This is a genomic window from Ruegeria faecimaris (assembly GCF_900182615.1).
In the GTDB taxonomy this organism is placed as follows: domain Bacteria; phylum Pseudomonadota; class Alphaproteobacteria; order Rhodobacterales; family Rhodobacteraceae; genus Ruegeria; species Ruegeria faecimaris.
The window spans coordinates 112,540-167,548 of sequence record NZ_FXTE01000002.1 but is presented as its reverse complement, the minus strand read 5'-3'; the positions used below and the strand labels follow the sequence as shown (position 1 = coordinate 167,548).

65 protein-coding genes (2 of these 65 running past the window's edge) are annotated in these 55,009 nt (G+C 57.1%); 35 read left to right on the top strand and 30 right to left on the bottom strand.

Annotated features, from left to right (window positions below; genetic code table 11):
- The 3 genes from FN806_RS07110 to deoD form a co-directional block, all read left to right on the top strand.
- Positions 1-845, top strand: the end of a protein-coding gene (locus tag FN806_RS07110; RefSeq protein ID WP_281286264.1) for a protein meaA. 1,138 nt of this gene lie to the left of the window's left edge; 845 of the gene's 1,983 nt are visible here — the last part of the coding sequence; the start codon falls outside the window, past its left edge; its stop codon occupies positions 843-845.
- A 125-nt stretch (positions 846-970) separates the two neighbouring features.
- Positions 971-1,288, top strand: coding sequence for an H-NS histone family protein (locus FN806_RS07105; protein ID WP_142635511.1), 318 nt, complete (start codon positions 971-973; stop codon positions 1,286-1,288).
- 17 nt (positions 1,289-1,305) lie between these two features.
- The gene (gene deoD, locus FN806_RS07100; protein ID WP_142635510.1) at positions 1,306-2,016 is read left to right on the top strand and encodes a purine-nucleoside phosphorylase; all 711 of its coding nucleotides are present in this window, start codon (positions 1,306-1,308) and stop codon (positions 2,014-2,016) included.
- Between the two features lie 39 nt (positions 2,017-2,055).
- On the opposite strand, the gene FN806_RS07095 is transcribed toward deoD, so the two are convergent.
- The 3 genes from FN806_RS07095 to FN806_RS07090 all read right to left on the bottom strand — a co-directional run bounded on the left by FN806_RS07095 (position 2,056) and on the right by FN806_RS07090 (position 3,360).
- Positions 2,056-2,253 carry a hypothetical protein gene (locus FN806_RS07095; RefSeq protein WP_142635508.1) on the bottom strand — a complete coding sequence of 66 codons (198 nt, stop codon included), beginning with the start codon at positions 2,251-2,253 and terminating at the stop codon, positions 2,056-2,058.
- 50 nt (positions 2,254-2,303) lie between these two features.
- A complete protein-coding gene (locus tag FN806_RS20425; RefSeq protein WP_185956642.1) occupies positions 2,304-2,444 on the bottom strand; it encodes a hypothetical protein in 141 nt (46 codons plus the stop codon).
- 136 nt (positions 2,445-2,580) lie between these two features.
- A complete protein-coding gene (locus FN806_RS07090) occupies positions 2,581-3,360 on the bottom strand; it encodes a succinate dehydrogenase iron-sulfur subunit (RefSeq protein ID WP_142635506.1) in 780 nt (259 codons plus the stop codon).
- A 254-nt stretch (positions 3,361-3,614) separates the two neighbouring features.
- Between FN806_RS07090 and FN806_RS07085 the strand changes: the two genes are divergently transcribed.
- Positions 3,615-4,586, top strand: a complete 972-nt coding sequence (locus FN806_RS07085; protein WP_185956641.1) for a glycosyltransferase family 4 protein — start codon at positions 3,615-3,617, stop codon at positions 4,584-4,586.
- Positions 4,579-5,445 carry an FkbM family methyltransferase gene (locus tag FN806_RS07080; RefSeq protein WP_142635502.1) on the top strand — a complete coding sequence of 289 codons (867 nt, stop codon included), beginning with the start codon at positions 4,579-4,581 and terminating at the stop codon, positions 5,443-5,445. The genes FN806_RS07085 and FN806_RS07080 overlap by 8 nt, the downstream gene beginning before the upstream one ends.
- Positions 5,446-5,523: 78 nt before the next feature.
- Here FN806_RS07080 and sdhA read toward each other — a convergent pair whose 3' ends face one another.
- From sdhA to FN806_RS07040, 8 genes are all read right to left on the bottom strand, one after another.
- Entirely contained in the window at positions 5,524-7,332 is a 1,809-nt protein-coding gene (gene sdhA, locus FN806_RS07075; protein ID WP_142635500.1) for a succinate dehydrogenase flavoprotein subunit, read from the bottom strand.
- Positions 7,333-7,357: 25 nt separating this feature from the next.
- A complete protein-coding gene (locus FN806_RS07070; protein ID WP_142635498.1) occupies positions 7,358-7,729 on the bottom strand; it encodes a succinate dehydrogenase, hydrophobic membrane anchor protein in 372 nt (123 codons plus the stop codon).
- Positions 7,730-7,740: 11 nt separating this feature from the next.
- Positions 7,741-8,124 carry a succinate dehydrogenase, cytochrome b556 subunit gene (sdhC, locus tag FN806_RS07065; protein ID WP_142635496.1) on the bottom strand — a complete coding sequence of 128 codons (384 nt, stop codon included), beginning with the start codon at positions 8,122-8,124 and terminating at the stop codon, positions 7,741-7,743.
- Positions 8,125-8,323: 199 nt separating this feature from the next.
- On the bottom strand, positions 8,324-8,986 hold the full coding sequence (locus FN806_RS07060; protein WP_142635494.1) for a DUF1194 domain-containing protein: 663 nt from the start codon (positions 8,984-8,986) through the stop codon (positions 8,324-8,326).
- A gap of 50 nt (positions 8,987-9,036) precedes the next feature.
- Positions 9,037-10,065, bottom strand: coding sequence for a MaoC family dehydratase (locus FN806_RS07055; RefSeq protein ID WP_142635492.1), 1,029 nt, complete (start codon positions 10,063-10,065; stop codon positions 9,037-9,039).
- The gene (locus tag FN806_RS07050; RefSeq protein WP_142635490.1) at positions 10,065-10,271 is read right to left on the bottom strand and encodes a DUF1737 domain-containing protein; all 207 of its coding nucleotides are present in this window, start codon (positions 10,269-10,271) and stop codon (positions 10,065-10,067) included. The genes FN806_RS07055 and FN806_RS07050 overlap by 1 nt, the downstream gene beginning before the upstream one ends.
- 12 nt (positions 10,272-10,283) lie before the next feature.
- Complete coding sequence (locus FN806_RS07045) at positions 10,284-10,838, bottom strand: NnrU family protein (protein WP_142635488.1); 555 nt, start codon at positions 10,836-10,838, stop codon at positions 10,284-10,286.
- Positions 10,839-10,844: 6 nt separating this feature from the next.
- A complete protein-coding gene (locus FN806_RS07040) occupies positions 10,845-11,702 on the bottom strand; it encodes an HpcH/HpaI aldolase/citrate lyase family protein (protein WP_142635486.1) in 858 nt (285 codons plus the stop codon).
- A 171-nt stretch (positions 11,703-11,873) separates the two neighbouring features.
- On the opposite strand from FN806_RS07040, the gene FN806_RS07035 reads away from it, so the two are divergent.
- Positions 11,874-12,173: a hypothetical protein gene (locus FN806_RS07035; protein WP_142635484.1), complete on the top strand. Its 300-nt coding sequence runs from the start codon at positions 11,874-11,876 to the stop codon at positions 12,171-12,173.
- On the opposite strand, the gene FN806_RS07030 is transcribed toward FN806_RS07035, so the two are convergent.
- On the bottom strand, positions 12,170-12,925 hold the full coding sequence (locus FN806_RS07030; protein WP_142635482.1) for a sulfite exporter TauE/SafE family protein: 756 nt from the start codon (positions 12,923-12,925) through the stop codon (positions 12,170-12,172). The two genes, FN806_RS07035 and FN806_RS07030, sit on opposite strands and share 4 nt — an antisense overlap.
- Before the next feature lie 161 nt (positions 12,926-13,086).
- Between FN806_RS07030 and mdh the strand changes: the two genes are divergently transcribed.
- The 13 genes from mdh (at position 13,087) to lpdA (ending at position 26,251) form a co-directional block, all read left to right on the top strand.
- Positions 13,087-14,049 carry a malate dehydrogenase gene (gene mdh, locus FN806_RS07025; protein WP_142635480.1) on the top strand — a complete coding sequence of 321 codons (963 nt, stop codon included), beginning with the start codon at positions 13,087-13,089 and terminating at the stop codon, positions 14,047-14,049.
- A 69-nt stretch (positions 14,050-14,118) separates the two neighbouring features.
- Positions 14,119-14,967 carry a putative nucleotide-diphospho-sugar transferase gene (locus FN806_RS07020; RefSeq protein ID WP_185956640.1) on the top strand — a complete coding sequence of 283 codons (849 nt, stop codon included), beginning with the start codon at positions 14,119-14,121 and terminating at the stop codon, positions 14,965-14,967.
- Positions 14,968-15,183: 216 nt separating this feature from the next.
- Complete coding sequence (gene sucC, locus FN806_RS07015; protein WP_142635476.1) at positions 15,184-16,377, top strand: ADP-forming succinate--CoA ligase subunit beta; 1,194 nt, start codon at positions 15,184-15,186, stop codon at positions 16,375-16,377.
- Between the two features lie 214 nt (positions 16,378-16,591).
- A complete protein-coding gene (locus FN806_RS20570; protein WP_142635474.1) occupies positions 16,592-16,840 on the top strand; it encodes a hypothetical protein in 249 nt (82 codons plus the stop codon).
- Positions 16,841-16,912: 72 nt separating this feature from the next.
- Positions 16,913-17,794: a succinate--CoA ligase subunit alpha gene (gene sucD / locus FN806_RS07005; protein WP_142635472.1), complete on the top strand. Its 882-nt coding sequence runs from the start codon at positions 16,913-16,915 to the stop codon at positions 17,792-17,794.
- A gap of 204 nt (positions 17,795-17,998) precedes the next feature.
- Entirely contained in the window at positions 17,999-18,247 is a 249-nt protein-coding gene (locus tag FN806_RS07000) for a hypothetical protein (RefSeq protein ID WP_142635470.1), read from the top strand.
- 27 nt (positions 18,248-18,274) lie between these two features.
- A complete protein-coding gene (locus FN806_RS06995) occupies positions 18,275-18,817 on the top strand; it encodes a DUF805 domain-containing protein (protein WP_142635955.1) in 543 nt (180 codons plus the stop codon).
- Positions 18,818-18,874: 57 nt separating this feature from the next.
- Positions 18,875-19,573 (top strand): sulfotransferase family 2 domain-containing protein, encoded by a 699-nt coding sequence (locus tag FN806_RS06990; protein WP_142635468.1) that lies wholly within the window; start codon positions 18,875-18,877, stop codon positions 19,571-19,573.
- A gap of 37 nt (positions 19,574-19,610) precedes the next feature.
- Complete coding sequence (locus FN806_RS06985; protein ID WP_142635466.1) at positions 19,611-22,568, top strand: 2-oxoglutarate dehydrogenase E1 component; 2,958 nt, start codon at positions 19,611-19,613, stop codon at positions 22,566-22,568.
- 2 nt (positions 22,569-22,570) lie between these two features.
- On the top strand, positions 22,571-24,073 hold the full coding sequence (gene odhB / locus FN806_RS06980; protein WP_142635464.1) for a 2-oxoglutarate dehydrogenase complex dihydrolipoyllysine-residue succinyltransferase: 1,503 nt from the start codon (positions 22,571-22,573) through the stop codon (positions 24,071-24,073).
- A 2-nt stretch (positions 24,074-24,075) separates the two neighbouring features.
- Complete coding sequence (locus FN806_RS06975; RefSeq protein ID WP_142635953.1) at positions 24,076-24,345, top strand: hypothetical protein; 270 nt, start codon at positions 24,076-24,078, stop codon at positions 24,343-24,345.
- A gap of 43 nt (positions 24,346-24,388) precedes the next feature.
- Positions 24,389-24,778, top strand: a complete 390-nt coding sequence (locus FN806_RS06970; RefSeq protein ID WP_142635462.1) for an MAPEG family protein — start codon at positions 24,389-24,391, stop codon at positions 24,776-24,778.
- An 84-nt stretch (positions 24,779-24,862) separates the two neighbouring features.
- The gene (gene lpdA, locus FN806_RS06965) at positions 24,863-26,251 is read left to right on the top strand and encodes a dihydrolipoyl dehydrogenase (RefSeq protein WP_142635460.1); all 1,389 of its coding nucleotides are present in this window, start codon (positions 24,863-24,865) and stop codon (positions 26,249-26,251) included.
- A gap of 17 nt (positions 26,252-26,268) precedes the next feature.
- Here lpdA and FN806_RS06960 read toward each other — a convergent pair whose 3' ends face one another.
- Complete coding sequence (locus FN806_RS06960; RefSeq protein WP_142635458.1) at positions 26,269-26,847, bottom strand: TetR/AcrR family transcriptional regulator; 579 nt, start codon at positions 26,845-26,847, stop codon at positions 26,269-26,271.
- A 99-nt stretch (positions 26,848-26,946) separates the two neighbouring features.
- Between FN806_RS06960 and FN806_RS06955 the strand changes: the two genes are divergently transcribed.
- Complete coding sequence (locus FN806_RS06955) at positions 26,947-27,540, top strand: NAD(P)H-dependent oxidoreductase (RefSeq protein WP_142635456.1); 594 nt, start codon at positions 26,947-26,949, stop codon at positions 27,538-27,540.
- Positions 27,541-27,642: 102 nt separating this feature from the next.
- On the opposite strand, the gene FN806_RS06950 is transcribed toward FN806_RS06955, so the two are convergent.
- The 5 genes from FN806_RS06950 to FN806_RS06930 all read right to left on the bottom strand — a co-directional run bounded on the left by FN806_RS06950 (position 27,643) and on the right by FN806_RS06930 (position 31,695).
- Positions 27,643-28,695: a sterol desaturase family protein gene (locus tag FN806_RS06950; RefSeq protein WP_142635454.1), complete on the bottom strand. Its 1,053-nt coding sequence runs from the start codon at positions 28,693-28,695 to the stop codon at positions 27,643-27,645.
- 91 nt (positions 28,696-28,786) lie between these two features.
- Positions 28,787-29,392 carry a pyridoxamine 5'-phosphate oxidase family protein gene (locus FN806_RS06945; RefSeq protein ID WP_142635452.1) on the bottom strand — a complete coding sequence of 202 codons (606 nt, stop codon included), beginning with the start codon at positions 29,390-29,392 and terminating at the stop codon, positions 28,787-28,789.
- A complete protein-coding gene (locus FN806_RS06940; RefSeq protein WP_142635450.1) occupies positions 29,379-30,119 on the bottom strand; it encodes a lysophospholipid acyltransferase family protein in 741 nt (246 codons plus the stop codon). The genes FN806_RS06945 and FN806_RS06940 overlap by 14 nt, the downstream gene beginning before the upstream one ends.
- A complete protein-coding gene (locus FN806_RS06935) occupies positions 30,119-31,021 on the bottom strand; it encodes a cell division protein FtsX (RefSeq protein WP_142635448.1) in 903 nt (300 codons plus the stop codon). The genes FN806_RS06940 and FN806_RS06935 overlap by 1 nt, the downstream gene beginning before the upstream one ends.
- On the bottom strand, positions 31,018-31,695 hold the full coding sequence (locus FN806_RS06930) for a cell division ATP-binding protein FtsE (RefSeq protein ID WP_142635446.1): 678 nt from the start codon (positions 31,693-31,695) through the stop codon (positions 31,018-31,020). The genes FN806_RS06935 and FN806_RS06930 overlap by 4 nt, the downstream gene beginning before the upstream one ends.
- Before the next feature lie 182 nt (positions 31,696-31,877).
- Here FN806_RS06930 and FN806_RS06925 point away from each other — a divergent pair, with 182 nt between their 5' ends.
- Positions 31,878-32,612, top strand: coding sequence for a zinc-ribbon domain-containing protein (locus FN806_RS06925; protein WP_142635444.1), 735 nt, complete (start codon positions 31,878-31,880; stop codon positions 32,610-32,612).
- Here the strand turns inward: FN806_RS06925 and FN806_RS06920 are convergent, their stop codons facing one another.
- From FN806_RS06920 to argH, 5 genes are all read right to left on the bottom strand, one after another.
- Positions 32,613-35,150, bottom strand: a complete 2,538-nt coding sequence (locus tag FN806_RS06920; RefSeq protein WP_246097182.1) for a TIGR02302 family protein — start codon at positions 35,148-35,150, stop codon at positions 32,613-32,615. It abuts the gene before it with no gap.
- A gap of 37 nt (positions 35,151-35,187) precedes the next feature.
- On the bottom strand, positions 35,188-36,453 hold the full coding sequence (gene lysA, locus FN806_RS06915) for a diaminopimelate decarboxylase (protein WP_142635442.1): 1,266 nt from the start codon (positions 36,451-36,453) through the stop codon (positions 35,188-35,190).
- Between the two features lie 65 nt (positions 36,454-36,518).
- Complete coding sequence (locus FN806_RS20415; RefSeq protein ID WP_185956656.1) at positions 36,519-36,674, bottom strand: hypothetical protein; 156 nt, start codon at positions 36,672-36,674, stop codon at positions 36,519-36,521.
- An 82-nt stretch (positions 36,675-36,756) separates the two neighbouring features.
- Positions 36,757-36,939 carry an argininosuccinate lyase gene (locus FN806_RS06910; RefSeq protein ID WP_142635440.1) on the bottom strand — a complete coding sequence of 61 codons (183 nt, stop codon included), beginning with the start codon at positions 36,937-36,939 and terminating at the stop codon, positions 36,757-36,759.
- Positions 36,939-38,327 (bottom strand): argininosuccinate lyase, encoded by a 1,389-nt coding sequence (gene argH, locus FN806_RS06905; protein WP_142635438.1) that lies wholly within the window; start codon positions 38,325-38,327, stop codon positions 36,939-36,941. The genes FN806_RS06910 and argH overlap by 1 nt, the downstream gene beginning before the upstream one ends.
- A gap of 21 nt (positions 38,328-38,348) precedes the next feature.
- On the opposite strand from argH, the gene FN806_RS06900 reads away from it, so the two are divergent.
- From FN806_RS06900 to yddG, 11 genes are all read left to right on the top strand, one after another.
- Positions 38,349-38,915, top strand: a complete 567-nt coding sequence (locus tag FN806_RS06900; RefSeq protein WP_142635436.1) for a TlpA disulfide reductase family protein — start codon at positions 38,349-38,351, stop codon at positions 38,913-38,915.
- 66 nt (positions 38,916-38,981) lie between these two features.
- Positions 38,982-39,347, top strand: coding sequence for a hypothetical protein (locus FN806_RS06895; RefSeq protein WP_142635434.1), 366 nt, complete (start codon positions 38,982-38,984; stop codon positions 39,345-39,347).
- Positions 39,348-39,464: 117 nt separating this feature from the next.
- Entirely contained in the window at positions 39,465-39,851 is a 387-nt protein-coding gene (locus FN806_RS06890) for a hypothetical protein (RefSeq protein ID WP_142635432.1), read from the top strand.
- Entirely contained in the window at positions 39,848-40,819 is a 972-nt protein-coding gene (locus FN806_RS06885; RefSeq protein ID WP_142635430.1) for a sterol desaturase family protein, read from the top strand. The genes FN806_RS06890 and FN806_RS06885 overlap by 4 nt, the downstream gene beginning before the upstream one ends.
- 88 nt (positions 40,820-40,907) lie before the next feature.
- Positions 40,908-41,096, top strand: coding sequence for a hypothetical protein (locus FN806_RS06880; RefSeq protein ID WP_142635428.1), 189 nt, complete (start codon positions 40,908-40,910; stop codon positions 41,094-41,096).
- Between the two features lie 85 nt (positions 41,097-41,181).
- The gene (locus FN806_RS06875) at positions 41,182-42,015 is read left to right on the top strand and encodes an EAL domain-containing protein (protein ID WP_142635426.1); all 834 of its coding nucleotides are present in this window, start codon (positions 41,182-41,184) and stop codon (positions 42,013-42,015) included.
- Between the two features lie 179 nt (positions 42,016-42,194).
- Positions 42,195-43,370 (top strand): acetyl-CoA C-acetyltransferase, encoded by a 1,176-nt coding sequence (locus FN806_RS06870; protein WP_142635424.1) that lies wholly within the window; start codon positions 42,195-42,197, stop codon positions 43,368-43,370.
- A gap of 7 nt (positions 43,371-43,377) precedes the next feature.
- On the top strand, positions 43,378-43,764 hold the full coding sequence (locus FN806_RS06865) for a hypothetical protein (protein WP_142635422.1): 387 nt from the start codon (positions 43,378-43,380) through the stop codon (positions 43,762-43,764).
- Between the two features lie 113 nt (positions 43,765-43,877).
- A complete protein-coding gene (gene phbB / locus FN806_RS06860) occupies positions 43,878-44,600 on the top strand; it encodes an acetoacetyl-CoA reductase (protein ID WP_142635420.1) in 723 nt (240 codons plus the stop codon).
- Between the two features lie 301 nt (positions 44,601-44,901).
- Entirely contained in the window at positions 44,902-45,849 is a 948-nt protein-coding gene (locus FN806_RS06855) for a transcriptional regulator GcvA (RefSeq protein ID WP_142635418.1), read from the top strand.
- On the top strand, positions 45,846-46,712 hold the full coding sequence (yddG, locus tag FN806_RS06850; RefSeq protein ID WP_142635416.1) for an aromatic amino acid exporter YddG: 867 nt from the start codon (positions 45,846-45,848) through the stop codon (positions 46,710-46,712). The genes FN806_RS06855 and yddG overlap by 4 nt, the downstream gene beginning before the upstream one ends.
- Here yddG and FN806_RS06845 read toward each other — a convergent pair.
- The 3 genes from FN806_RS06845 to FN806_RS06835 all read right to left on the bottom strand — a co-directional run bounded on the left by FN806_RS06845 (position 46,709) and on the right by FN806_RS06835 (position 47,980).
- Positions 46,709-46,873, bottom strand: coding sequence for a YdcH family protein (locus FN806_RS06845; RefSeq protein WP_142635414.1), 165 nt, complete (start codon positions 46,871-46,873; stop codon positions 46,709-46,711). The genes yddG and FN806_RS06845 overlap by 4 nt on opposite strands.
- 121 nt (positions 46,874-46,994) lie before the next feature.
- The gene (locus FN806_RS06840) at positions 46,995-47,768 is read right to left on the bottom strand and encodes a tRNA1(Val) (adenine(37)-N6)-methyltransferase (protein WP_142635412.1); all 774 of its coding nucleotides are present in this window, start codon (positions 47,766-47,768) and stop codon (positions 46,995-46,997) included.
- On the bottom strand, positions 47,765-47,980 hold the full coding sequence (locus tag FN806_RS06835; protein WP_142635410.1) for a putative signal transducing protein: 216 nt from the start codon (positions 47,978-47,980) through the stop codon (positions 47,765-47,767). Before FN806_RS06835 ends, FN806_RS06840 begins: the two co-directional genes overlap by 4 nt.
- 56 nt (positions 47,981-48,036) lie before the next feature.
- On the opposite strand from FN806_RS06835, the gene FN806_RS06830 reads away from it, so the two are divergent.
- On the top strand, positions 48,037-49,035 hold the full coding sequence (locus FN806_RS06830; RefSeq protein ID WP_142635408.1) for a polyprenyl synthetase family protein: 999 nt from the start codon (positions 48,037-48,039) through the stop codon (positions 49,033-49,035).
- On the opposite strand, the gene FN806_RS06825 is transcribed toward FN806_RS06830, so the two are convergent.
- The 4 genes from FN806_RS06825 to soxR form a co-directional block, all read right to left on the bottom strand.
- Positions 49,028-49,849: a 4-(cytidine 5'-diphospho)-2-C-methyl-D-erythritol kinase gene (locus FN806_RS06825; protein WP_142635406.1), complete on the bottom strand. Its 822-nt coding sequence runs from the start codon at positions 49,847-49,849 to the stop codon at positions 49,028-49,030. The two genes, FN806_RS06830 and FN806_RS06825, sit on opposite strands and share 8 nt — an antisense overlap.
- On the bottom strand, positions 49,839-51,647 hold the full coding sequence (locus FN806_RS06820; protein ID WP_142635404.1) for a tetratricopeptide repeat protein: 1,809 nt from the start codon (positions 51,645-51,647) through the stop codon (positions 49,839-49,841). Before FN806_RS06820 ends, FN806_RS06825 begins: the two co-directional genes overlap by 11 nt.
- A gap of 7 nt (positions 51,648-51,654) precedes the next feature.
- Positions 51,655-53,301 (bottom strand): electron transfer flavoprotein-ubiquinone oxidoreductase, encoded by a 1,647-nt coding sequence (locus tag FN806_RS06815; protein WP_142635402.1) that lies wholly within the window; start codon positions 53,299-53,301, stop codon positions 51,655-51,657.
- 136 nt (positions 53,302-53,437) lie between these two features.
- Positions 53,438-53,893 carry a redox-sensitive transcriptional activator SoxR gene (gene soxR, locus FN806_RS06810; RefSeq protein ID WP_142635400.1) on the bottom strand — a complete coding sequence of 152 codons (456 nt, stop codon included), beginning with the start codon at positions 53,891-53,893 and terminating at the stop codon, positions 53,438-53,440.
- A gap of 86 nt (positions 53,894-53,979) precedes the next feature.
- Between soxR and FN806_RS06805 the strand changes: the two genes are divergently transcribed.
- Positions 53,980-54,360, top strand: a complete 381-nt coding sequence (locus tag FN806_RS06805) for a VOC family protein (protein WP_142635398.1) — start codon at positions 53,980-53,982, stop codon at positions 54,358-54,360.
- Positions 54,361-54,598: 238 nt separating this feature from the next.
- Positions 54,599-55,009: the 5' portion of a transcription elongation factor GreA gene (gene greA / locus FN806_RS06800; RefSeq protein WP_142635396.1), read on the top strand. Its footprint extends 60 nt past the window's final position; only the first 411 of its 471 coding nucleotides appear in the window; its start codon is at positions 54,599-54,601; its stop codon lies beyond the right edge, outside the window.

The window sequence follows — 55,009 nt, the reverse complement described above, 5'->3', positions numbered from 1 at the left end:
GCCTGGTGGATTCGAACGCAGAGCGCCTCAACCGGATCGAGCGCAACGAGACCATTGTGGTCGGCGTGAACAAATGGACCGAGGGCGAGCCCTCACCCCTGGAAACCGAAGACGGCGGCATCATGGTCGTTGATCCGGCAGTAGAGCAGGAACAGATCAACCGCCTGAACGAATGGCGCACCGAACGGGATGGCGCGGCAGTTGCAGCAGCGCTGGCCGCTTTGCGTGAGGCCGCACAATCCGGTGCGAATGTAATGGAGCCGTCAATCGTCGCCGCCAAGGCTGGCGTCACCACCGGCGAATGGGCCGAAGAGATGCGCAAAGTCTATGGCACATATCGCGGCCCGACCGGCGTTTCCGGCTCGGTCTCAAACAAAACCGAAGGGCTGGAGGACTTGCGCTCGGCCGTTGACGCGGTCAGCGACAAGCTTGGACGTCGCCTGAAATTCCTGGTCGGGAAACCCGGTCTGGACGGCCATTCAAATGGCGCTGAACAGATCGCCTTCCGCGCCCGCGATTGCGGCATGGACATCAGCTATGACGGCATCCGTCTGACACCCGAGGAAATTGTGGCCGCCGCAATCGAGGACAAAGCCCATGTGATCGGCCTGTCGATTCTGTCCGGCAGTCACATTCCGTTGGTTCAGGACGTTCTGAACCGTCTGCGCGAGGCGGGCCTGAAACATGTTCCTGTTGTTGTCGGTGGCATTATCCCAGATGACGATGCTGAAAAGCTCAAAGCGATGGGTGTGGCCAAAATCTACACGCCAAAAAACTTCGAGTTGAATGCAATCATGGGCGACATAGTTTCCTTGGTTGATCCGCAAAACCTGGCCGCTGAATAACCGCCGATTTGCCACCCATTTTCCCCGTATCTATCGCCTTCGCGAAAGGGATAGATAATGGATGCTTTTAGAACTACGGTGACTCTTCGGGGACATTGTAATTCGGTAACATCAGGGAAATGTAAATGGGAATGAATCTCGAAAAGATGACGCGCAATGAACTGTTGGAATTGCGTGCCAATGTAGATGTGGCGCTGAAAGCAGCCGAAAGACGTGATCGGAAAGAGGCTTTGGAAGCTGCTCAGAAAGCCGCAGCGGAATTTGGGTTTTCCCTTTCCGAACTTTCTGATGGGTCCTCGAAATCTCTTAAGCTTTCGAAAACAAAAGAAAAATACCGAAATCCATCCAACCACGATCAAACCTGGTCGGGGCGCGGTCGCAAGCCGCATTGGGTACACGAAGCTTTGAAAGCCGGAGCGGATATTTCGGATATGGAAATCTGAATGGAATTGATAACGAAATGACGATTCATATAGGCGCCGAAAAAGGCGAAATCGCTGAAACAGTTCTTTTACCCGGTGATCCTTACCGGGCAAAATGGGCGGCAGAAACTTTTCTGGATAACGCCAAACTGGTGAATGACGTGCGTGGCATGTTGGGCTTCACCGGAACCTGGAAAGGTAATCCGGTCACGATTCAAGGCAGCGGTATGGGAATGCCCTCGCTGTCAATTTACGTGAATGAATTGATCCGCGATTTTGGCGCCAGAACTTTGATCCGTATTGGGTCATGTGGCGGGATGCAGGACAGTGTGAACATTCGTGATGTCATTTTGGCGATGACTTCGACCACGCTCAGCACGCCGTCTCGGGGGATCATGAAAGAGCTCAACTTTGCACCTTGCGCGGATTGGAGCCTGTTGCAGGCCGCCTTTGAGGCTGCGGCAAACAAAGGAACACCAACTCATGTTGGCGGGATTTATTCCTCGGATGTGTTCTACGATGAACGTCCCGATCTGAACGAACAGATGGTGCGTCACGGCATTCTGGGCGTCGAAATGGAAGCCGCCGAACTTTACATCCTGGCCGCGCGCCACAGGTGCCGGGCCCTTGCCGTGCTGACCGTTTCCGACCACTTGCTGACAGGAGAAGCTCTGCCATCGTCCGAACGTGAAAGCAGCTTTGGCGACATGGTTGAGATCGCACTTCAGGCGGCGTTTCCAAAGGCTTAGAAAACGGGTTGGGGCAGGGTCGACCCTGTCCCGCATCGGCTATCCACCGGTCGATCCCTTTAAACACTGCTTGGGGCTTTCCGCCCCATCGGTCTGAGCACCGCAAAACGAACAGACCCATTGCCCTTCTTTTCGGTGCTGGCGCCAACGGCATTCACGCGTCAGTGACGAAGTACGGGCGCGCCACAGAAAATAGGCGAATACGGCGGCGGCAAGAAGCAGAAGAAAAACAGGCATTCTCCTGCTTTGCTGATCAGTCGGTTGTTTTCAAGCCCTGCAATCGCAGATCAGGCAGCATTTGCGTATTCGAACAGCTCTGGCATCCGCTCTGAAGTGGGGATTACCGTTTCTGGCGTATAATAGGCCCATGCCTGTTCCAGCAATTCCAGGGCTTCGGCGGCATCAGCGGAGTTGGTTTTGGTTCTCATCGGAGTGATCCCATTGTGACATAATCACTCCTCCCTGAGCCAAACATAGGACAGGCTGCAGGCGTTCACACCACATATTCTTGCAAATGGGAATTGCACCTGCCGCAACACAGCAGGCACATGGATCAAGCCCGCCTCACACCGTGCGTTCGACCATCATCTTTTTGATCTCGGCGATTGCCTTTGCAGGGTTCAGACCCTTCGGGCAGGTTTTGGCGCAGTTCATGATCGTGTGGCAACGATACAGCTTGAACGGATCTTCCAACTCATCCAGGCGCTCACCAGTTGCCTCATCTCGGCTGTCAATGATCCAACGATATGCATGCAGCAGAGCCGCCGGGCCAAGATAGCGATCGCCATTCCACCAATAACTTGGGCACGAGGTCGAGCAGCTGGCGCACATCACGCATTCATAAAGACCATCCAGCTTTTTGCGGTCTTCAATGGATTGCTTCCACTCTTTCGCCGGCCGGTTGGTCTTGGTTTCTAGCCAGGGCATGATGCTGGCGTGCTGGGCATAGAAATGGGTCAGGTCCGGAATCAGGTCCTTGACCACAGGCATATGGGGCAAAGGATAGATTTTCACATCGCCCTTGATCTCATCCATGCCATAGATGCAGGCCAGCGTGTTGATCCCGTCGATATTCATCGCACAGGACCCACAAATGCCCTCGCGACAAGACCGGCGGAAGGTCAAGGTTGGGTCGATCTCATTCTTGATCTTGATCAGCGCATCCAAAATCATCGGACCGCAGCTGTCCATATCGACGAAATAGGTATCCACCCGGGGATTTTGACCGTCGTCAGGATTCCAGCGATAGATCTGGAACTTGCGCACATTCGTCGCGCCCTCTGGCTTGGGCCATGTCTTTCCGGTGGTAATCCGAGAATTTTTTGGCAGGGTGAGTTGTACCATTTCCGACCTCGCTAAATTCCCGTGTATAGATACACGCTGCAAGTGCGAAAGCCAACCATTTAGCCTTGAAAACAGTCAATAAAGATGGGTGATTTCACCTTTACATTGAGCTTATGTGCATGGAGTCTGCACCCGAGAAAGCAAAAGCTGAGTGCCGTATGCAGACACGAGTATTGAATATTCCCTACGGCACCAAAAACCCCTATCAAAACATGATGTACAGCGCATGCGAGCCAGAGTTTTCTCTAGCTGCAATGAAACAGCTGAACTTTGCAGAGATTGCGAAACCAGAATTTCAGACCGAACACGGAATCCTGCATATCCAATGGGATGACAGGCTGTTTCCGATCAAGGATGGTGAAGATTCCGCGAACAACGCCCTGTTTCAAGATGCCGTGTCGGGACTTGAACTGTATAAATCAAACGGTGGTCGCGTCATCTGGACCATTCACAATCGCACCGCGCATTCAGCGCGTGAGGGCAACGATGGATTTCACGCAGCGCGACGCAAGTTGGCAGAGCTGGTCGATATGATCCATGTCCATACCCCAAATGCGCGGCAACATATGATCGCCCAATATGACGCGGAACCGAATAAGATTTGCCTGATCCCTCACCCAAGCTATCTAGGCGTTTATGAAAGCGCCGAAATCACGCTTGCACGCCTGATGCAACCACGCGATCAGACCCATTTTTTGACATTTGGCGCGATGCGCGGAAACCGCGAGTTGGACCGGCTTCATTTCGCCATCCGGAAGCTAACCAACAGGGGTTTCGACTTTCATATGTCAGTGGTAGGCCGAGTCTTTCGGCCCAGTCGGCGATTGGTACGACGGCTGGACGCCATTTCAAACGTAACCGTGATAGGCGAACGCGTAGAAGATGAGGCTATTCCGAGTGTTTTTTCCCAAGCTCACGCCTATGTTTTGCCATCTACACAAACCTTCACCTCTGGAACCGCAATGCTTGCCATGACCTTTGGCTTGCCAGTTGTCGCCCCGGACATTGAACCCCACCGGCAGACGACCCCGGAATCCTGTCATGATCTACTGTATCCGGCACAAAACCCTCGAGGACTGATCCGCATGATGATGAAGGTGATGGAAATGTCCGATTCAGAACTCGCTGAAAAACGTAGGGCGTGCTTCGAATTCGCTCAGGAACGCGCGCCAGAGCGGATCAGCCGCAAGTTGGCCGAAGCGCTTACGGTTCTAAGAAATGGATAATCTTTTCAGCGCCCGCATTTCTGCTTTGTACGATCTTCTGGATTTGACCAGTATTGTACGCATTGCCGATATTGGCGCCAATCCAATGCGCCATGACGCCCCTTACCGTGACCTACTTAAGAACAAATATTGCAATGTCGTCGGTTTCGAACCTCAGGAAAATACGATGAAAGAGGTCGTCCGCAATAAAGGTGCAAATGAAGAGTATTTCAACTTTGCAGTCGGAGACGGCAAACCGGCCTTGTTGAATATCTACAAGGGCTCGGGTTTGACATCCTTGCTGAAAATAAGGGGAAAAACTCTTTTTTACCTACGCGGCCTACGCAATGCTGCAAGGCAAATTGGCAGTATGGAGATGCAGACGCAGCGGCTGGATGATATCGCAGGTTTGGGTCCAGTGGATTTTCTGAAAATTGACATTCAGGGCGCCGAACTTTCGGTGTTTACCTCGGCGGAAGACACGCTGAAAAATGTCGCCGCCATACAGACCGAAGTATCGTTTTTTCCATTGTACGAGAATCAGCCAGGTTTTGGCGAGGTTGACACATTTCTCAGAAAATTGGGGTTTTTGCCCCATAGTTTTGCGCATATCGAGAACAGGCTGGTCATATCGAAATGGTCGGGAGTTCTTTCGGACTTTGAATCGACACAAATGCTGGACGGGGACATTATCTATCTCAGGGACTTGTCTGATCCTGCAGAGCTGAACAGCCAGATGCTAAAGCGACTGGCAATTCTAACCGAAGGTGTTTTTGGGTTCACAGATGTCAGCCTGAAAATTCTCGATATATTGGCACAGCGTCAGGAAATCTCTGAAGCCGATGTGAATGAGTACATTGAAACATTCATCTCGCCATAGCCGATTGGCTAAGTACAGATATTACTTACCCATAGAATTTGAGCAGTCCGGTGGTTGGTCGCGGACTGCCCAATCACATCAGAAAGTCCGCGCCTTGGGCGCGATTTTCTTCAGGCTGATTCCGCCTTCTGCTTCGGTGCTCAGCGGATCGACGATCACCGGGCGATAGCTGAGGTTCACTTTATTACCGTCCACGCGGGACACCGTGTGAACGCGCCAGTTTTTGTCGTCGCGTTCGCTGAAATCCTCATGCGCATGGGCACCACGGCTTTCCTTGCGCGCTTCGGCACCGACAATGGTGGCCAGCGCACTTGGCATCAGGTTGGTCAGTTCCAGCGTTTCCATCAGATCGCTGTTCCAGACCAACGAGCGGTCGGTGACTTTCAGGTCGTCCATCTTGGCGGCAATCGCCGTCATCTTTTCAACACCTTCGGCCATGGTTTTGGCGGTGCGGAATACGGCCGCGTCAGCCTGCATGGTCTTTTGCATCTCAAGCCGCAGATCGGCGGTCGGGATCGCTCCGCTGGCGTTACGGACGGTGTCAAAGCGATCAAAGGCTTTGTCGACCGACCCCTGGTTCAGAACCGGGTTGGCGCTATCGGCATCCACAACCTTGCCGGCCCGGATCGCCGCCGCGCGGCCAAAGACCACCAGATCGATCAGCGAGTTTGAGCCCAAACGGTTCGCCCCATGGACCGAGGCGCAGCCAGCCTCACCCACAGCCATCAGGCCCGGGACCACGGCGGTTGGGTCCTTGGCGGTGGGGTTCAGAACCTCACCCCAATAGTTGGTCGGGATACCGCCCATGTTGTAGTGCACGGTCGGCAGAACCGGGATCGGCTCTTTGGTCACGTCCACACCGGCAAAGATCTTGGCGCTTTCGGAAATACCCGGCAGACGCTCGGCCAAAGCCTCGGCAGGCAAGTGGCTAAGGTTCAGGTGGATGTGGTCGCCCTCTGCACCCACACCGCGCCCTTCGCGGATTTCCATAGTCATTGAGCGCGAGACATAGTCGCGCGGTGCCAGGTCTTTGTACTGAGGCGCATAGCGCTCCATGAACCGTTCGCCTTCGGAATTGGTCAGGTACCCGCCCTCACCCCGCGCCCCTTCGGTGATCAGACAGCCCGAGCCGTAGATGCCGGTCGGGTGAAATTGAACGAACTCCATATCCTGCAGCGCCAGACCCGCGCGGGCCACCATACCGCCACCGTCACCGGTGCAGGTATGGGCCGAAGTGGCGCTGAAATACGCCCTGCCATAGCCGCCGGTCGCCAGCACCACCATCTTGGCGTTGAAGACATGCATGGTGCCATCGTCCAGCTTCCAGCAGACGACACCCTGACACTGTCCGTCGTCGGACATGATCAGGTCGATGGCGAAATATTCGATGTAGAACTCAGCATTGTTTTTCAACGACTGACCATAGAGCGTGTGCAGGATTGCGTGGCCGGTCCGGTCAGCAGCGGCACAGGTCCGCTGAACCGCCGGGCCTTCACCAAATTCGGTGGTGTGGCCGCCAAAGGGACGCTGATAAATCTTGCCTTCCTCGGTCCGGCTGAAGGGCACACCGTAATGCTCTAGCTCATAGACCGCCTTGGGTGCCTCACGTGCGAGGTATTCCATCGCGTCGGTGTCGCCCAGCCAGTCCGAGCCCTTGACCGTGTCGTACATATGCCACTGCCAGTGGTCAGGACCCATATTCGACAGCGACGCCGCGATGCCGCCCTGCGCGGCAACCGTGTGCGAGCGGGTCGGGAACACCTTGGTCACGCATGCCGTACGCAGACCCTGTTCCGCCATACCCAGCGTTGCGCGAAGACCTGCACCACCTGCGCCTACGACAACGACGTCGTATTCGTGGGTTTCGTATTCATATGCTGCTGTCATTGTTCTTATTCCTTACCGCGCATCATCACAGGGCGAGTTTCACCAGGGCGAACAGCCCCGCAACCATCAGCGTGTAGCCAAACGCCCACATCGCAACCAGCGTCACTTTTTCGGCGACACCATGGATATAGTCTTCGATGGCCTCCTGCGCTTCGTACATCAGCTGCAACAGGGCAACGATCAGTGTCAGCGCGCATACGATCGCCGGGAAGGGGCGACTGAAATAAGCCAGAACCTCTTCGTAGGTTCCGCCCAGACCGGCACCAAATGTGAAGATGAAGAGAGGAATCAGAACGGTCAGGATCATGGCCCGGACCATTGTGTTCCAATGTGTTTGGGTTCCGGATTTGCCCGCTCCCAGACCCTCGGCGCGTTTACGGTCAGTCAGGTATCGCATCGAACGTCTCCTTAAACCACAAGAACGGTGATGATGGTCAGGATCGTGGCACCAACAAACATGCCCCATCCCAGCTTTTCAGAGAGATCAACATCTAGGCAGTAGCCGAAATCCCAAAAGACATGACGCAACCGGCCCAATGTGTGGTACCACAAACCCCAGGCCGCTCCGGTCATGACAAGATCACCGAACCAGCTGCGCAGAAATCCGTCTATGCCTGCAAAGGCCGCCTCAGAGGTTGCCGCCGCCAACAGCCACCACACCACAAGTGCTGCGATTGCGAACACGGCCAATCCAGTCATCCGAACCATGATCGATGACAGAGACGTCATCTGTGGGCGGTAGATGCGGATATGCGGTGAGAGCGGGCGGTTGCCCCGATTTACATCGCTCATGGCGGCTCCTTTTCGGTTGGCTTCCGAAGGTTTTACTGGTTTTTGCGACACTGTCACGTGCTGCAGCTGCAAAAAAGCTCAGAATTCGCGCAAAATGACAGATTAAGCGATAAAGTGATCACACAAAATATTCTTGTGATCACAAATCAAATAAGACGAAACAGATGTTAGCGCCTGCAGCTCCGAATCCCTGCCACACTTATTTCAGACCGGCCGTTTGCTGGGTCACTTCCCGCAACAGTTTCTTTCGGATGCGGGCCGGATAATCCTCGAACCCGGCCGCCGAAACGACAAACGCTCCCTCACCTACAATGACGTTCTCAAAGAAATAGGCCGTCAAGTCGGGTTCGCTTTCCTCGATGGCGATGGCATTTACCGTGACACCTTTCCCACGCAACACATCGTGAATCTCGGACGGTTCAACCCCTTCGTTGGAAACCCCATCACCCGAAATATCAATCAGGTGCCGTTTGCATTCGGTTACCTCGCTGAAACTGGACATTGTGGTCTCAAGCGCCTCACCGATTGCAGTCGAAAAATTGCGCCAGACTCTGGCATCCGCAGCCACCTGTCTGGCGAAGCTATCTATGGCTTCAAAGCTATCCATATGTGTCCAGGGGATCGTCACCTTCTGACGAGAGGCTCCGGTCCATTGGACCAGCATCAACCGCGCATTCCCGCGCACCAGCGCCTCGGAGACGATGGGGTCACGCAATCCAGCGGCCAGGCCGTCCATTTGTATGCGGTATTCGTTCGAATCCACCGATCCCGAGACATCAACGGCCAGAGCCAAAGCAAGATCACACGCCTCGGCGGTCGGGGCCAGAAAGAAACAGGCGACGAAAGAGCGAAGCAGAGACATGGTTGCAGCCTAGCACGAATATTGCAGGCTGCGTTCAAATGAATGTGGGGTCAGACTGGCATCAAAGCCCAGTAGTCGAGGTCCAACAGAACGTTGGGCAGATATCGGCCATCGTCATTTTTCAACTCGAATGGCTCTCCACCCTTCGTGGCGACCAGCCGCAACCGGACCGCCCCAACGCCGGGGATGCCAGTTTCGGCTTTGTCCAGCACCTCAGACCAGGCCTTAATGGTATAGCCTGAGAAGCAAGGGTTGGCATGGGCGCCACCGTTCAACCCGACGATCATCTGCGCATTTGCCAATCCATTGAACGACAGGGTCCGCGCCATCGAGATCACGTGCCCGCCATAGATCAGACGGCCTTCGGGGCGGAAGGTCAGATCGAAATGAACCTTGGCAGTGTTCTGCCAAAGCCGCGTGGCCAGCATATGCTCGGCTTCTTCCACCGTGACGCCGTCCACATGATCAATCTTTTCACCAATCGCGTAATCGCCCCACCGATGCGCTTCACCGGCCTGAACAAATTCATAGGAGGAAAAGTTCAGCCCTTGTGGCACTACCAGATCCTGAGGCTCCAGCGCCTGTTTCAACTCGGGCACCACCGTGTCCGGGGCGGGCGCGTCAGGGTTCGATTTGCGCACCATCACCCAGCGGACATACTCAATAACCACCTCATCGCGCTGGTTCAGGCCACGGGTTCGCACCCACACCACACCGGTTTTTCCGTTCGAGTTCTGCTTGACCCCAATCACTTCGGATTCCGACCGCAGCGTATCGCCGGGATAAACCGGCTTCAACCAACGCCCCTCAGCATAGCCCAGATTGGCCACTGCATTCAGCGATACATCAGGGACAGTCTTGCCAAACACCACGTGAAACGCCGCCAGATCATCGATCGGGCTTTGCGGCAGGCCACAATTCCGGGCGAACTCATCCGAGGAATACAGAGCATGACGCGCCGGATAGAGCGCATGATACAACGCCCGTTCGCCATCGGTCACGGTGCGAGGCACCGCGTGGTGCAGCACTTGCCCTACAGAATAATCCTCGAAGAAACGGCCCGGATTGGTTTTTGCCATTATTGCTGTCCCAGTTTCATTTCAGGGGAATAGTCGGTCGCAACCTCTTTGGTCACGGCCTGCGCACAACGCATCACGTTGTTTGCAGTGTCAAAAGCATAGGACGGGTCGCCATACAGCTCCCACCCTTTTGCCAGCGCGTCCGACACTTTGTGACAGAAGGCTGCGGTGTCTTCCTCGGTCAGCAGACGATAGAGTGTTGCCATGTTGTCAAACCTTTATGAACCAAACGGCGACGGGCCGACCAACCCGTGAATATAGCCGATAATGCCCAGCAGAACGATCGACGCGATAAAGAACATCGCATCCTTGCCGTAAGTGCCCGGCTCGCCCGGTGTCCAGTCCGGCTCGGATTTGTTGATCACGATCACTTCGACCACCGCCCAGGCCAGCAAGCCGCCGAATAGGACGATTGAGGCCAGATCACCATTGACCAGCAAATGCGCAAAGGCCCAGAGCTTCATGCCGCCCAGCATTGGGTGACGCAGCTTGTTCAGCAGACGACCCTTTTGGCCTGCGGGGCTCATCATATAGATGGCGATCAGCACCAGCAGGTTGTTGACGTGGATCAGAAAGGTCGGCGGCGACCAGATTGGGATGAAATCGGTCATGCGATAACCGAAGATCATCAACAGGATTGACGCCAGCAGCGCCAGCGCCACCGCGCCCGCACCGCCTTTGCCCATCGCCGCGCGCTGGTCCGGCATCACGCGTTTGAACAGATGTGCGGCCCACCAGAGCGCCACACCAAGAATCAGAAGAACAAAGCCCATGCTGGCTTACCCCGCTTGCAAAGCTGAAATCGCCTCTGCTTTTGCCAGAATTTCACGGGCGGTTGCAACGTGCAGGTTTTCCACGATCTTGCCATCGACGACCGCGACGCCCTGCCCTTGTGCTTCGGTCTCTTCAAACGCGGTGATCTGGCGGCGGGCCAGATCGATTTCCTCATCCGATGGGGCGAAGGCGTCGTTGGTGACATCGACCTGTGCGGGATGGATAAGGGTCTTGCCGTCAAAGCCCATATCGCGGCCCTGCGCGCATTCGGCCGCCAGGCCTTCGCTGTCCTTGAAGGCGTTATAGACGCCATCGACGATGATCAGCCCCTCAGCCTTGGCGGCTAACAGGCACAGGCCCAGCGACGTCTGCAACGGCAGGCGGTCTGGGCGGAACCGTGTCTGCAATTCCTTGGCCAGATCGTTGGTGCCCATGACGAAGCCCGCCATCTGCGGATGCGCGGCAATTTCGGCGGCGTTCAGCATCCCGCGCGGGGTCTCCATCATGGCCCATATCGGCAGATCACCGGTTATTGCGGCCAACGCATCCACATCTGCGGCAGAATTCACTTTGGGCAGCAGAACCACATCCACGTCCATGTCCCGCACGGCTAGGGCATCGGCCCGGCCCCATTCGGTATCTAGGCCATTGATTCGTACGATCTTGACCCGCGCCCCATAACCGCCAGCAGCCAAGGCAGCCCCGAGCGTTTCGCGCGCGTTGTTTTTTTCGTCCGCCGCGACCGCATCTTCGAGGTCAAAAATAACCGCATCAACAGGCAGGTTGCGGGCCTTGTCCAACGCCCGGTCTTTGGAACCGGGAATGTACAATACGGAACGATAGGGTCGCTGACGGGAGTCCATTGGCTTCGGCCTCTTGAAATAATGTTGCGCAGAATGGGGCATTTTCTGCAGGAAAGTTCAAGCGCAAACTTGCCGCACCGCAGCATTAACGACGCAACGTGCGTTCCTTTAACCGTATTTCGGTCTGCACCGGTCACCGTCTTGGCAGATCGCAATCAAAAGGGTTCACCGATGAGCAAGACGCTGTTCAATATGACAATGGGGCTGGGTATCATGGTTCTGGCCGCCCAGCAGGTGCAGGCTCAAAGCTGCGCCCCCCGCGACGAGGTCATGACTCGACTGGCCGAGACTTATGGCGAAACGCGTAAGAGCATTGGCATCGCCCGACAAGGTGCGGTGATGGAAGTCTTTGCCTCTGATCAAAGCGGAAGCTGGACTATTACGGTGACATTACCGGATGGAATGACCTGCCTTGTGGCTTCGGGCCAGTCCTACGAAGATATGGCCGAAGCACTGCCGCCCAATGTCTAGCTCAGGGCCTCCCAGATCAGTTTTGTTCCGGTCAGCATCAGCAAAACGTAGGCAATACCGAAGAACAGGCGTTCGGATATCATGAAATGCGCGCGCACACCTAGCCATGCACCAAGCACGGCAAATGGAGCCAGCAACAAGTCGGCCAGCGCAGTGTGCCATGTGAACAGACCCAGATAGGCATACGGAATGAATTTAGCGACATTGATGACCCAGAAGACCAGCACTGTGCTCGCCTGAAACTCGGTTTTAGACAGACGCTGCGAGATCAGATAGACGGCGGCGGGTGGGCCGCCCGCATGACTGACAAAGCTGGTGAATCCGGCGACCAACCCCGCAAGAATTCCCGCAAATGGCGGCAGGCGATTGGCAAAGCCGCGGATCCAGCCCTTTCTCTGGGCCACATGCCAGATCACGAACCCCACTGAAATCCCTCCGATCAGCAGGCGCAGAAGGTCGTCATTCGTGGCGCGATACAGCCAGGCGCCCACTGCCACACCCGGCACTGCCCCCACGATCAGCAGGCGTGAATCCGGCCAGTTCCAGCGTTTCCAATAGGGGCCCAGCGTAGCGACGTCGATTACCATCAGAATTGGCAACATCAGTGCAAGCGCCTGTCCCGGTGTCAGGATCAGTGCCAGAATCGATGACGCGGCAAACGCCACCCCCGAGCCGAACCCACCCTTCGAGATGCCGGCGAAGATCACAGCAGGGATCGCCACGGCAAAAAACATCAGGTCCATCTCGAACATGCGGCGTCCCGTAAATATGCATGAGTCACAGGCGGTTTAGCGCAATCGGTAGGAGACATGCAAACGGTATGCGGTGGCATGCCGCGCCGCAGAAGGCTTGCGCAGCGCCGGTTTTAGGACTAGCAAAACCGCGATTTCAATACCGACCGGAGATTTTCCAAATGGCCAGACCCAAGATCGCGCTGATCGGCGCAGGTCAGATCGGCGGCACGCTCGCCCACCTCGCAGCAATGAAGGAACTCGGTGACGTCGTGCTGTTCGACATCGCCGAGGGCACTCCGGAAGGCAAGGCGCTGGATATCGCAGAATCCGGCCCTTCCGAAGGGTTCGACGCCAAGCTGAAAGGCACCCAGTCCTACGAGGACATCGCAGGCGCCGACGTTTGCATCGTCACCGCAGGTGTCCCACGCAAGCCAGGCATGAGCCGTGATGACCTGCTGGGCATCAACCTGAAAGTCATGAAGTCGGTCGGTGAAGGCATCGCCGCCAACGCGCCCGATGCTTTTGTCATCTGCATCACCAACCCGCTGGACGCGATGGTCTGGGCTCTGCGTGAATTCTCGGGCATGCCGCACAACAAGGTCTGCGGCATGGCGGGCGTTCTGGACTCGGGCCGTTTTGCCCACTTCTTGTCGGAAGAATTCAACGTGTCCATGCGCGACGTCACTGCCTTTGTTCTGGGTGGCCACGGCGACACCATGGTTCCTTCGGTTCGTTATTCTACCGTTGCGGGCATCCCGCTTCCCGATCTGGTCGAGATGGGCTGGACCACACAAGAGAAACTGGACGCAATCGTGCAGCGCACCCGAGACGGCGGGGCTGAAATCGTTGGCCTGCTGAAAACAGGTTCGGCTTTCTATGCGCCTGCCACATCGGCAATCGAAATGGCCGAAGCCTATCTGAAAGACCAGAAACGCGTCCTGCCCTGCGCCGCTTATTGCGACGGAGAGCTGGGTGTCGAAGGCATGTATGTCGGCGTCCCCACCGTGATCGGCGCAGGCGGTATCGAGCGTATCGTCAACATCAAGCTCAACGAAGAAGAGCAGGCCGGTTTCGACAATTCGGTCAACGCCGTGAAGGGCCTGATCGAAGCATGCAAAGGCATCGACAGCTCTCTGGCCTGATCCGTCTTATACGGTTAAACAGAACCCGGCTCACCCATGGTGGGCCGGGTCATTTTTTGGAAGATTGCCATGTCGTCTCAGGGATTTGTCATTGCCGCAAGCGGTAAGGATTACATCGAAACAGCGGTGGCAGCGGCTCGGTCGTTAAAGGTCGCCATGCCGGATGTACCGGTCGACCTGTTCACCGACCTCGAAAACATCCCGGGAACAGAAGTGTTTGACCAAATCCACATGCTGGACAAAAGCTGGTTCCGACCCAAGTTCGAAAGCCTTGTGCGGTCCCGGTTCGAAAAGACGGTCTATTTGGATGCCGATGTGCGCTGTCTGGCAGATATGTCGGATATCTTCACCGTCCTAGAGCAGTTTGATATCGCGATGGTCCATGACCCTTTGCGCAACTCGGCCCATGCGCAACGTGTTTGGAAAACTCCGCTGCCCAACGCATTTCCCCATCTCAATGGCGGGCTGGTTGGAATTCGCACTTCGGACGCAGTGCTGGATTTCCTGCGAGATGTACAAGAGACTATCATCTCGGAAAACCTGACCTCAGATCAGGCGCTGATCCGCGAAAAGCTGTTTGCCAGCGCGTTGCGACTGGCAGTTCTGCCACCCGAGTACAACTTCCTCGATTATCGTCAGGCCGAGATGTTCGGTTTTCTGCACAGCGCCCCGCGCCTGCTGCATCACTACAAATTTCACAGCCGTCATGACAAGCGGCTGGACAGCGCTAGAACTGTCGCCGGTTTGGTAGGGCCCGATCTCGAACGTCATATCAACAGCCTTATCGAAGCCGACGCACAGCTCACGCCCGGCGCGTCGAAAAAAGTCCGACCACTGGTCGACAAAGGCTTGTTGGGCAAACTGCGCAAACTGGTGATGTCTGTGAAAAAGGGTATCGTCCGCCTCAGACGCGGATAGGTTAGCGCTAGCTTGAAAACGTCATATTCTATTGGGTGAATTTCCTGCCGAATCAACGCTCAATACCAGCTCAAGTTTTGTGATCACACCCTGAAAAGCTGTGATCACAAATAATGAAAATCTTCGTGAAAAACCTCCTTTACGTCAAAAAAGCCTTTAAACTTACCCCTTAGACACGCCTATATCGGTCAATCGTAGTCAGACGGGACAGTTTCGATGAACATTCACGAATATCAGGCCAAAGCGCTTCTTCGCAGCTATGGCGCCCCGGTTTCCGACGGTCGCGCGGTCCTGCGCGCCGAGGAAGCTAAAACCGCAGCCGGTGAGTTGGACGGACCTCTTTGGGTCGTCAAAGCGCAAATCCACGCGGGCGGCCGCGGCAAGGGGTCTTTCAAAGAATCCGATGCCGGGGAAAAAGGCGGTGTCCGTCTGACTAAGTCGGTTGAAGAGGCCGCGGAGGAAGCCAAAAAGATGCTAGGCCGCACACTGGTCACCCATCAGACCGGTCCTGCGGGCAAACAGGTCAACCGCATCTATATCGAGGCCGGTTCCGGCATCGAACGCGAACTGTACCTGGCCCTGCTGGTAGACCGCCAGACCAGCCGCATCTCATTCGTCTGCTCGACCGAAGGCGGCATGGATATCGAAGAGGTGGCCGCAGCCACGCCTGAGAAAATCTTGTCCTTCTCGGTTGACCCAGCCACCGGTTATCAGGCCTATCACGGCCGCCGCATCGCCTTCTCGCTGGGCCTGGAGGGCGCGCAGGTCAAACAGTGCGTCAAACTGATGAGCCAGCTGTACGCTGCCTTCGTCGAGAAGGACATGGAAATGCTGGAGATCAACCCGCTGATCGTCTCCGACAGCGGCGACCTCAAGGTGCTGGACGCCAAGGTCAGTTTTGACGGCAACGCGATGTATCGCCACCCGGATGTTTCAGAACTGCGCGACACGACCGAGGAAGACCCCAAGGAACTGGAAGCCAGCAAATACGACCTGAACTATATCGCACTGGATGGTGAGATTGGGTGCATGGTCAACGGTGCCGGTCTGGCCATGGCGACGATGGACATCATCAAGCTGTATGGGGCCGAACCTGCCAACTTCCTCGACGTCGGCGGCGGCGCCACCAAAGAGAAAGTCACCGAAGCGTTCAAGATCATCACCTCGGACCCGCAAGTCAAAGGCATTCTGGTCAACATCTTCGGCGGTATCATGCGCTGTGACGTCATCGCCGAGGGCGTTGTCGCCGCGGTGAAAGAGGTCGGTCTGCAGGTTCCGCTAGTCGTGCGTCTGGAAGGCACGAACGTTGAGAAGGGCAAAGAGATCATCAACACCTCTGGCCTGGACGTAATCGCGGCGGACAACCTGAAAGACGGTGCCGAGAAGATCGTGAAGGCGGTTAAGGGGTAAATTCGTGGGTCTTTTCAGTAAGCCACTGTTGTTTGCAGGCGCACTGCTTATCTTGGCCGCCTGTCAAACAACAACTGAGAGCACGTCGCCGTCGAACCCGCCAGAAATCAAGCGGTCATCAAACGCGGGTCCAGGCGCCAATCCGGTCTCGGCCGGACAAGCTACGGCGTATTTCCGCGCGCTGTGTGGTCAGGCAGAATTGGGACGCAGTGCTTTGGAAGACGCAGCGGCGGCAAATGGATTTGTCCAGAACTCGAAAACAACGACATACTTTCATCAGAAACAAGATCTTTCGGTCAAACTGACCGATACTGCCTGCTCAATTGTGTTTGTGTCCAACGAAAATCCATCAACGGTCAATGGGACTTTTAACGCTTTGCAAAGCGACTTGGGTCCGATCAGCATCCGGGACGTGGGTGTAATCGGCGGCGAACACTACTTCAGCGCACGGATCAAAGTTTGAATGGGCGTGAGCCTACAACCAATACCTTAAGGGTCACCTGACCCATCAATGGTAAAAATAGGAGAACGCCAAATGGCAGTCCTCATCGACGAAAATACCAAAGTGATCTGTCAGGGCTTTACCGGCTCGCAGGGCACATTCCACTCTGAACAGGCCATCGCCTATGGCACCAAGATGGTCGGCGGCGTGACCCCCGGCAAAGGCGGGATGACCCACCTTGACCTGCCCGTGTTCAACTCGGTCCACGAGGCCAAGCACGTGACCGAAGCCAACGCATCGGTGATCTATGTGCCGCCGCCGTTTGCGGCGGACTCGATCCTCGAAGCGATTGATGCCGAGATGGAAGTGATCGTCTGCATCACCGAAGGCATCCCGGTTCTGGACATGATGAAGGTCAAGCGCGCTCTGGAAGGCTCAAGCTCGCGCCTGATCGGTCCGAACTGCCCCGGTGTGATCACGCCTGACGCCTGCAAGATCGGCATCATGCCCGGCCACATCCACAAGCGCGGCTCGGTCGGCGTTGTGTCGCGGTCTGGCACCCTGACCTATGAGGCCGTCAAGCAGACCACTGATGTGGGTCTGGGTCAGTCCACCTGTGTGGGCATCGGCGGCGACCCGATCAAAGGGACCGAGCATATCGACGTGCTGGAATGGTTCCTGGCCGATGACGAGACTCACTCGATCATCATGATCGGTGAGATCGGTGGCTCGGCCGAAGAAGAAGCCGCGCAGTTCCTGGCGGATGAGGCCAAGAAGGGCCGCTCGAAACCCACCGCCGGCTTTATCGCAGGCCGCACGGCCCCTCCGGGCCGCCGCATGGGCCACGCGGGCGCGATTGTTGCCGGTGGCAAAGGCGGAGCCGAGGACAAGATCGAAGCCATGCGCGCAGCCGGTATCGTCGTGGCCGAAAGCCCGGCGCAGCTGGGTGAGGCTGTGCTGGAAGCGATCGGGTGAGCTGTGACTCCCTGTTGCCCATATGAGCTGAGGGCGGCGCCCAACTGCGGGTGGGTGCGAAGCACCTGCCCGTCAATTCTTTGGTTTGCCTTCGGCAAAACGGGGTGGACGGACGCTGCCCGGCGATGCCGCTGGGCAGGACTCGTTGTAGCGGTCGCCTGCTTAGGTAACCTAGCCAGCGCCGAAGCATCTAGTGAAGCACCGATGGATCAATTCATCGTTCGCGCCATTCCTGGCGTCACAGGTGGCTCGACAAAAACATTGGGCGATGACCGCATCTCATTTACTTATTTGAGCATTCGTGTCGACGATGAAGAGTTGCAAGCAGCTGCCGATTTTTGGTGCTCGCAATTTGAAGGATCCGCTAGACTTGTTTCCGATACTTCGGTCGGCAGCTCACTTCTGCTATTTGAACGCCGCCAGTCAGTTTTCGACTGCCCGGTCCAAAATTAGGGGCAAGGCATGAGCCAAACAACAACCATGACCTTCTCTGACGCCATCCGCACCTGCTTCGCCAAGTTCTTCACCTTCTCGGGTCGCGCCTCGCGGTCTGAATACTGGTTCTTTTTCCTGTTCATCATGATCTGGAGCATCATCGCCGGGATTATCGACGCGCAGTTCTTCACTCAAGTCGCTGTGACTGAAACCGAGACGTCCAGATCCGTGTCCGTCACGTCTTCGCAGCCTGTGCAGGGTATTGTTGGTCTAATCGTGTTCTTCCCGCATCTGGCCGTCGCCTGGCGGCGGATGCATGATACCGGGCGCAGCGGGCTGTATGCGCTACTGCCGATCCTGCTGTTCTTTGGCGCCGGGGCTGTACTGGTCTTTGGCATCGGTCTCGCCTCGCATTTCCAGCATGGTGGCAATCTGGACATCCTCTTCACCCGCGCCACGCTGTTGATCGTCATTCCGACATTTATCGTTCTGTTTGTGTCGCCCCTCCTGGTCCTATGGTGGCTGACCCGCCCCAGCCAGCCAGGCACCAACCAATACGGTCCCAATCCTTCAGAGGTCCCTCAATGAACCTGCTGAGCGTAAACTCTATACAAGCGGCCCCTGTGGCCAGAAAGGCCATCTGACATGGTTTTGGTTTGCCATGAGCACAAATTCATCTATCTCAAGACGACGAAGACTGCGGGAACCTCTACCGAGATAGCGCTTCAGCCTTTATGCGAAGAACCCGGTCTTCCGCGGCTTGAAAATGGGCAAATCCGCGTATCGAAATACGGTATTGTCGGTGCTCGTGGGAAAACTGCAAGTTTGGTCCGGCCGAAATGGCAATTCTGGCGCAAATACGCATGGCGCAACCATATGCCTGCGAAACAGGTTCGAGCCAATCTTGGGGCAAAGACCTTTGATTCCTATACAAAGATCGCGAACGTACGAAATCCTTTCGATCGTGCTGTATCCGACTACCACTTTCGGAAGCATCAGCAAGGATTGCCCTCGGAAGACCCGCAGACCGAAATTGCTCAGTTCAAAGAGTTCATCCGGTCAAAGGCCTGGGGCAATAACTGGGAGATAGTCTCGATCAACAACAAGCTGATCGTGGACAAGTTCGTCCGCAAGGAAAACCTGCAGTCAGATCTGAAAGAGATTTATCGCTCTTTTGGGCTGCCGGAAGACAGCTTTGAATTGCCGCACGAAAAGTCGATGGCCGAACGACGAAAAGGCATTCCGGTGCCCGATTATTTCGACGCAGATACGATAGATATCGTTCGACGAAGAATGACTTGGGTATTCGAGGCCGGAAACTACCCCGAAGATCCGCAAAACTAAATCCTACCAAATCCGAAATCGCATTTGAGGTCCTACAATGACCGAACATACGCCCAACTCTGCCTTCCACGCCTCAAGCTTTATGCAGGGGCATAATGCCGAATATCTGGAGCAGCTCTACGCCCAGTATACCAAGAACCCCGGCGCGGTGGATGCCGCCTGGGCCGAGTTCTTCAAGGCCATGGGCGACGCCTCGCCTGATGTCCAGCGCGAGGCCGAGGGGCCTTCGTGGGCGCGGTCCGACTGGCCGCCGATGCCGACGGATGATCTGACCGGTGCGTTGACTGGCGAATGGGCCGAGATCGACGCCAAGGCGGCGGGTAAGAAGATCAAGGAAAAAGCCGCCGACAAAGGTGTTGCCGTCAGCGAAGACCAGATTAAGCGCGCTGTTCTGGACAGTCTGCGGGCGCTGATGCTGATCCGGGCCTATCGTATTCGGGGTCATCTGGCCGCCGATCTGGACCCGTTGGGCATGCGGGCTGCCAGCACGCATCCGGAATTGGACCCCAAGACTTATGGGTTTACCGATGCCGATATGGATCGCCCGATCTTTATCGACAACGTACTGGGCCTGCAGATGGCCAGCATGCGCCAGATCGTCGAGATCGTGAAACGCACCTATTGCGGCACCTTCGCGCTGCAATACATGCATATTTCGAACCCGGAAGAGGCTGCCTGGCTGAAGGAACGGATCGAAGGCTATGGCAAGGAAATCGCGTTCACCAAAGAGGGCCGCAAGGCCATCCTGAACAAGATGGTCGAGGCCGAAGGGTTCGAAAAGTTCCTGCACGTGAAATACATGGGCACCAAGCGCTTTGGTCTGGACGGCGGCGAAGCATTGATCCCCGCGATGGAACAGATCATCAAACGCGGCGGGGCCCTAGGCCTAAGCGATATTGTCATCGGCATGCCACACCGCGGACGTCTGAACATTCTAGCGAATGTAATGGCCAAGCCATACCGCGCCATCTTTAACGAATTCCAGGGGGGCAGCTTCAAGCCTGAGGACGTGGATGGCTCGGGCGATGTAAAATACCACCTAGGCGCCTCAAGCGACCGCGAATTTGACGGCAACAGCGTACACCTGTCATTGACCGCTAACCCAAGCCACCTTGAGGCGGTGAACCCTGTTGTTCTGGGCAAGGTCCGCGCCAAGCAGGATCAGTTGAACGACACCGACCGGACCAGAGTCATGGCCATTCTACTACATGGCGATGCGGCCTTTGCCGGTCAGGGTGTCGTTGCCGAAGGATTCGGCCTGTCCGGCCTGCGCGGTCACAGGACCGGCGGCACCATGCATATCGTGGTGAACAACCAGATCGGCTTTACAACCGCACCGCATTTCTCGCGCTCCAGCCCTTATCCCACGGATATCGCACTGATGGTTGAAGCCCCGATCTTCCACGTGAATGGCGACGACCCCGAGGCGGTGGTACACGCAGCCAAGGTTGCGACCGAGTTTCGCCAGAAGTTCCACAAGGACGTGGTTCTGGATATATTCTGCTATCGCCGGTTCGGGCATAACGAGGGCGACGAGCCCATGTTCACCAACCCGATCATGTACAAGAAGATCAAGACCCATAAGACCACGCTGTCACTATACACGGAACGGCTGGTCAAGGACGGGTTGATCCCCGAAGGCGAGATCGAAGATATGAAAGCCGCCTTCCAGGCCCATCTGAATGATGAGTTCGAAGCCGGCAAAGACTATAAGCCCAACAAGGCCGACTGGCTGGACGGGCGTTGGGCGCATCTGGATAAGAACAAAGACGAATATGTTCGCGGCGATACTGCGATTGCACCAGAAACCCTGGCCGAAGTTGGCGCATCGCTAACCCGGGCCCCCGAGGGATTTGCACTCCATAAAACTGTCGGCCGCCTGCTGGACCACAAAAAGCAGATGTTCGAAACCGGCAAAGGCTTTGACTGGGCCACGGGTGAGGCGCTGGCCTTTGGGTCATTGCTGACCGAAGGCTATCCAGTTCGCCTGTCGGGACAGGACGCAACGCGCGGTACGTTCAGCCAGCGCCATTCCGGCTTTATCAATCAGGAAACTGAAGAGCGGTACTATCCACTGAACAACATCCGGGCTGGTCAATCACAATATGAGGTGATCGACTCGATGCTGTCGGAATACGCGGTTCTGGGCTTTGAATACGGCTTTTCCCTGGCTGAACCCAACGCTCTGACCCTGTGGGAGGCGCAATTCGGCGATTTCGCCAACGGTGCGCAGATCATGTTCGATCAGTTCATCAGCTCGGGCGAAAGCAAATGGCTGCGCATGTCCGGTCTGGTGACCCTGCTGCCGCACGGGTTCGAAGGGCAAGGGCCTGAACACTCGTCCTCGCGTCTGGAACGTTTTCTGCAGATGTGTGGTCAGGACAACTGGATCGTAGCCAACTGCACGACGCCTGCGAACTACTTCCACATCCTGCGCCGTCAGCTGCACAGAACCTTCCGCAAGCCGCTGATCCTGGTGACGCCGAAATCGCTGTTGCGCCACAAGCTGGCGATCAGCACGGCCGAGGATTTCACCACCGGCTCCAGCTTCCACCGGGTGCTGTGGGACGACGCGCAAAAGGGTAACTCGGACACAACCCTGGTCAAGGATGACAAAATCAAACGGGTCGTGATGTGTTCCGGCAAGGTCTATTTCGACCTGCTGGAAGAGCGTGACGCGCGCGGCATCGACGATGTCTATCTGATGCGGATCGAACAGTACTATCCGTTCCCCGCGCATTCGCTGATCAATGAACTGGAACGGTTCAAGGGAGCCGAAATCATCTGGTGTCAGGAAGAGCCCAAGAACCAGGGGGCGTGGTCCTTTATCGAACCCAATATCGAATGGGTCCTGACCCGGATCGGCGCCAAGAATACCCGCCCGGTCTATGTCGGCCGCGCCACCTCGGCCTCGCCTGCAACGGGTCTGGCCAGCCAACATAAAGCCCAACAAGAAGCGCTGGTGAACGAAGCGCTGAGCATTGAAGGAAAGTAATGATGTCCATTGAAGTTCGTGTTCCCACGCTGGGCGAATCCGTTACCGAAGCCACCGTTGCCACCTGGTTCAAGAAACCCGGTGATGCAGTCGCGGTCGATGAAATGCTGTGCGAGCTTGAAACCGACAAGGTCACGGTCGAGGTCCCCTCGCCCGCCGCTGGCGTGATGGGTGAGGTTGTCGCCGCCGAAGGCGAAACCGTAGGCGTCAATGCCATGTTGGCAACAATCGTCGCCGGAGAAGGTGCCGCCCCCGCCCCAGCCGCCGCACCTGCGGCTGCCGCAGCACCGGCAGCCTCGGGCGGCAGCGTTGATGTGATGGTGCCCACGCTGGGCGAATCCGTGACCGAAGCGACGGTCTCGACCTGGTTCAAACAGGTCGGTGACAGCGTCGCACAGGACGAGATGCTGTGTGAGCTGGAAACCGACAAGGTCTCGGTCGAGGTTCCCGCCCCTGCGGCGGGTGTTCTGGCAGAAATCGTTGCCCCTGAAGGCGCAACTGTAGACGCCGCAGCCAAGCTGGCGGTGATCTCGGGTTCAGCAGCAGGGGCGGCCGCCGCTCCGGTCGTAGCCGCTCCGGCGAGCGGCGGGGATTCCGTTGGTGGCAAGGACGTCGCCAATGCGCCTTCGGCCCAAAAAGCCATGGCCGAGGCTGGCCTGTCCGCTGATCAGGTCACCGGCACCGGTCGCGACGGTCGTATCATGAAAGAAGACGTAGCCAAGGCAGTCGCCGCCCCGGCGGCCGCAGCGGCGGCACCTGCACCAGCGGCCCAAGCACCACGCGCACCAGTTGCCGCACAGGATGCCAGCCGCGAGGAACGCGTGCGCATGACCCGTCTGCGCCAGACCATCGCCAAGCGCCTGAAAGACAGCCAGAACACCGCCGCCATGCTGACCACCTATAACGAGGTGGACATGACAGAGGTGATGGCCCTGCGTAACCAGTACAAGGACCAGTTCGAGAAGAAGCACGGCGTCCGTCTGGGCTTTATGTCCTTCTTCACCAAGGCCTGCTGTCATGCACTGAAAGAAGTGCCCGAAGTGAATGCCGAGATTGATGGCACCGACATTGTCTATAAGAACTTTGTGCATATGGGTGTCGCCGCAGGCACGCCGACCGGTCTTGTTGTTCCGGTCATCCGTGATGCAGATTCGATGTCATTTGCCGCGATCGAAAAGGCAATCGCCGAAAAGGGCAGGCGCGCCCGTGACGGCAAGCTGAGCATGGAAGAGATGCAGGGCGGCACCTTCACCATTTCGAACGGCGGCGTCTATGGCTCGCTGATGTCCTCGCCGATTCTGAACCCGCCGCAGTCGGGTATTCTTGGTATGCACAAGATTCAGGACCGTCCGATGGCCATCAACGGTGAGGTCAAGATCCGCCCGATGATGTATCTGGCTCTGTCCTATGACCACCGGATCGTGGACGGCAAAGGTGCTGTGACCTTCCTAGTGCGCGTGAAAGAGGCACTGGAAGATCCACGCCGCTTGCTGATGGATCTATGACCATGGCAACTCATGTTCTCTGGCAGGCTGACGTTGCTGATTTTGATGTCTGGCTGAAAGTGTTTCGCGAAGACAAGCCAATGCGGGAGGCCGCGGGTATCCGCGACCTCCACATCTGGAAAGACCCCGATCAGCGTGATCATGCCGTTGCAATGTTTGAGGTGGTTGATCTTGAAAAGGCCCTGAGTTTCTTTGATTCCGAGGAATTGGCCATGCATCACGAACGTGGCGGGATCGCGCATATTCAGGTGAAGCTTCTGACGCCAGTTTAAACCGATTTATCGCATCCGTTCCTAGTGCGAGGAAACAAACTGAATGACCACGGAATTGACCGTCTTGTCGCTGGCAGCCCTTCTTTGGGTCGCTCAATTTGTCGCCTATTTGATCTCTGGCCACGGTAAGGTCGATGTGCTGCACGCGTTGGGACCTCGTGATACCCCGTTTGACAAACCTGCTGCAATGGGACGTCTGCACCGTGCACTTAGCAACCATTCCGAAGGGTTGGTTTTGTTCTCTATCGCATCTTTGGTCATTACGACCTCGGGGCAATCCAGCGCTTTTACTGCCGCCTGTAGTTGGGTCTACCTGATCGCACGCGCTTCCTATGTTCCGGCCTATGCATTTGGCTGGACACCATGGCGTACGGTGATCTGGATGATCGGGCTGCTGGCGACCACTGCAATGCTGTTGGCAGCTGTGTTTTGATTCGAGCTGCCGCATAGATTATTCAATGGGGGTGCATTGCGCGGACAAGCGCATCCGACCCCACCAAATACAAGGACCGGACAAATGGCAAACTATGACGTCATCGTAATCGGAGCAGGCCCCGGCGGCTATGTCTGCGCCATCCGCTGCGCGCAGCTGGGGTTGAAAACCGCCGTGGTCGAAGGGCGTGAGACGCTGGGCGGCACTTGCCTCAACGTGGGCTGCATTCCGTCCAAGGCGCTGTTGCATGCCAGCCATCAGCTGCACGAGGCCGAACATAACTTTGCCAAGATGGGCCTCAAGGGCAAAAGCCCTTCGGTCGATTGGAAGCAGATGCAGGCCTATAAGGACGAAGTCATTGACGGCAACACCAAGGGCATCGAATTCCTGTTCAAGAAGAACAAGATCGACTGGCTGAAAGGCTGGGGTTCGATCCCGGCCGCTGGGCAGGTCAAGGTGGGTGACGAGGTGCATGAAGCCAAGAACATCATCATCGCGTCCGGGTCCGAGCCATCCGCGCTGCCCGGTGTCGAAGTGGACGAAAAGGTTGTCGTGACCTCGACCGGTGCGTTGGCGCTGGGAAAAATCCCGAAAAAAATGGTCGTCATCGGCGCAGGTGTGATCGGGCTTGAACTGGGCTCGGTCTACAGCCGTCTGGGCGCCGAAGTGACAGTTATCGAATTCCTCAAGGAAATCACCCCGGGCATGGACCCTGAGGTTCAGAAAACCTTCCAGCGCATCCTCAAGAAACAGGGCCTGAACTTTGTCATGGGTGCTGCGGTGCAAAAGACCGAAGCCACCAAGACCAAGGCCAAGGTAACTTATAAGCTGCTGAAGGATGACAGCGAGCATGTGATTGACGCCGATACCGTCCTTGTCGCTACTGGGCGCAAACCGTTCTCGGATGGTTTGGGGCTGGACGCTTTGGGTGTTGAAATGACACCCCGCGGTCAGATCAAGGTAGGCGCCGATTGGCAGACCAACGTCCCCGGCATCTACGCCATCGGCGACGTGACCGAAGGCCCGATGCTGGCGCATAAGGCCGAAGACGAAGGCATGGCCGCTGCCGAACAGATTGCGGGCAAGCATGGGCATGTGAACTATGGCGTCATTCCGGGCGTGATCTACACCTGGCCCGAGGTCGCCAATGTCGGCGAGACCGAGGCGACGCTCAAGGAACAGGGCCGTGCCTATAAGGTCGGAAAGTTCATGTTCATGGGCAATGGCCGCGCCAAGGCGAACTTTGCCTCGGATGGTTTCGTCAAGATTCTGGCAGACAAGGAAACCGACCGCATTCTGGGCGCGCATATCATTGGCCCGGCTGCGGGTGATTTGATTCACGAGGTCTGCGTGGCGATGGAATTCGGCGCCTCGGCCGAAGATCTGGCGCTGACCTGTCACGCGCATCCGACATATTCCGAAGCGGTGCGTGAGGCGGCCCTGGCCTGCGGTGACGGGCCAATTCACAGCTAAAAAAAGGACCCCGGTGACTAGGTCGCCGGGGTCAACCATGCATCGAGATAGACCCTCAACCGGTCGGTAAAACCGGTCGAGGCGTGCAAGGCGCAGAACTTAAGGGACATGGCCTGAATGGCAAAGGCCTGAACACCTTCGGCCAACAGCTCGGTCGGAATGTCCTGTCGGACATCCGCAGCGTCAAGCCACATCATCACCACACGAAAGTAGCGCTCAAAGCAATATGCGATCGGTCCGATATCGGCGATAGCCGTCGCCCCCGAATATCTTATCAACAAGTCAAAGACATACCGTTCGGATGTCATGAAGCTGTGAACCGGCTGCAGGGCGGTCATGATATCATTCACCGATTTGGGCGCTGTCCCAGCCTCGGCCTGATCGAGGCAGGCATTCAGCCGATCTGCGATCAGAAGCTCCATCAAGGCATCCTTGTCGCGAAAATGCGCGAAGAACGTCCCTTTGGCGACGCCAGCGCTCTGGACGACCTCTTCTACCCTCAGCGCCTCGTATCCGCTGTTTTCAATGAGCGCCTCGGCAGCCGCCAAAAGCCGGGCCCGAGTTTTGAGAGTTCGTTTCTGGGGTGGTTTTTGCATATGGTTAGCTCGCATGTTTTTTGACCATGGTCAAATTTTTATTGACCGCGGTCACTTTCCGATTCTATAAGTGACCACGGTCATTTTCAGGAGAGCCCCATGCAACCGAAGAAAATACTTGTCCTCGACGGACACCCCGCCGATAGCAGCCTGTCGCGGACCTTTGCCGAAACTTATGCCGACGCCGCCCGAGGCAAGGGACATGACGTGCGTCTGGTCCATCTAAGCGAGATGCAGTTCGACTTTGATTTTGGCCAGGGCAATTATCACGATTTCAAACCGCTAGAACCGGTTCTTGAGCAGGTATTGCAAGATTTCGAATGGAGCGAGCACCTGGTCTTGACCACGCCAATGTGGTGGGGCGGATTGCCCGCAAAGCTCAAAGGTCTGATCGACCGGATGTTCATCCCCGGACGCACCTTTGACACGCGAAACACCACTAAGATTGGATTGCCCGCCCCGATGCTGAGCGGACGCACCGCGCGCGTCATTCTGACATCAGATACGCCGGGTTGGTTCATGCGCCTGATCTATCGCCAGGCCCTGATCCGCCAGGTACGCGATCAGATATTGGGATTTGTTGGCTTCAAGCCGACCCGGTTCACCTATTTTGCCGGGGCAAGTTATCCCAAACCGGGTCACGTGGACCGCTGGGTCAGCAAGATCGCCAAGATCGGAGCCGCCGCGGCTTGAGGGCGTTTGCGTCACTATGCCCAGCCGAAACCACCGCCAAGGCGTTGGCGGACACAGGCGATCAGCGGATCACGTCAGGCCGGCAACCACCTCAGATGCTCGCTATTTGACCGAATGGCGACTGGCGGCATCTGCATCGGGCGCTTGGTAAGACGATGGGCGCCGTTTCTTTTTCAGAATACGCCACGCATCTCTGAACGGCAGGAAATAGAGCTTCATGCAGGTGTCCATCTCGTGACCCTTGTCCTTCTCGGTCACGCCGAATTTCACGTCCCTGTTATCCTCGGGCATGATGTAGGTGCCGAACAACACATCCCAGAACGGAAACATGAAGGCGAAGTTTTTGTCCAGATGGTCCGGGTGGCAACTGTGATGCACGTGGTGATGCGCAGGCGAGGGAAAAACTTTCGACCACACACCCGGCCAACGCAACCAGATATGGGAATGTCGCAGATTATAGCCTCCGACATTGAACAAGAACATCAGCACCGGCACGCCCAGCAATGCCGGCATGTTCGGCTGGTACCCTAACAGTCGAAACGCAAACCCGGTTACTGCGCCGGCACCAAACCCAATCGCAACATTGTAGAGGATATTGTCTATCGGATGTTCGCGAAAATTCGACAACGGGTGCATCACCTCGGCGCTGTGATGAACTTTGTGAAATTGCCACAACAGCGGGACCTTGTGCTGCAGGTAATGGGCTGCGTAGCCGATGAAATCCATAATCAGGAATAGAATGAGCATGTAGGTGAAGGTAGCCAAAGCCCCCAACCAGCCAACCAAGGGCTCTGCCCGGGGTGAGTTATTGGGGTCAAGCCCACCGCTTGCCCATTGATAGGACAAGGCGGCTGATCCGGCCAGCAGACCCAATATCAGGAAATGCCCGATCAGTTTGTGGAAAAAGAAATAGCGGATATCGAGCCATGCAGAAGGATGGTTCCAGACCTTGCGGGGAAACAGGAACCCCAGAAAGCTGCTCTCTCCGTCTACATGTGACGCGTTTCTGCGCTTCACGGCATAGATGGCGAAGGCAATCAGCAGAGAACTGCCGACATAGACATAGAAAATCCGGTTCGTGGGATCCAAAGGAGACGTAAACACATAGCGGGCGTGGTTCAGGAAAGAATCCCAAACTGAACTAAGCTGCTCCATTGACGGCTCCTGTATTCTGTATTTGCCTCACGGTTATCTACTTACTTACCCGTGTGACGATTCTTTGACCAAACCTTGATAAGTAAACAGGCTACCACATCGTTTTTGCGGCGCGTTGCCCCCAGGCCTCATCATATTGCGTGCCACCTTCCTCGCCGTCTGACGCTTCGGCCAGGATTTCACCCATTGTCGGCAATATGGCGGCTTCGTCCCCGCTGCTCCAAGTCCGCGCACGCATCAGCGCACGGGCACACTGAGTGTAGACCTCTGTAATGTCGATGACGATCACGGTGGCCGGAAGCCTGCCTTGTTTTTCGAACCGGGTTCGAAGGTCTTGGTCCGCTGTCAGTCGGGCCGACCCGTTGACGCGCACAACATTGTTCGACCCTGGGACCATGAACATCAAGGACACACGCGGATCGCGCACGATATTGCGCAAGCTGTCCAGCCGGTTGTTTCCGCGCCAGTCGGGCATCGCCAATGTCTTTGGATCCAGTTCCAGAACCACCGGACCATCATCGCCACGTGGGCTGCCATCGACCCCTTCGGGCCCAACCGTACTGAGTACGCATAGCCGCGAAGCCATGACCCATTGCCGGTACAGAGGCGTCAACCGGTGCGCTACTTTACGCAATGATGGGGCGCCCGGTGCGCCGTAATGCCCCGCAAGCGATTCGGTATCGTCAATGAACTGCATCAGGATCAAACCCCACTTCTGTCATCAAAGCGTTCGAGCGCGTCTCGATCACATCTTCCAATCGGTCCAGAAAGCGCGCACGTTCGACGCCGGGTTCTATCGGATCAAGGAAGTCGACGATCGCAAGGCCGGGTTTGCGCATCACGCCGCTGCGGGGCCAGAACACTCCGGCATTTGTTGCAACAGGTACGCAAGGGATTCCCAAGCCTTCGTACAGGACGGCAGTTCCAACCTTATACGGTTTGTGAACGCCGGGCGCGACACGGGTGCCCTGCGGATAGATCACCAACTGGCCAGGTTCTGTAAATTCCTTCGCCACATCCTGGACCATCTTGGCCACAGCAGCGCCCTTCTTGCCGCGATTGACCGGGATGCACCCCAGACGGCTGGCGTAAAGCCCAATGACTGGCGTCCACAGCAATTCGCGCTTCATAATGAACTTGCCATGAGGAATCGCGCTAAAGATCATGATGATATCGAGGAAAGACTGGTGTTTGGCCCCGATGACCACCTCGTCCACTGGCACAGTCCCGCGAACTTCGCATCGAATACCAACCATCCAACGCGCCAGCCACATGGTTGTGCGCGCATAGGTCTTGCATGCATGTAACGCTCCGCGCTTTGCAAACATGGCGTAAGGAGCAAACACGAGGCCAAGGACCAGCATCCACATGTAGATCACGATCATGAAGACAAGTGAGCGGATCCATTGAATTGGAGTGGCCATTACGAAAGCTCCTTCAATTTGCGGTTTGCCGCAGTCCAAGTGGCTAGAAAGGCCACCGCAGCACCCAGTACCGGGATGAGGGCTGGCAACAGCCACCCTGCCCCCTGAAAGCCCAGGCCCGTCAGAAAACCGCCCTCGTCCGACGATGCCTCGGGCAGCAACAACACACCTGTCATTCCGAACAGCACACCAACCATCGCACCAAAAAATGCGCGGTAAGTGAAGCGGCGAACAAACGCATTGGCAATAAATCGATCCCGGGCCCCGACAAGACGCAGCACTTCGATAATCTGCGCGTTGGCTGCCAGCGACGCATTGGCCGCCAATGTGATCATGGCGGCGGTCGCTCCGCCAATCAGAAGGATTGAGACCCAGCCAAGCCTCCGGAGCGAGCGGGCCGCATCAACCAAAGGTTCGCGCCAGCGCGAGTGGTCGTCCAGTACGGCTCCGGGCACCTCGGCCCCAAGACGCAGGCGCAATCCTGCTGCATCCAGACCTGGCTCACCTTCGAAAATTTCGATCAACTGCGGCACGGGCAGCGTGTCCAGTGGCAAATCCGGGCCAAACCAAGGCGACAACAGCGCAATCTGCTCCTCGATAGTCAACGCCCGGGCAGAGGCGACACCGGGTGTTTGCGACAGCACCGTCAGCGCGGTTTCAGTCTGGGCGGCCATCTGGTCGGCCGGGGCATTGATCCGCACCGTGGCAGCACCGGCAAGTTCGCTTGCCCAGCGGTCTGCCACTCGCCCCGACGCCAATGACAGAGCCAGCGCGAACACCGCAAGAAAGCCCATCGCACCGGACACGAACAGTGTGAGATGTGCAGTATAGCCAGTGGGCGGAACAACTCGGTCGGCACGACCATCACGTTTCAACAGGTTGCGGAAAGTTTCCACGTTCATAGATCCGCCCCCGCCAGTTGAATTTGGCGCTGCGAGATGCGCAAAACACGCGCCTGCACCTGGCTTTTCGCCGCACGGATCAGGCTAAGATCATGGGTCGCAATCAAGACTGTCTTGCCCATCTTGTTCAACTCGACCAGCAGGCGCAAAAGTCGCTGAGACATTTCCCAATCCACATTGCCCGTCGGCTCATCGGCCAGCACGACATCCGGCGACAGCATCACCGCACGGGCCAGCGCCGCACGCTGGCGTTCACCGCCTGACAGCTCTGGTGGCAGCGCGTCAAGACGCGCACCCAGCCCGACCCAGTTTAACAGATCTGACAGATCTGTTTGCTCGGCAATTTCCGCCTTACCGGATACCATCAACGGCAAAGCGACATTCTCGGCCAAAGTCATGTGATCCAGAAACCGGCAATCCTGATGCACCACACCAATCCGGCGGCGCATCAGGGCCATCTGATCGCGGTTAAGGCGGGCGATATCCTGATCGAACACGCTCAGCCTTCCCGATGTGGGCAGCAATGCGCCATAGCAGAGCTTTAACAGGGTTGTTTTGCCAGCACCGGACGGCCCGGTCAGGAAATGAAACGACCCCGGTTGAAGCTTAAGCGATACGTCGCTCAGCAATTCACCTCCACCATAGGTGTAGCTGACATGGTCCAGCTCGATCACGGGGGCCCCCAATTTTTGTGCCGCTCTTCTTGCCCCAGCGCGGTTCAGGTTTCAATGCCCGTACCGGGTCCAAATGGTGACACTTGGCCCGCGAAACCGAAAACGCGCTTTGCTGTTTGGTTCTAACGGAATATCATTCTTAAAAAAACTATTATCAGGCCAACCCCCGGCCCGGAGGCAGCATGCGTCTTACTTGTCCCAACTGCAGTGCCCAATACGAGGTGCCAGACGAGGTCATTCCAGAGGAAGGCCGCGATGTTCAGTGTTCGAATTGCGAGAAAACGTGGTTCCAGGCCAAACATCCGGCGGATCCAGCCGTTGAGCAACCTGCAGATGAAACGACTGCCGAGGATAAGGCAGTTCCACCGGCGGAGTCAGAAACCGCCGACCAGACCGAGCCCGAGCCCGAAACCCCACCAAAGGATGGTGCGCCGGTCAGCAATGTGGATCCTTCGGTCGCCGATATTCTGAAGGAAGAAGCCGCACGTGAAGCCGAATTGCGGGCCCAGGAAGGTAGCAGTCTTGAAAGCCAGCCTGATCTTGCTCTTGATCCACCTTCCGAGCCGGAACCAGACCCCGAACAGGCGGTCAAGGAACTGACAGCTACAGAAACCGCTAAAGATTCCGGGCAAGGTGACGCCCTGCCCGATGTCGAGACGATCAATTCTGGGTTCCGCGGCGACGCCTCTGCAGATGCACCCGAGGTATCAGCGCCTGCGCCCCGCAAATCCGGTGGCTTTCTGCGTGGGTTCGCTCTGATCTTGATACTTGGTGTGATCCTGTTCCTGATCTACGGCAATGCTCCGCAAATCAGTGAGGCTGTTCCTCAGGCGGATGCAGTTCTCAAACCTTATGTGTCTTTGGTGGATCAAGCCCGGCTTTGGCTGGATACCCAGGCTGGCGCTTCTCAGAACTGATCAGAACCGTTCAAGCAGGCGCTTGAGATATTCCAATTCAATCTCGGGACGTTCGGATTCACCGGTCCGGCGGCGAATTTCGTCCAGCAACTCGCGGGCCCGGCGATAAACGTCCTCACCCTGCAGCAGGCTCTCATCGGTTGACATCGACCCGTTTGCCCCAGGGTTGCGGCCCAGCGGATCGCGGTTGTTGGCTTGCATATCACCTTCCTGGCTGCCTTGACCTGGTTGATTCTGCTGGTTCTGGGCCAAGGCCTCACCTAACGAGCGCATCCCTTCCCGCAGCGCATCCATCGCTTCGGACTGGTTGTCGATAGCATCAGCCAGCTCGTCATTCCGCAGAGCCTGCTCAGCCTCATCCATGGCGCGGCCAGCGCGCCCAAGCGCATCACGGGCGGCTTCGCCTTCCGGGGTACCGGCACCGGGCAGGTTTTGTTGCTGGCGGCCCAGCTCATCGCGCAGGGCCTGTTGACGATCGGCCAGCGAACCCTGACCCTGCTGACCTTCATCAGCCTGGTCCGCACCCTGCCCCTGTCCGCCCTGGCCTTCGTGGCTCTGACCACGGCCCTGACCGCCATTGCGGCCCTGATTGCCCTGGTTTTCACCAGTCTGCGCACCGGGATTGAACTGCTCTTGCAGATCGCGGAAAGCCTGATCGCTCAGCCCCTGTTGATCGCGCAATGTCTCTGCCAAACCCTCCATTGCCTGTTGGCCTTCGGATTGCTGACCTTGACCCTGACCTTGCGTGACGCGCATGTTCTCCATCATCTGCTGGAATTCCTCCAGCGCCTGCTGCGCCTCGGCCATACGGCCCTGCTCCATCAGATCCTGAATTCGATCCATCATCCGTTGCAGATCATCCTGCGTCATTTGCAAGGATTCACCGTCTTGCCCCTGCTGACCTTCTTCGCCGTTCTGCTCTGCCAACCGCTGTAACTGTTGCAGATAGTCCTGGGTGGCCTCGCGCAGCTCTTGCATCAGCTCAGCGATCTCTTCGTCGCTTGCCCCGTTCTGCATCGCCTCCGTCAGGCGCTCCTGCGCCCGGCGCATCCGCTCAAGAGCGTCGGCAAGCGTACCGTCCTCGATCAATACGGCCAGCTTCCATAGTGAGGCCGCGATTTCTTCCTGCTGCGTCGGCTTCAACCCGTATTCGGTAAATGTCTCAAGCCGCCGAAGTGTCACCCGCAGGCGTAAATAGGCCGTATCCGAGCGGAACAGGTCCTCGGGCAGGTACGATACCGCCCGCAGAATCTGAGATACCCGTTTCGCGTTGTCCCGTGACCACAGCAGATCGCGCCGCTGTTCAACGATCGCAGCCGCCAGCGGATCAAAGAACCGACGCGCCGGAAGTGCTGTTGTATAGGGTTCAGACTGCCCTTGCTGATCGGCAGCATCACGCGCCATCAAAGTGATCTTTACTGGCAGATGCGCCCAGGGATGTTGTGAGAAATCCTCGATCAGATTCTCGGTGAAATCGGCCCGGTCGCCTGTAATGGGCATCGGTAACTCAACCTCGATCACCTCACGCGGTTCTGGATTCGCCATCAGACCATAGCGGCGATCAATTGCATCCAGATCCAGTTCGATCAGGGCAGAGCCTGCTATCACACCGTAATCATCTTTGGCCGCAAAGGGCAGTTTCATCTGGCCGCCTGCTTCGGATTTGGCAACGTCCGACACGGTGATCTGCGGAGACGTATCTGCGATCACTTCCAACGCCCAATCGCGTCCGGAAGGCCCGTCTATCGTCATTCGGCCCGAACGTTCGACGACAAATTCCTGTTCAGGGTCGGTGACCGCTTCCGTGCCCAGCGGTGTCGAGGTTTCGGTCAAGCTGTGCGCACCGACCTCGCCGTAGAATCGCAATGTGATGCGGCTGCCTTGCGGGACCGAAAGTGTCGGGGCGGATTGATCTGCCAGATAGAGCGTTGGCAAGCCGGTATAGCGTGGCGGCTCGACCCAGCCTTCCCAACTTGGTCCCTGACCGGCAACAGCTGCACCCGGTGTCATCTCTGTCACGGATCCTATGCGCCAAAATGAGCCGAAAAGCACAGCAATCACCAGCGCCAGCAAAGCTATGAACCTCAGAGCATAGGGGTCGCGGTCGGCCAGTCGGAGATCCGGCTTTACCGGCGCAGCCTGTGCGGCACGTTCCGCCATACGCGCCTGATGAGCCCGCCACAGGGCCACAGAATCAGCATCCATCGCGCCGATGGCCTGTTCATCCATCAGAGCCTGGATAGGACGCCCTGGCAGGGTCTCATCCATCCGGATCAACGCTTCGTTTCGTGTTGGGAAACGGAACCGCCGCGCGCCGTGGATCAGTGCAACCAACAACCCAAACAACGCCGCCGACCCCGCGACCCAAACGGTTTCCACCCCGACATGGTCCTGCAGTCCGAGCATCAGCGCAGCCAACAGCGCCATGGAAATTGAGAAAAACGGCCAGAAAGACCGCCAAACCTGCTCGCTTAGCATCCCCACCTGCGTTAGCAGCAAAGACAATCTGGGGATCGGCAAGGTTTCTCTTGCGGTCAAGTCGGGCCTCCGTTCACCGGCCCGCGCGTCTATTGCGTCAGAGCCACTCGGGTATGGTATCGCGGTTTATGATTTCGTCAAAGCTCGGACGTTCACGAATTACGGCAAATTGATCTCCGTGCACCAGAACTTCGGGTATCAGGGGCCGCGTGTTGTATTCGCTGGACATGACCGCGCCATAGGCCCCTGCGCTGCGAAAGGCGACCAGATCACCAGCACCCAGTGGCGGCATCTGCCGTTGCTTGGCAAATGTATCGCCGCTTTCGCAAACCGGACCGACGATATCATAGGGTTGCTGTTCCGTGCCCGGCACGGGTTCGATCACCGGTACGATATCGTGATAGGCTTCGTACATGGCCGGGCGGATCAGGTCGTTCATGGCACCGTCGAGGATCAGGAAATCCCGGCCCTCGCCGGATTTCACATAGATCACTTTGCTGACCATCAAACCAGCATTACCGGCAATCAGGCGGCCCGGCTCTATTTCGATTTCGCATCCCAGATGACCCAGAGTGTCTTTGATCAGCGCACCGTATTCCAAAGGCAGCGGCGGCGCGTCGTTCGAGCGCGCATAAGGAATGCCCAACCCCCCACCCAGATCAAGGCGGCGAATATTGTGGCCCTCACTGCGCAGCGTCTCGGTCAGCTCAGCAACCTTCTGATAGGCCAATGCAAAAGGCTCCAGCTCGGTCAGTTGCGAGCCGATATGGACGTCGATGCCAATGACCTTCAGCCCGGGCAGGCTGGCAGCGTGGGCATAGACTTCTGACGCACGGGCGATCGGAATGCCGAATTTATTCTCGGATTTTCCGGTGGCTATTTTGGCGTGGGTCTTGGCGTCCACATCCGGATTTACTCTAACGGTGATCGGAGCAACGACGCCCAAATCAAGCGCAACGGCGTTGATCACCTCCATCTCGGGTTCGGATTCCACGTTGAACTGACGAATGCCACCGGTCAGAGCAGTGCGAATTTCTTCGGCTGTTTTGCCAACGCCCGAAAACACGATCTTATCGCCGGGCACTCCGGCAGCTTTGGCCCGCAGGTATTCCCCACCCGAAACAACGTCCATCCCCGCGCCTGCCTCGGCCAGCGTCTTCAGGATCGCCTGATTGCTGGCGGCCTTCATCGCATAACATACGAGGTGGTCGGTCCCGTCCAACGCCTCATCGAACAGCTGGAAATGACGCAGCAGCGTCGCCGTCGAATAGACGTAAAAGGGTGTCCCAACCGCAGCTGCGATTTCGGAGATCGGGACATCCTCGGCGTAAAGCGCGCCGTCGCGGTAAAGAAAGTGATCCATAAAGACGCGCTTAGACCAGAATGCCCCAGCGGATCAATGGATTCTACGCAAACAGGGGTGTCGCGTCATTCAATATGCGAAACGCCGACCCGCCCATATCCGGATATCGAAATTCCAGATCCGCCGGATTGGGGTTCGGGATCGGGTCGCGGTTTATAGGATGGGTCGCAAGCCGCAAGAATGGCGAGGCCAAAGAACAGGCCTAAAATCTTCATATTCATTTCTTTTTCCAAGGTTTACGGCCAAGCGCCATTGATCGGTCTGAAATGGGAACTGAGTGCTGAAACTGCAACTCGGGAAACACTACCGCCCGAGAAAAACGCTCAGGGGGCCGCGTTGCAGGCCAACGCCGCCCCCGACATAGGCGCCGCTGGTGCCGACGCCGATATTGGCGCTCATCGTTGGTTGGATCGGTTCGCCATCCGCACCGCATCCGGCCAGGGTTACCCCTGCCAGCATCAACAGAGCCGCAGTCAGAATTCGCATTACACCAACGCCTTCCATCGCTTGACCTGAGCCCGCACCTGATCCGGTGCCGTGCCGCCGTAAGACTGGCGCGAGTTTACCGAATTTTGCACCGTAAGGACAGAAAAGACGTCATCGGTGATCTCCGCATGCACTGTTTGCATATCCGCAAGCGTCAGGTCCGGCAGATCGCAGCCCTTGCTCTCGGCCATCGCAACCAGCGATCCGGTGACGTGATGGGCATCGCGGAACGGCAGGCCCAGAACGCGCACCAGCCAGTCGGCCAGATCAGTCGCGGTCGAAAAACCCGACCCTGCAGCCGCAGCCAGGCTGTCGCGGTTGGCGGTCATGTCCTTGACCATGCCCTCCATCGCCGCCAGCGCCAGCATCCAGTTGTCGGCAGCATCAAAGACCTGTTCCTTGTCTTCCTGCATGTCCTTGGAATAAGCCAGCGGCAGGCCTTTCATCACCATCATCAGTGCGGTGTTGGCGCCATAGATGCGCCCCACTTTGGCACGGATTAGTTCCGCTGCATCAGGGTTCTTTTTCTGCGGCATGATCGACGAGCCGGTCGAGAACCGGTCAGACAGGGTGACAAACCGAAACTGGGCCGAGGACCAGATCACCAGTTCCTCGGCAAAGCGCGACAGATGGACGGCGCAGATCGAGGCGGTCGACAGGAACTCCAGCGCAAAATCGCGGTCGCTGACGGCGTCCAGCGAATTGGCGGCGGGGCGGTCAAAACCCAAGGCTTCCGCCGTCATGTGCCGGTCGATGGGGAAGGAAGTGCCGGCCAGCGCGGCGGCCCCCAGAGGGGATTCGTTCATCCGCGCGCGGGCATCGCGGACGCGGGACAGGTCGCGGCCAAACATCTCGACATAGGCCATCATGTGATGACCCCATGTCACCGGCTGCGCCACCTGCAGATGGGTAAAGCCAGGCATGACCCAATCAGCGCCAGCCTCAGCCTGCGCCAAAAGCGCGCGGATCAGGGCCAGCAGGCCGGATTCGGCCGCATCAAACTGATCGCGGACCCATAGTTTGAAATCGGTCGCCACCTGATCATTGCGAGACCGGCCTGTGTGCAAACGGCCTGCGGGTTCGCCAATCACCTCTTTCAGGCGCGCCTCGACATTCATGTGGATGTCTTCCAACGCGGTCGAGAACTGAAATTCTCCGTTCTGGATTTCTGACAAAACGGTGAGCAGCCCTTCCCGAATAGCCTGCGCATCACTATCAGTAATAACACCTGTGGCAGCCAGCATGGCGGCATGGGCACGCGAGCCTGCAATGTCCTGGGCTGCCATCCGCTGATCGAACCCGATCGAGGCGTTGATCGCCTCCATGATCGCGTCTGGACCGGCGGCAAAGCGGCCGCCCCACATCTGGTTCGAAGATTGATCGGTCATGTAAGAAAACCCGGAGTTGATATGCGCCTATTTCGTCTGATCCCCCTTTATATGGCCCTTGCGCTAGGTGCAAACGCGGCTTTGGCCACAGATGCGGAAACTCTGGGTCCGCTGCGCGAAGGCACCCTGAAGCGGTTGATCCTGCACAAAGAGCCCAAACCGCACACCTTGGTCGAATTTCAGTTGGAAGATGACGGTGGCACCGCAACGCTTGCCGACTATCAGGGCAAATACGTCCTGCTGAACTTTTGGGCCACATGGTGCGCACCGTGCCGCAAGGAAATGCCTCAGATCGCCGAGTTGCAGGCGGAATTCGGGGGTGACAAATTCGAAGTCCTGACATTGGCCACCGGGCGCAACTCACCTGCGGGGATCAAGAAGTTTTTCGAGGAAAACAACATCGAGAACCTGCCGCGCCATCAAGATCCAGGCTCGGCTGTGGCACGTGAGTTCGGTGTCATTGCCCTGCCAATCACGGTCATTCTTGACCCCGATGGCAATGAAATCGCCCGCCTGATCGGGGATGCCGAGTGGAATTCAGACAGTGCCAAGGCGATTATTGCGGCACTGGTCGCGGAAGAAAGCTAAGGTCGTTTTCCTGAAGTCCTGAATTTATGATAGCCTCCCCGTCGTTGTAACGAGGAGGCTTTCTTTATGAAGAACGTATTCACTCTGGCCATTGCTGCCTGTCTGGTTTTGGGCTCGGCATTGGTTGCCGAGGCCAAAGACATCAAGAAAGAACAAGATTTTCTGAATGCTGTCGCCGGTAAGAAACTGGTGGATGGCGGCACCTGGGTGCTTATTTCACCCGACGGGAAGATTTCCGGGCAAACCAGCGACAAGGTCAAATTCTCGGGCGCATGGGCCTGGAACAAAAGGTTTTGGTGCCGAACGCTTGTTGTTGGCGGAAATCAGATCCCGCAGGATTGCCAGAAAGTAACGTTAGAAGGGAACCAGGTTACCTTTACCCGCAACAAGGGCAAGGGTGATTCCGGGGGGACCTATACGATTACCAACTGACCTCTTTACAAGGGTACCGTGATCCCCAACCGGTGCTTCAGGTCGAATTTCAGCTTACGCGACGCCACCTTTGACAGCCAAGCCTCCGCTTTGCAGTTTGTGGGTCAGGAGGATGTCATGCCGCTGGAGATATTGTTAGTTCTGGTCGTTGGGGGGATCGGCGGAATTACTATTCTGCTGCATCTGACGGGCCGTTCGCGGCAGTTCGCCCTGACGCCTGATCTGGCCCGCGCGCAATGGTCTCGCCATTTCCCAGATGACGTGATCGCAGATGTAACCGTAGCGCATGACCAACGTACCGCGCTGATCCGAACCACAACCGGTTCGGGCCTTTTGTGGTCGTTCGGCGCGGATACCGTGGCTCGCCACCTGCAGGATTATGACTGGATCGAGCATCCGGACGGATTCGAAGTTCAGTTTCATGATTTCGGAACCCCCTCAACCCGCATCCACCTCGATGACATCGAACGCGCCCACTGGCGACACCTGATGGAGCCCGCATGACCGACCAGATTTCCTTTCCCGATGCCGTGCAATGGGCAGTCCCGTTCTTTATCGCCGCAATTCTGGCCGAGTTCGTCTGGATCGCTTTCAAAGGCCGGGGCGGGCGCTATGAAACGCGGGATGCGGTCACCTCGCTGATCATGGGCGCGGGCAATATTGCCTCGGGGTTTCTGCTCGGTTTCATCGCCTACGGGTTCTTTATGTGGTTGTGGCAGATTACTCCGCTGAACCTGGGCACCTCGATCCCGGTGATTGTCCTGTGCTTTTTGCTGGACGATTTGCGTTACTATTGGGTGCATCGGTTCGGGCATCGCATCCGTTGGGTCTGGGCCAGCCATGTGAACCATCATAGCTCTCAGCATTACAACCTGACCACAGCGTTGCGTCAGACCTGGACTTATACATTCACCTTCATGATGGTCGTGCGCGCGCCGCTGATCCTGCTGGGGTTTCATCCGGCAATGGTTCTGTTTGTCGGCGGTCTGAACCTGATCTATCAGTTCTGGATTCACACCGAGGCCATCGGCAAGATGCCCCGCTGGTTCGAGGCGGTTATGAACACCCCCAGCCACCACCGCGCCCATCATGGCCGCAACGCGCGCTATCTGGATTGCAACTATGCTGGCGTGTTCATCATCTGGGACAAGATGTTCGGCACCTTTGTGCCAGAGCAGGTCGATGACAAGGTCGACTATGGGTTGGTTCACAATATCGGAACCTTCAACCCGTTGCGCGTCGCTTTTCACGAATGGGTCGGAATCTGGCAGGATGCCACGCAATCGGGGCTAACTTTGCGCCAGCGGTTGGCCTATTGCTTTGCCCCACCCGGTTACAGCCATGACGGCAGCCGGGATAGCTCGGAGCAGATCAAAGCCAAGCATATCTCACGCAACCCCAGGGATCGAGGGACGCCCGGATTTGAGCATTTTGAGACCGAAACGCACAAATCCGAAGCAAAACAAGCTTGAATCCGCCGGTCACGTGCTGATTTTCTTGAAAATTGGCTCAGCCTGCACATATCCAAACGATGTGCATTACGAGTGACCGGAGATTATCATGACCCGTTGGACAACATTTTCCACAGTTTTAGGTCTGATAGGCCTGCTTCTCGCAATGCTGACAGCGCTGGCCGCCGGGACCGCAACGCTGATCGCGTTTGGACTGGCCATGATGGTGCTGGGTTTTACGGGTTCAGTTATTGGTGCCGCGAGATCTCTGGGACGTGTTCTGGACGCAGCCCGCTGACATTTTCATTTCCATTAACCGCAGATTCACATCTTTGCCCTGAAATTGGATCCTGACCGACGACGGTAGGGAAGCGATTTCGATCATGCGGGACAGGAAACTGGCAGATTTACCCGAAGGATCAGACAGCCCGTTAAACGCGGCTGTGCTGTCGCGCGACAACTCAACGATCCAGATGGCTACGGATGCTGTCAAACACAAACAGTGCAAACTGGCCTTTCAACCGGTCATGCAGGCTAACGCGCCACATGGTATCGCCTTCTACGAGGGCTTCATCCGGGTGCTGGATGAAACCGGTCGTGTCATCCCGGCACGCGAATTTATGCCTCAGCTTGAAAACACCCCGATTGGCCGCGAATTGGACTGCATCGCGCTTGAGATGGGCCTGCGCACATTGGCGCGCACCCCGGACATCCGCATGTCGATCAATATGTCCGCACGGTCGATCGGATATGGACGTTGGTCGCGTGTTCTTGACCGGTTCATGAAAAAAGACGCCAGTATCGGTGAAAGGCTGATCCTTGAAATATCCGAAAGTTCGGCCATGACCGTGCCGGAACTCGTGGTTGATTTCATGGACCGGTTGCAACCACGTGGCGTTGCATTTGCGCTGGATGATTTTGGTGCTAGCAATTTCTACTTCCGCCATTTCCGCGAGTTTCTTTTTGATGCCGCCAAGATTGATGGCCAATTCATCCGCGGCATCAGTGAAAACCCTGATAATCAGGCGCTGGTTCGTGCCCTGATCGCAGTTGCAAGGGAATTTGAGATTCTGGTCACGGCCGAATCGGTCGAAACCAAGGCGGATGCTGAGTTTTTGGTGGCCAATGGCGTCGATTGTCTGCAAGGATTTCTGTTCGGCGCACCTACGGTTTCTGCGCCCTGGAAAACGGAAAACGAACAGAAATCGGCGGGTTAACCCCAAAAAACCAGAGACCTTGGGTCCTGAGACAAGCTGCCCGTTGCTGCAAATGCAGCATTGCGCTATTGCAGTGATACTTGAGCGGGGGATTACGGGGCGCTCTTGTTGCGGGGGGAACCTCTCGACCTGCGCCGTCAGACATTCCGCCGGACCATGACGGTAAAGGACTGATCATAATGACCAATGTAGTTATCGCATCCGCCGCACGTACAGGCGTCGGCAGCTTTGGTGGTTCGTTTGCGAACACCGCAGCCCATGATTTGGGCACAGCCGTTCTTGAAGCCGTTGTCGAACGCGCCGGAATCGAAAAAGGCGAAGTCAGCGAGACAATTTTGGGTCAGGTTCTGACCGCAGCCCAGGGTCAGAACCCGGCGCGTCAGGCGCATATCAACGCCGGTCTGCCGCAAGAAAGCGCGGCCTGGGGCATCAACCAGGTCTGCGGATCCGGCCTGCGCGCCGTGGCACTGGGCGCACAGCATATCCAACTGGGCGATGCTGATATCGTCGCTGCTGGCGGACAAGAGAACATGACCCTGTCGCCCCATGCCGCCGCTCTGCGCGCCGGACAAAAGATGGGCGACATGAAGTATATCGACACAATGATCCGCGATGGACTGTGGGATGCGTTCAACGGGTATCACATGGGTCAAACCGCCGAAAACGTTGCTGAAAAGTGGCAGATCAGCCGCGATATGCAGGATGAATTCGCCGTCGCAAGCCAGAACAAGGCCGAAGCTGCGCAGAAGGCAGGCAAATTCGCCGATGAGATCACCCCCTTTACCATCAAGACCCGCAAGGGTGACATCGTGATGGACAAGGACGAATACATCCGCCACGGCGCAACCATGGAAGCCATGGCCAAACTGCGCCCGGCTTTTGCTAAGGACGGATCGGTCACCGCCGCCAATGCCTCGGGCCTGAACGACGGCGCGGCTGCGACCCTGCTGATGTCGGCGGCAAATGCCGAAAAGCGCGGGATTGAGCCTCTGGCGCGGATTGCATCTTATGCTACCGCTGGTCTGGACCCGTCGATTATGGGCGTCGGCCCGATCTATGCCTCGCGAAAGGCGCTGGAAAAGGCGGGCTGGTCGGTTGACGATCTGGATCTGATCGAAGCCAACGAAGCCTTTGCCGCACAAGCTTGTGCAGTGAACAAAGACATGGGCTGGGACCCGTCCATCGTGAACGTCAATGGCGGCGCCATTGCCATCGGTCACCCGATCGGCGCCTCGGGCTGCCGCGTTCTGAACACTCTGTTGTTCGAAATGAAGCGGCGGGACGCGAAAAAAGGTCTGGCGACTCTGTGCATCGGTGGCGGCATGGGCGTCGCCCTATGTGTCGAGCGCGACTGATCTAACAATGCCTTCTCGGCCCACTCTTATTTCGGCCCTTGTGATTTGCTTTGCAGGGGCCGCAGACGCACAGAACCGTCAACCGCTTTCGACCAGCCTGACGGAGTGCAGCGTCATCTTTACAGAGCTGGCCGAGCTGAGAGCACGCCGGAACAAGGACCAAACAACCACAGACGCCGTGCTTGCCAGCGCGGCGTTATTCGTTGTGGAGGCTCGTGATCAGGCCGCAATGGAAGGCATTAAGAACCCCTACAAACACATCCAGTCCGCGCAGGTTCGATTGTCCGAGACATGGCACGTTCGCTTTGGCAATTTGGCTCTGCTGAACGAAAATAAGGACTGGATCGACTATTGCCGTGCATTGGGTAAAGATCGTGGCCTCACACTACCCTGAGGCGAAACCAAAAACCCCAGCGCTGCGGCAACTTGCCTGCGCAATATTGTTGCGCTGGTTGGTTCGGAATAGTAACAGCATTACCAAGACGACTTAAATTGGAGGATTCCTAAATGGCACGAACAGCACTCGTCACCGGCGGTTCCCGCGGCATTGGCGCAGCAATTTCCAAGGCGCTTAGGGCCGAAGGGTACAATGTTGCAGCCACCTACGCGGGGAACGACGAAGCCGCCGCGAATTTCACCGACGAGACCGGAATCGCCACCTACAAATGGAACGTTGCGGATTATGACGAATCCAAAGCGGGCATCGAAAAGGTCGAAGCCGAGATTGGCCCGATCGACATCGTTGTTGCCAATGCCGGCATCACCAAGGACGCCCCATTCCACAAAATGACACCCGAGCAGTGGCATCAGGTGATCGACACCAACCTAACCGGCGTATTCAACACCGTTCACCCGGTTTGGCCTGGCATGCGTGAGCGCAAGTTTGGCCGTGTCATCGTCATCAGCTCGATCAACGGTCAAAAGGGTCAGTTCGCTCAGGTGAACTATGCCGCAACCAAGGCGGGTGACCTGGGAATCGTGAAGTCGCTGGCGCAGGAAGGCGCGCGCGCGGGCATCACCGCCAACGCTATCTGCCCCGGCTATATCGCAACCGAAATGGTCATGGCTGTCCCCGAGAAGGTTCGTGATTCCATCATCAGCCAGATTCCAGCGGGCCGACTGGGCGAACCGGAAGAGATCGCACGCTGCGTTGCTTTCTTGGCCTCTGAAGACTCGCAATTCATCAACGGATCGACCATCTCGGCCAATGGTGCTCAGTTCTTCGCCTAAGTTGGCTGCCAAAATGCAAGCGGGCCGGTTCTAAGCAGAACCGGCCCTTCTTTTATCCCGTAAGACCGCGCGCGCTGCGATCAGCGGGAACCGAAAATCCACTTCAACACATTCAGAACCGCTTTGCCCCGCGCCTCATGCGCGCGCAGAATCGCCGATTGTGCAGCTGGATTTGTTGTCATCTCAATCATGGCAGCCTCTCAGTTCAAAACAGTTTTCCTTGACTTATGAGCAATATGAACTCTAGTTGGCAAAGCCGCAAACGAGCTTTATTGAACATTCAGTTAAGAATTTCTATACTATGAGCGACTACCTGCCGCCCTTGACCGCTTTGCGTGCCTTTGATGCCGCCGCCCGGCACATGTCTTTTGCCAAAGCCGCGGCAGAGCTGCATGTAACGCCTGCGGCCCTGTCCTTTCAGATCAAATCCCTTGAGGAGCATTTGGGCCGCCCTCTGTTTCACCGCCTGAACCGCGCGGTGGAGCTGACAGAGGCTGGGCGCACCCTGGCCCCGGGCGCCGCGGATGGATTTGCCACGTTACAAGCCGCATGGCGCGCCGTGAGCAGACAGGGTGACGACACTAGCCTGACCGTCACAGCGGGCCCTGCCCTGACGGCCAAATGGCTGGCGCCCCGCCTGTACGAATTTGCCCGCGCACATCCCGAAATAGATCTGAAATTCTCGGCCACGTTACGCATCATCGACCTTGAACGGGATGATGTGGATGTGGCCATCCGATTTGGCGAAGGTGCGGATAAGGGGCTGTATTCCGTGCCAGTGCGCCGGGAATGGCTGACGCCGGTCATGACGCCCGAGCTCGCCCGCCAGTTCACCACGCCGGAAAGCCTGCGGGATGCACCGTTGATCCATGACGCCTCGATCCGCTTTCTGACCCCACCCAGTGATTGGCCCGCCTGGTTCAGGGCCGTGGGCATCGCACATACCCCGACCCATGGTGCCGAGTTTTCGAACGCCGATCACGCAATTGACGCGGCTGTTGCGGGCGTTGGCGTCGCGCTTGGCCGCCGGGCCATGATCCTGAAAGATCTGACCGAAGGCACGCTGGTCGCACCTTTCAAGACCGCCATCGAAACAAAGGGGCGCTTTCGCTTCCTGTGCCTCTCGGGGGCCGAGAACCGCCCTCAGATTGCGGCGTTTCGGGATTGGTTTCTGGCCGAGATTGAAAAGACCGCACATATATCCGATGAGTTCGACATCATTCCAGTCGAGGACCTGTCAGCCGCATGACCCGAAACCGCGCCACTACTATCGGTTTTGTCGCCGTTTTACTCTGGTCCCTTCTGGCCCTGTTCACCGTCGGCTCAGCCCCCGTTCCTGCGCTTTTGCTGAATACGATCTGTTTCTCGATCGGGGGGACGCTGGGGCTGATCTGGACCTGGGCCAATGGCGGGCTGGGGCAGCTGCGGACCGTGCGTTGGACCACCTATCTGTTTGGCACCATCGGGTTGTTTGGCTATCACGCACTCTACTTCTCGGCCCTGCGCATGGCCCCTGCAGCCGAGGCCGGGCTGATTGCTTATCTCTGGCCCCTGTTGATTGTGCTGTTCTCAGGTTTGCTACCGGGCGAGCATCTGCGTGCAGGGCACCTGATCGGAGCCTGCCTGGGCTTTGCTGGGGCCGCTGTGATCATCGCCGGGGGTGGTGGCGCAGGATTTCAGGCCAGCCACCTACCCGGTTACGGGCTGGCGCTGCTGTGTGCTCTGACCTGGTCGGGCTATTCCGTTATGTCCCGTCGTCTTGGGGATACGCCCACAAGCTCTGTCGCTGTGTTCTGCATCTTTACCGCCATCGCCTCGGGTGGTCTGCATCTAGCCATCGAAGAAACCGTTTGGCCGGGCACGGCCTTTGGCTGGGCTTCGATCGCGGCACTTGGGCTGGGGCCTGTTGGTCTGGCGTTCTATGTCTGGGACATCGGGGTCAAACAAGGCGACATTCAGATTCTTGGCACCGCCTCTTATGCAGCGCCCCTGTTGTCTACCGTCGTTTTGGTGGTTGCCGGGATCGCAGCCCCATCCTGGGGTCTGGCAATCGCAGCCATCCTGGTCACCGGCGGCGCGGCCATAGCCGCGCGCGCCAGCCTTAAAAGTTAACTGGAAAGTCGCTCTATCTCTTCCTTAAGCCTTAGCTTCTGTTTCTTGAGTTGAGCGATATGGAGATCGTCGATGCCTGGCGCGCGCTGGGCTTGTTCTACTTCGAGACCGAGAGTTTCGTGCTTCTTCTTCAGTTCCGTCAGATGTGCGCTCACGCTCATGGCGATACTCCTTCATTGGTGTCTCTGAATAACGTAGGAAGTTGAGCACATCGTTTCCAGCCTGTCACGCTGCAGACGCACAGATTCTATAATAAATCTGACAAATTCGGCTGGTTGGCGCCTATTGATCCGAAAACCCGTTCAGCGCAGCACCGTCGCGCAAAACGGACGATATCTGAGAGGTATAGCTTTCGCCGTCTTTTTCGTGACGCACACCCTTGTGCAAAATCAGCGGGGCATGCAGTTGAAACGCAGACCGACCGCCTTTTCTGGCCCTAAGGACCACCAATTGAGCCTTCCGACCTGCCCGCGCGGCCAGAGGCAGAACCTCGACTGAGCCAAGCCGCCCCGCACAGGCTGACAGCATGTCTGGCAACCGATCGGCCTTTTGGATCATGTGCAGATAGCCCCGCGGTGCAAGGCGCTTTGCCGCACAATCGAACCAATCGCGCAACGGTGTATCCTCGCCCAAGGCAATTCCGCGACCCGAGTCCGCCGCAGGGCTGTGGGCACCGGCCAAGTAATAGGGCGGATTCGCAATCACATGATCGAACTGCTGTTGTTTCAGTTCAGCGGGCAGTTTGCTCAGATCGGCCTGCACCACTGTCAGCGCCTGCGCATTCTGATCCGCGTTGCGGGTGGCCAGATCGGCATAGGGCGATTGCAGCTCAACACCCGTGGCGTTCAATCCCGGCACGCGCGCCATCAGGCACAAGATGGCGGCACCAGCGCCACATCCCAGCTCCAGCACGGATTGCCCAGCCTTGGCCGGCACCGCTGCCGCCAGCAAGACAGGATCGACCCCGGCGCGATAGCCGGACAGGGGCTGCCAAAGCCGAACGCGCCCATTCAGAAAGTCGTTCAAACTTAGCTCTGGGTCAGTGAATTGCGTCATCGGCCCAGCGGGATCTCGTTGTCGCGCATCACCCGTTCAGCGCGGGTCAAATCATCGGTCCGCACCATAAGGCGACGCGGGAAAATACCGATGCCGCCTTCTAGGATGCTCATATTTACGTCCATCTGAAAGCAGTCTATATCCTCGCCCTGAAGTAGGGCGGATGCAAAGGCCAGGATCGTCGGATCAGTGCTGCGCAAAAGTTCTTTCATGGGGATGGATGTAAGGGCAAGGTGAGGCGGAAGTCGAGCCTTGTATCAGGAGTGTGATGAACATCAGCACAGTCTCAAAACCGCATGAGCGGCTGGCCGAGATTCTTTCGGGTGAAATGGACGCGGTCAATGACCTGATACGCACGCGCATGGCCTCAGAACACGCGCCCCGCATTCCCGAAGTCACCGCACATTTGGTCGAAGCGGGTGGCAAGCGCCTGCGTCCGATGCTGACACTGGCCGCGGCGCGGCTGTTCGACTATGCTGGGGACCATCATTTGCGTCTGGCGGCAACGGTTGAGTTCATCCACACCGCGACCCTGTTGCATGACGATGTTGTCGACGAAAGCGCACAAAGGCGCGGACGGCCAACAGCGAATCTGCTTTGGGACAACAAATCCAGCGTTCTGGTTGGGGATTACCTGTTCTCACGCAGCTTCCAGCTTATGGTCGAGACCGGGTCTCTTAGGGTTCTGGACATCCTTGCCAATGCGTCTGCCACGATCGCCGAGGGCGAAGTGCTACAGATGACTGCTGCAACCGATCTGGGCACGGATGAGGCCATCTATCTTCAGGTTGTGCGCGGCAAGACCGCAGCCTTGTTCTCAGCCGCAACCGAGGTGGGCGGGGTCATCGCCCAAGCGTCAGAGGCCCAGGTCAAGGCGCTCTTCGATTATGGCGATGCGCTGGGGATTGCCTTCCAGATCGCTGATGACCTGCTGGATTATCAGGGCGACAGCAAAGCGACCGGCAAGAATGTCGGCGACGACTTCCGCGAGCGTAAGCTGACGCTGCCAGTGATCAAGGCGGTGGCGCAGGCCACCCCCGAAGAACGCGCCTTCTGGCAGCGCACCATAGGCCGGGGCCGTCAAGAGAGCGGTGACCTCGAAACCGCTCTTGGTCTCATGGGTAAATACGGCACGCTTGCGGCGACACGAAAAGATGCGCTTGGCTGGGCCAACAAGGCTAAGGCGTCGTTAGGCATTCTGCCCGACCATGAGATCCGTACCCTGCTAAGCGATTTGGCAGACTTCGTTGTCGCGCGCCTTAGTTAAGCTGAACCGCACGGCACCACCAGTCGGGGTGGGCTGCGCCAATCTCATAGGCGGCAAAATGGGCAGCTTTCATCGTCGGGTACAGCGCGAAACAGGTCGATCCTGACCCCGACATGCGCGACAACAGCGTCTTTTTTGTATCCTTTAGTGCGTCCAGCACCTGCGCGACGTCGGGAGCCAGAGAAGTGGCCGGACTTTCCAGGTCGTTTCGCTGTTTTCCCAACCATTCGGCGCAATCCTGAGGAGCCTCAAATACGGGTATTTCCTCTGCCATAGGCGGGTTTTCCCTGCATTGCAAAGCCGCGAAAATAGCAGGGGTTGGAACCTCTACGCCCGGGTTGACCAACAAGGCCGGTAGATGCGGGAGCGTGACTGGGTCCAAACGTTCTCCGATGCCGCGCATACGGTTGGGACTGGCCGACGTGCAAACAGGAACATCCGCCCCTAGGCGCAGCGCAGTTCCCGGCGGAATAGCTCCACCCTCATCTTCTATCATCCGCAAAGTTGCGGCGGCATCGGAAGAACCGCCACCGATCCCGCCCCCATGCGGCAGCACTTTGTTCAGGTCAATATGCCCAGTCCAGCCTGCAGCCTCGGCGGCTTTCCACACCAGATTGCGACTATCGCTTGGCACACCCGCCGCATGTTCGCCGGTGACAGAGATCGACAGCGCCTCACCTGCGGTGAAATGCAGCGTATCGCCCAGATCGGCAAACACCACGAGCGAATCCAACAGGTGATAGCCGTCCACGCGCTGGCCGGTGACGTGCAAGGTAAGGTTGATCTTGGCGGGCGCGAAAGCCTTAGCCTTCATTGGCGACCTTCAGCGGCGCGGCACCTTCTTCGATCAGAACCTCGTCCAGCCCGACCTCGATCTTGCGGCGAATACGCTCGGGGTCGGCCTCACCATCGGCGTCTTCGAGGTCAATGAAAGACAATGCCCGCTTCCACTGGAACTCGGCTTCGCGTGCGCGGCCCACGGCCCAGTAAACGTCACCCAGGTGATCATTCACCACTGGGTCTACCGGCATCAGCTCGACGGCACGCTCCATATGCTCGACCGCCTCTTCATAGCGGCCCAGTCGAAACAGAACCCATCCCAAGCTGTCGACGATATATCCGCTACCAGGGCGTGCGGCGACGGCGCGTTCGATCATGCCAAGCGCTTCGTCCAGATTTTCGCGCCGTTCTACAAGCGAATAACCCAGATAATTCAAGACCTGCGGTTGGTCGGGGTTAAGTTCTAGCGCACGGCGGAAATCGGCCTCAGCATTGTCCCACTGCTTTAGTCGCTCGTACGAGATACCACGGGCGTAGTGCAGGAACCAGTTGCCGCCACCATCAGCATCAATCAATTCAATCGCTGTGCTATAGGTTTCGACAGCCGCAGCATAGCTTTCTTCACGTCTTTGCAAATCAGCCAGCGCCACGTGAACACTTGGCAGATCCGGTCTCTGCGTCGCAAGGGTCTGCAAGACTTCTTCCGCCGCATCGGTTTTGCCTGCCGTGACAAGCACCTCGGCCCGGCCCAGTTCAGCAGCGTGATAGTCACTGCTGCTCGTGGGCACTTTGCGATACGCTTCGACGGCAAGATCGTATTGCTCCAACTCGTCCAAAAGTTCGGCACTCAACAAGATTGCGTCCACGTGATCCGGGCGCAGAAAGGCTGCGACCTGCGCATAAAGCAAGACGTAATTCTCAGCCGCCTCACTGCTGAGCGCGGCTCCCACGGAAAAGAACACTTCTGCGATACCGTCCTGCGATGTGCGGACATGAGTAAAGGGCAGCGTTTCGCCAGCGCTCAGACGCGCTTCGTACCCTTCAATCGAGGGATCAGAGCCCGACTCGAACACGTCATCCAGAAACTGCAGCGCATCCTCATTGCGGTCCAGCTGCGACAGAACCTCGGTCCGTGCCAGCGCTGCGCGGCGGGTAAATCGCGCCACAACACCATTATCGGCCGCAAAGACTGCTTCGGCGCCTTCAAAGTCTCCGACCGAGGCCAGTGCCAAAGCTTTGTGGTAAAGCGCGAACTCGCGCAGACCTTCCTGCGCTGCAACTTGGTCAAACTGCTCCAGCGCGCTGGTCATCGCACCCTGGCCCATATGGGCCCAGCCCAATATTAACCCGTCAACCAGCGGCCCGACGCCTTGCGTTTCGGGGTCGCGGGCCAGCAGTTCATCCAGCTTGCCTTCAGCCACCAGATTAGCGGCAATCGCCATTTTCGCGGGCTGGTTGGGCAGACCTAACTCTTCGATGGTTTGGGCAATCGGCAAAGCGCGCTTAACCTCGCCCAGCGACAAGCGCGCAACGACGACATTCTCCAGCAACCGGTCATTTTGAGGATCTGCGCGCAATGCTTGCGCAAAATATTTCTCAGCCGCCGTATAGTCGTCCTGAAAAATCGCCTGACGCCCGGCAAGATACGCACCGAACCCAGTGTCGGCATAAGCCGGAATGGCGAATGACGTGGTAAACAGCACAGCCAACGCTGTGCGACGAATGAGAAAAGTCACCAAATTCCTGCCTTGCGATTGTCGGTTGCGCAATAAGCTAGGGCTTTGACCAGAAAGAGGCAATGGCAGAGCCTTCACGACGCCGCCATTGCCCATTTTTCGCTTACATATTGGGATAGTTCGGACCATCCCCTCCCTGTGGCGTGGTCCAGGTGATATTCTGGCTGGGATCTTTGATGTCGCAGGTCTTGCAGTGAACACAGTTCTGAAAGTTGATCACGAATCGCGGACCATTTTCATCCTCGACCATCTCATACACGCCCGCCGGGCAATAGCGCTGTGCCGGTTCGTCGAATTCGGGCAGATTGACACTGACCGGAATCGCCGGGTCCGACAGTTTTAGATGGCAAGGCTGACTTTCCTCGTGGTTCGTCATCGCGAACGAGACGTTGGTCAGGCGGTCGAAGGACAGCGTGCCATCCGGCTTTGGATAGTCGATCGGTTTATGTTTACTGGCTTCTTCAGTCGATTCCGCGTCGTTCTTGCCGTGGCCCAGAGTGCCAAACAGCGAAAAGCCTAGAGTGTTTGTCCACATGTCCAAACCGCCCAGCGCCAGCGAGGGCATCAGACCCCACTTTGACCACATCGGTTTGACGTTGCGCACTTTCTTGAGGTCTTTGCCGATGGCACCTTCGCGAACATCTGCTTCATAGACAGTCAATTCATCGCCCGAACGCTCGGCTTTGATGGCATCAAATGCCGCCTCGGCCGCAGCTTTGCCAGACAGCATCGCGTTGTGGTTGCCCTTGATGCGCGGCACATTGACCATGCCCGCCGAACAGCCCAGCAGCGCCACGCCTGGCGCGACCAGCTTGGGCATCGATTGATATCCACCCTCAGTAATAGCACGAGCGCCATAAGCCACGCGCTTGCCGCCTTTCAGCAGCTCGGCCACCATCGGATGATGCTTAAAGCGTTGGAATTCCATATAGGGGTACAGGTGCGGGTTCTTGTAATTCAGGTGAACCACAAACCCGACATAGACCTGATTGTTTTCCAGGTGATAGATGAACGATCCGCCGCCCGCGTTGCTGCCCAGGGGCCAGCCCATCGTATGGGTGACGGTGCCTTCCTTGTGCTTGGCCGGGTCGATCTCCCAGATCTCTTTCATGCCAACGCCGTATTTCTGGACTTCTTTTCCGGCTTGCAGATCGTATTTCGCGATCACTTCCTTGGACAGCGACCCGCGGACACCTTCGGACAACAAGACATATTTGCCGTGCAGCTCCATGCCCGGCTCGGTGTTCGGGCCGTAGGAGCCATCGGCCTCAAGGCCGAAGACACCGGCAACAACGCCTTTGACTTCACCATTGTCGCCATAGACCAGCTCGGAACAGGCCATGCCGGGGAAGATTTCCACGCCCAGCTCTTCGGCCTGTTCAGCCATCCAGCGGCAGACATTGCCCATCGACACGATATAGTTGCCGTGGTTGTTCATCAGCGGCGGCATCGGGAAGTTCGGAATGCGGATTTTTCCGGCCTCACCCAGCATATAGAAGTTATCTTCGGTAACCGGCGTGTTCAGCGGCGCACCTTTTTCCTTCCAGTCCGGTATCAGCGCATCCAGGCCGCACGGGTCCAGCACCGCACCTGACAAGATATGCGCACCCACCTCCGAGCCCTTTTCCAGAACGACGACGTTCAAATCGGCATCCAGCTGTTTCAGACGGATGGCCGCCGACAGTCCCGCGGGGCCGGCGCCCACGATCACCACGTCATATTCCATCGCTTCGCGTTCAATCTCGGCCATTGCGGGCTCCTTCGCTAACTTTCCGAATTGGCGCATCTAACGCACGGTCGGCGCAATTTTGTTTCACGGCTGATTACATGCTGGGAAAGCCACAGGTCAATCGAAACACGGCGTAACTATGCCGCTATGCGGCAGATCACGTGTCCGGAGTGTCACCCATCAGGTATCTGGGGCCACTTCCCTTGGATTTGGCACGGTCATCAGGATTGTAAAGAGCACATTTGGGCAAACTAAGGCACCCACAACCAATGCATCCGTCCAGATTGTCACGCAGGCGCATCAACGTATCGATTCGCTGATCCAGATGCGACCGCAGATCCTTGCTGATGTTTTTCCAATCCTGCGGCGTTGGTGTACGATTTCCGGGCAAGCCGGACAGGACTTCTCGGATTTCGGGCAGGGTTAGTCCGAATTGCTGCGCTATCATCACAAAACTCAACCGTCTTATGTCGGCGCGCTGATATCGCCGCTGCCCACCCGCATTGCGCCATGGGGCGATCAGACCCTGCGCCTCGTAATATCGGATCGCTGAAACCGCCAGCCCGGTGCGCTGGGCCAAAGCGCCTATTGCCAGCCCCTCTGAAATCGCCATCTCGCCCTCAAAAAATTCCTTGACCTAAAGTTAGGTTTAGAAATTACGGTGAGTCGGGACAAGCCTCAAATTGAATAGGAGATCCCATGATGGCGACACTTGAACACACCAATTTCACCGTCCGCGACCCGCAGGCTTCGGCAAAATGGATGCAGGACGTCTTCGGTTGGAAAACCCGCTGGGAAGGCCCTGCAATCGCGGGTGGCTATACCGTGCATGTCGGTAGCGCACATACCTACCTGGCGCTTTATGCACCCAGCGATCCCAAACCATCGGGTGAAAGCAGCTATGACATCATCGGGGGGCTGAATCATGTCGGCGTTCTGGTCGAAGACATCGACGCAACCGAAGACAAGGTGGTCAAAGCAGGTTTCACCCCCAAGTCGCATGCAGATTACGAGCCCGGCAGGCGGTTCTATTTCGATGATGAGAACGGCATCGAGTTTGAGGTGGTGCAATATGCTTGAAACACTCTGGATGGCCTCAACCACCTGGAAATGGCAGCGCGGTCAGCTGTTTGGACAGCGTAACAGGTGCCCACGGCGCCCAATTCAACGGCGTTAAGTCGCAAATCCAGCTTGCTGTCTTCTTTGACCTCTTGCATTTCACGCATCATTTGGGTCAGGTATTTGCCAACCCATCAAATCGCCCCGACGCTGGTTCCATGCGGCGGGGCGTTACAATTTCAGCGTGGACGACAAGAATATGGAAAAAATTCCCATGACGCCTGCGGGCAATGCTGCGCTTCAGGCCGAACTCAAGAACCTAAAATCCGTCGAGCGGCCAGCTATTATCGAAGCCATCGCCTCGGCCAGGGAACTGGGTGACCTGAAAGAAAACGCCGAATATCATTCGGCCCGGGAAAAGCAGGGTTTTATCGAAGGCCGCATCAAAGAGTTGGAAGGCATCCTTTCACTGACCGATGTGATCGACCCTGCCAAACTGTCCGGTGCTATCAAATTTGGCGCCAAGGTCACGCTTGTTGACGAAGACACTGACGAGGAAAAGACCTGGCAGATTGTAGGGGAATATGAGGCCAATATCGAAGCCGGCCTGCTGAACATCAAATCCCCTATTGCCCGCGCCCTGATTGGAAAGGACGAAGGCGACAGTGTC

Bases quoted from the DNA above. Each gene is read 5' to 3' on its own strand.
- FN806_RS07105 (WP_142635511.1), top strand. From the start codon at position 971: ATGGGAATGAATCTCGAAAAGATGACGCGCAATGAACTGTTGGAATTG.
- deoD (WP_142635510.1), top strand. From the start codon at position 1,306: ATGACGATTCATATAGGCGCCGAAAAAGGCGAAATCGCTGAAACAGTT.
- FN806_RS07095 (WP_142635508.1), bottom strand. From the start codon at position 2,253: ATGCCTGTTTTTCTTCTGCTTCTTGCCGCCGCCGTATTCGCCTATTTT.
- FN806_RS20425 (WP_185956642.1), bottom strand. From the start codon at position 2,444: ATGAGAACCAAAACCAACTCCGCTGATGCCGCCGAAGCCCTGGAATTG.
- FN806_RS07090 (WP_142635506.1), bottom strand. From the start codon at position 3,360: ATGGTACAACTCACCCTGCCAAAAAATTCTCGGATTACCACCGGAAAG.
- FN806_RS07085 (WP_185956641.1), top strand. From the start codon at position 3,615: ATGAAACAGCTGAACTTTGCAGAGATTGCGAAACCAGAATTTCAGACC.
- FN806_RS07080 (WP_142635502.1), top strand. From the start codon at position 4,579: ATGGATAATCTTTTCAGCGCCCGCATTTCTGCTTTGTACGATCTTCTG.
- sdhA (WP_142635500.1), bottom strand. From the start codon at position 7,332: ATGACAGCAGCATATGAATACGAAACCCACGAATACGACGTCGTTGTC.
- FN806_RS07070 (WP_142635498.1), bottom strand. From the start codon at position 7,729: ATGCGATACCTGACTGACCGTAAACGCGCCGAGGGTCTGGGAGCGGGC.
- sdhC (WP_142635496.1), bottom strand. From the start codon at position 8,124: ATGAGCGATGTAAATCGGGGCAACCGCCCGCTCTCACCGCATATCCGC.
- FN806_RS07060 (WP_142635494.1), bottom strand. From the start codon at position 8,986: ATGTCTCTGCTTCGCTCTTTCGTCGCCTGTTTCTTTCTGGCCCCGACC.
- FN806_RS07055 (WP_142635492.1), bottom strand. From the start codon at position 10,065: ATGGCAAAAACCAATCCGGGCCGTTTCTTCGAGGATTATTCTGTAGGG.
- FN806_RS07050 (WP_142635490.1), bottom strand. From the start codon at position 10,271: ATGGCAACACTCTATCGTCTGCTGACCGAGGAAGACACCGCAGCCTTC.
- FN806_RS07045 (WP_142635488.1), bottom strand. From the start codon at position 10,838: ATGGGCTTTGTTCTTCTGATTCTTGGTGTGGCGCTCTGGTGGGCCGCA.
- FN806_RS07040 (WP_142635486.1), bottom strand. From the start codon at position 11,702: ATGGACTCCCGTCAGCGACCCTATCGTTCCGTATTGTACATTCCCGGT.
- FN806_RS07035 (WP_142635484.1), top strand. From the start codon at position 11,874: ATGAGCAAGACGCTGTTCAATATGACAATGGGGCTGGGTATCATGGTT.
- FN806_RS07030 (WP_142635482.1), bottom strand. From the start codon at position 12,925: ATGTTCGAGATGGACCTGATGTTTTTTGCCGTGGCGATCCCTGCTGTG.
- mdh (WP_142635480.1), top strand. From the start codon at position 13,087: ATGGCCAGACCCAAGATCGCGCTGATCGGCGCAGGTCAGATCGGCGGC.
- FN806_RS07020 (WP_185956640.1), top strand. From the start codon at position 14,119: ATGTCGTCTCAGGGATTTGTCATTGCCGCAAGCGGTAAGGATTACATC.
- sucC (WP_142635476.1), top strand. From the start codon at position 15,184: ATGAACATTCACGAATATCAGGCCAAAGCGCTTCTTCGCAGCTATGGC.
- sucD (WP_142635472.1), top strand. From the start codon at position 16,913: ATGGCAGTCCTCATCGACGAAAATACCAAAGTGATCTGTCAGGGCTTT.
- FN806_RS07000 (WP_142635470.1), top strand. From the start codon at position 17,999: ATGGATCAATTCATCGTTCGCGCCATTCCTGGCGTCACAGGTGGCTCG.
- FN806_RS06995 (WP_142635955.1), top strand. From the start codon at position 18,275: ATGACCTTCTCTGACGCCATCCGCACCTGCTTCGCCAAGTTCTTCACC.
- FN806_RS06990 (WP_142635468.1), top strand. From the start codon at position 18,875: ATGGTTTTGGTTTGCCATGAGCACAAATTCATCTATCTCAAGACGACG.
- FN806_RS06985 (WP_142635466.1), top strand. From the start codon at position 19,611: ATGACCGAACATACGCCCAACTCTGCCTTCCACGCCTCAAGCTTTATG.
- odhB (WP_142635464.1), top strand. From the start codon at position 22,571: ATGTCCATTGAAGTTCGTGTTCCCACGCTGGGCGAATCCGTTACCGAA.
- FN806_RS06975 (WP_142635953.1), top strand. From the start codon at position 24,076: ATGGCAACTCATGTTCTCTGGCAGGCTGACGTTGCTGATTTTGATGTC.
- FN806_RS06970 (WP_142635462.1), top strand. From the start codon at position 24,389: ATGACCACGGAATTGACCGTCTTGTCGCTGGCAGCCCTTCTTTGGGTC.
- lpdA (WP_142635460.1), top strand. From the start codon at position 24,863: ATGGCAAACTATGACGTCATCGTAATCGGAGCAGGCCCCGGCGGCTAT.
- FN806_RS06960 (WP_142635458.1), bottom strand. From the start codon at position 26,847: ATGCAAAAACCACCCCAGAAACGAACTCTCAAAACTCGGGCCCGGCTT.
- FN806_RS06955 (WP_142635456.1), top strand. From the start codon at position 26,947: ATGCAACCGAAGAAAATACTTGTCCTCGACGGACACCCCGCCGATAGC.
- FN806_RS06950 (WP_142635454.1), bottom strand. From the start codon at position 28,695: ATGGAGCAGCTTAGTTCAGTTTGGGATTCTTTCCTGAACCACGCCCGC.
- FN806_RS06945 (WP_142635452.1), bottom strand. From the start codon at position 29,392: ATGCAGTTCATTGACGATACCGAATCGCTTGCGGGGCATTACGGCGCA.
- FN806_RS06940 (WP_142635450.1), bottom strand. From the start codon at position 30,119: ATGGCCACTCCAATTCAATGGATCCGCTCACTTGTCTTCATGATCGTG.
- FN806_RS06935 (WP_142635448.1), bottom strand. From the start codon at position 31,021: ATGAACGTGGAAACTTTCCGCAACCTGTTGAAACGTGATGGTCGTGCC.
- FN806_RS06925 (WP_142635444.1), top strand. From the start codon at position 31,878: ATGCGTCTTACTTGTCCCAACTGCAGTGCCCAATACGAGGTGCCAGAC.
- lysA (WP_142635442.1), bottom strand. From the start codon at position 36,453: ATGGATCACTTTCTTTACCGCGACGGCGCGCTTTACGCCGAGGATGTC.
- FN806_RS20415 (WP_185956656.1), bottom strand. From the start codon at position 36,674: ATGAATATGAAGATTTTAGGCCTGTTCTTTGGCCTCGCCATTCTTGCG.
- FN806_RS06910 (WP_142635440.1), bottom strand. From the start codon at position 36,939: ATGCGAATTCTGACTGCGGCTCTGTTGATGCTGGCAGGGGTAACCCTG.
- argH (WP_142635438.1), bottom strand. From the start codon at position 38,327: ATGACCGATCAATCTTCGAACCAGATGTGGGGCGGCCGCTTTGCCGCC.
- FN806_RS06900 (WP_142635436.1), top strand. From the start codon at position 38,349: ATGCGCCTATTTCGTCTGATCCCCCTTTATATGGCCCTTGCGCTAGGT.
- FN806_RS06895 (WP_142635434.1), top strand. From the start codon at position 38,982: ATGAAGAACGTATTCACTCTGGCCATTGCTGCCTGTCTGGTTTTGGGC.
- FN806_RS06890 (WP_142635432.1), top strand. From the start codon at position 39,465: ATGCCGCTGGAGATATTGTTAGTTCTGGTCGTTGGGGGGATCGGCGGA.
- FN806_RS06885 (WP_142635430.1), top strand. From the start codon at position 39,848: ATGACCGACCAGATTTCCTTTCCCGATGCCGTGCAATGGGCAGTCCCG.
- FN806_RS06880 (WP_142635428.1), top strand. From the start codon at position 40,908: ATGACCCGTTGGACAACATTTTCCACAGTTTTAGGTCTGATAGGCCTG.
- FN806_RS06875 (WP_142635426.1), top strand. From the start codon at position 41,182: ATGCGGGACAGGAAACTGGCAGATTTACCCGAAGGATCAGACAGCCCG.
- FN806_RS06870 (WP_142635424.1), top strand. From the start codon at position 42,195: ATGACCAATGTAGTTATCGCATCCGCCGCACGTACAGGCGTCGGCAGC.
- FN806_RS06865 (WP_142635422.1), top strand. From the start codon at position 43,378: ATGCCTTCTCGGCCCACTCTTATTTCGGCCCTTGTGATTTGCTTTGCA.
- phbB (WP_142635420.1), top strand. From the start codon at position 43,878: ATGGCACGAACAGCACTCGTCACCGGCGGTTCCCGCGGCATTGGCGCA.
- FN806_RS06855 (WP_142635418.1), top strand. From the start codon at position 44,902: ATGAGCGACTACCTGCCGCCCTTGACCGCTTTGCGTGCCTTTGATGCC.
- yddG (WP_142635416.1), top strand. From the start codon at position 45,846: ATGACCCGAAACCGCGCCACTACTATCGGTTTTGTCGCCGTTTTACTC.
- FN806_RS06845 (WP_142635414.1), bottom strand. From the start codon at position 46,873: ATGAGCGTGAGCGCACATCTGACGGAACTGAAGAAGAAGCACGAAACT.
- FN806_RS06840 (WP_142635412.1), bottom strand. From the start codon at position 47,768: ATGACGCAATTCACTGACCCAGAGCTAAGTTTGAACGACTTTCTGAAT.
- FN806_RS06835 (WP_142635410.1), bottom strand. From the start codon at position 47,980: ATGAAAGAACTTTTGCGCAGCACTGATCCGACGATCCTGGCCTTTGCA.
- FN806_RS06830 (WP_142635408.1), top strand. From the start codon at position 48,037: ATGAACATCAGCACAGTCTCAAAACCGCATGAGCGGCTGGCCGAGATT.
- FN806_RS06825 (WP_142635406.1), bottom strand. From the start codon at position 49,849: ATGAAGGCTAAGGCTTTCGCGCCCGCCAAGATCAACCTTACCTTGCAC.
- FN806_RS06820 (WP_142635404.1), bottom strand. From the start codon at position 51,647: ATGGGCAATGGCGGCGTCGTGAAGGCTCTGCCATTGCCTCTTTCTGGT.
- FN806_RS06815 (WP_142635402.1), bottom strand. From the start codon at position 53,301: ATGGCCGAGATTGAACGCGAAGCGATGGAATATGACGTGGTGATCGTG.
- soxR (WP_142635400.1), bottom strand. From the start codon at position 53,893: ATGGCGATTTCAGAGGGGCTGGCAATAGGCGCTTTGGCCCAGCGCACC.
- FN806_RS06805 (WP_142635398.1), top strand. From the start codon at position 53,980: ATGATGGCGACACTTGAACACACCAATTTCACCGTCCGCGACCCGCAG.